The organism is Mycobacterium sp. MFM001, from assembly GCF_003402475.1.
Classification (GTDB): Bacteria; Actinomycetota; Actinomycetes; order Mycobacteriales; family Mycobacteriaceae; genus Mycobacterium.
The window spans coordinates 171,879-227,427 of the sequence record NZ_BFAB01000004.1 but is presented as its reverse complement, the minus strand read 5'-3'; the positions used below and the strand labels follow the sequence as shown (position 1 = coordinate 227,427).

Sequence of the window (55,549 nt, the reverse complement as noted above, 5' to 3'; positions counted from 1 at the left end):
TCGCCGTACGAGTCGTTGACACGGCTTCTCTTGATGCAGGCGGGGTTTCCGCGTCCGGAGACTCAAATCCCGGTGTACGACGAATACGGCGAGCTATTTGCTCGCATCGATATGGGCTGGCGGGAATGGCTTGTCGGCGTCGACTTCGACGGCGCCCACCACTGGACCGATCCCAAGCAGCGGACATGGGACGTCGAGCGCTCGGCAAGGCTCGATGAGCTTCGCTGGTCGATCGTAAGAGTTTCCAGTCGCATGGTGCATCGCACGCCGCGAGTATTCCTCAAGCGAGTCGCGACCAGACTCACCTCCCGTGGTTGCCCAAAGACGTGGTGACTCTGCGGATTTGTACACCGCAGCGGCGTGTTGCGTAGAAATCCGCAGTGTCGGCGGCAAATGATCACCGGCGGCCGCGGACCAGACGGCCCGGCCGCGCCGATGTGGGCACGCCGTTCTCGGCGATCACTTCGCCGGACACGATCGTCGCGACATACCCCTCGGCGGTCTGGTCGAGCCGCCGCCCGCCGGCAGGCAGGTCGTGGGTGACCACGGGCTTGTGCAGCCGCAGCCGCTCGTGGTCGATCACGTTGAGGTCGGCCTTGTAGCCGACGGCGACGCGGCCGCGGTCGCCCAGCCCCGCGACCCTGGCCGGCACCGACGTCAACGCCCGCACAGCCTCGGCGACCGACAACCGCCCGGACGCCCGGTCGCGAGTCCAGTGGGTGAGCAGATACGTGGAATAGCTTGCGTCGCAGATCATTCCGTAATGCGCGCCGCCGTCGCCCAGGCCCAGCACGACGTCGTCGCGGCGCATCAGCTCGCCGACGGTGGACAGCGAGTTGCCCTGGAAGTTGGCCATCGCGCCCAGCAGGATCGCGTGGCCGTCGTTGTCGAGCAGCCGGTCGTAGGCCTCCTCCAGCGGCGACACACCGCGGGCGCGGGCCCGGGCGGCGATCGACTCAGATGCGTCCGGCTCGTAGTTGGGCTGGTCTCCGAGCGGGAAGATCCAGTCCCACGCCTGCGCCAGATAGAACAACGGGTTGATCGCAGCTTCGGTCGGCTTGTCGGCCAGAATCCGTTGCCGCACTTCGGGTTTGCGCATCGCGGCGACCCGCTCGGCCAGCGGCAGATCGGCGATCTCCCGGTAGCTCGGATACAACATGAACGGGTTGACGGTCAGGTTCAAGCCGATCATCAGCCCGATCGGCCGCGGCAACACCTGGGCAGTTACCGAACCGCCCGCGCCGTTGGCCTTTTCGACCATCGTCACGGCGTCTTCCCACACCGGATCGCCGGCGTTGCCGACCACCAACGTGAACGTCACCGGCAGCCCGACGTCGCTCGCGGCGTCGAAAACCTGTTGCAGCACAGGCTGATACCCGCCGGCCGGAATGTCGGGCACAAACTGGATCAGCCCGCCGCCGCCGTCGGCGATGCCGCGTCCGATCTCGAGGATCTCGTCGTAGGCGGCGTTGTAGCTGGGGATCTGCTGGCCGCCCTCGGTGCGATGGGTGGCCAGCCGCGACGACGCGAAGCCCAGCGCGCCGAGTTCGACGGCCTCCTTGGCCAGCGCCCGCATCTTGGCCAGATCCTCGGCGGTGGCCGGTTCGCGGTTGGCGCCGCGCTCGCCCATCACGTACACCCGCAGCGGCGAGTGCGGCAGATAGGCGGCCACATCGATGTCGCGCCGGCCGGCGTCCAGCGCGTCCATGTACTCGCCGAAGGTTTCCCACGTCCACGGCAGCCCGTCGGTCATCACGACCCCGGGAATGTCTTCGACGCCGGCCATCACGTCGACGAGCACGTCGTGGTCCTCGGGGCGGCAAGGCGCAAACCCGACGCCGCAGTTGCCCATCACCACGGTCGTCACACCGTGCGCCGACGACGGGTTGAGCCGATCCGACCAGATCGCCTGCCCGTCGTAGTGGGTGTGCAGGTCGACGAAGCCCGGCGTGACCAGCAACCCGCTGGCGTCGATCTCCCGGGCGCCACCTTCGGGCACCTCGCCAACCGCGGCGATGACGCCGTCGCGCACCCCGACGTCGCCGACGTAGGGCTCACCCCCCAGCCCGTCGACGATCGTGCCGTTGCGGATGACGAGGTCGTAGGTCATCTAAATAATCTACGACCGTGTCGGTGGCTCATGCCAGGCTCTAGGACATGATCGATCACTTCGGCATCAACTGCGCCGACTATGCCAAAGCCCAGCAGTTCTACGACCGCGTCCTCGGCGTTCTCGGCTACAGCCGGCAGATGGATTTCGGCGAGGCCATCGGCTACGGGCGCGACGGCCACCCGACGTTTTGGATCGCCGAAGGCGCCGGCATGGGTCCCAACCGCGAAACGCATTTCGCCTTCCAGGCCGCCGACGAGAACGCGGTCAAGGCGTTCTACGACGCCGCGCTGGAGCTCGGCGCCGAGTCGCTGCACGCGCCGCGGCTATGGCCCGAGTATCACCCCGGCTACTTCGGCGCATTCGTGCGAGATCCCGACGGCAACAACGTCGAAGCGGTCTTCCACGGGGCGTAGCGTCGCCGGTATGTCCGAATCTGATGCTGCCGCCAAGGAATTGCTCCGGGATGCGTTCACCCGGTTGATCGAGCACGTCGACGAACTCACCGACGGACTGTCCGACGACGAATCCAAGTACCGGCCCAGCCCCAACGCCAACAGCATCGCGTGGCTGATCTGGCACAGCGCCCGGGTGCAGGATGTCCAGGTTGCCGACGTCGCCGGTGTCGAGCAGGTGTGGACCCGCGACGGCTGGGTGGACCGCTTCGACCTGGAGCTGCCCCGCGACGACACGGGCTACGGACACAGCCCCGAAGACGTCGCGAAGGTGGTAGCACCCGGTGACCTGCTGGCCAGCTACTACCACGCCGTGCACCAGCTGACTCTGGACTACGTCAATGCCATCACCGCCGACGAGTTGGCCCGCGTCGTCGACGCCAACTGGGATCCGCCGGTGACCGCCAGCATGCGACTGGTCAGCATCATCGACGACTGCGCCCAGCATCTCGGCCAGGCCGCCTACGTGTTGGGTATCGCGCACCGGCGGACTTGACACCTGTCGAGCCCGGCTAGCATGGGGCGCTATGACCGCCATCACATCCGAGTTCTCCGGAACCGGCACCATCCTCAACCCGGCCACCGGCGCGACAGCCGGCGAGGTCCAGTGGACCGACCCGGCTGACGTGCCGACCATCGCCGCGGAACTCCGCAAGGCGCAACGCGAATGGGAACAACGCGGCGCCACGGGTCGCGCCAAGGCGCTGGCCCGGTTTGCGGTGTGGCTCGGCGAGCATCGCAGCGAGATCGAAGAACTGCTGATCAAGGAGACCGGCAAGTCGGCCGTCGACGCCGCCCAAGAGGTGCCGCTGCTGATCATGATCCTGTCGTACGTCGTCAAGACGATGGAAAAGGCGCTCGCGCCCGAAAAGCGGCCGGCCGCCCTGCCGTTCCTGGCAATCAAGAAGGTGACCGTGCACTACCGGCCGCGGCCGGTCGTCGGGATCATCGCGCCGTGGAACTACCCGGTGGCCAACGCGATGATGGACGCCATCGGCGCGCTAGCGGCGGGATGTGCGGTGCTGCTCAAGCCGTCCGAACGCACCCCGCTGACCGCCGAGGTGTTGCGGCGCGGCTGGCGCGAGTCCGGTGCTCCCGACGTGCTGGCGGTGGCTCAGGGCGCCCGCGACGTCTCCGAAGCTGTCATCGACAACGCCGACTTCGTGCAGTTCACCGGATCCAGCGCGACGGGACGCAAGGTGATGGAGCGCGCCGCTCAGCGGCTGACGCCGGTGAGCCTGGAGTTGGGCGGCAAGGACCCGATGATCGTCTGTGAGGACGCCGACATCGACCTGGCCGCGCACGCCGCGGTGTGGGGCGCGATGTTCAACGCGGGCCAGACCTGTGTCTCGGTGGAGCGGGTCTACGTGCTCGAGCCCGTCTACGACCAGTTCGTCGACGCGGTGGTCCGCGACGTCAAGGCGCTGCAGCTCGGCGCCGGCGAGGGGCACTTCGGCGCTTTGATCGACGACGGGCAACGCGCCGTCACCGAGCGCCATGTCGCCGACGCCAAAGCCAAGGGCGCGCGGGTGCTCACCGGCGGGGAGCGCCCCGACGGACCGGGCAGCTTCTACCCGCCCACGGTGCTCGTCGACGTGGACCACTCGATGGCGTGTATGACCGAGGAGACCTTCGGTCCCACCCTGCCGATCATGAAGGTCGGCTCGGTCGCGGAGGCGATCCGGTTGGCCAACGACAGCGAATACGGGCTGAGTGCGTCGGTGTTCTCGCGCGACGTCGAGCGGGCCAAAGACATTGCGCTGCAACTTGATTGCGGGGCAGTGAACATCAACGACGTGATTTCCAACCTGATGTGTACCACCGCGCCCATGGGTGGCTGGAAGGCGTCGGGCATCGGCGCACGGTTCGGCGGCGCCGACGGGCTGCGCAAGTACTGCCGCGTCGAAACCGTTGTGACGCCCCGCACTAACGTCGGCGCCGGCGGCAACTACTACCACAACTCGCTCAAAGCGCTGGCGCGGATGAACCGGATGATGACGAAGATGGCGCTGGCGCGACCGCGTCGCACCGCAAAGTAGGGTGCGGTTCGCGGCCACCGCGCTGCTCTGGCTGTTCACCACGGCGGCGTTGGCGGCGGCGGTGCCGATGGCGTGGGTGCAGCAGAACCTGGTCGACGCCGACGGCTACGCGGCGCTGGCCCAGAAAGCGGCGGGTGATCCGGCGTTGCAGTCTGCTGTGGCAGCGGAATTGAGCGCCAAGGCGACGGCGCTGATCAGCCAGCGCGGCTCCACCGCCGACCCGTCGACGGTGCACCAGATCGCCACCGCCTACACCGCCGGCCCGTCGTTCCCGCCGCAGTTCGCGCAGGCCAACCGGCTGGCGCACCAGTGGATGTTCACCCGGCCCCGCGCCCAATCCGATCCGTGGGTGATCGATTTGGCACCGATGTTGGAAGACAGCGCTTTTCAGCAGATGCTGGCCGACTACCACATGCGAGCACCCACGTCGCTGAATGTTCCAGTGACGGTGACGCCGCCAAAGACGTTGCGGCCGGCTAAGTTACGGCCACTGGCCATCTGGGGTCCGTGGGTGAGCATCGCCGCGGCGGTGCTGACCGGAATCTCGGCGCTGCTGACCCTGGCCGTCGCGCGCAACCGCGGCCGTGCGCTGGCGGCCCTGGGTGTGTCGGCACTACTGGTCGGCGCCGCCGGCTGGGCGGGCGTCGAAATAGCGCGCCGCCGAATCGACGCCGCGCTCAACCACACCACTGGCGACGTGCGCAGCATCGCCGCGGTCATGGTCGATCACGCCGAAGCCGGTGTGCACCACTGGCTTAACCTCACCCTGGCCGCGGGCGGCGTGCTGGTGGCGCTGGGGGTGCTGGCCGCGGTCTACGGGACGATCACGTGCGACGGGTCGGGCCGCAGCTCGGGCGGGGCCTGGCTGTAGTCGCCGAACGGGCCGTCGCGGCGCTCGATCGCGGCGCGCACGCCCTCGCTGGCCGCGGTCTGGATGAACTCGAGCGCATCGGGTGTGTTGCGCATCAGGCCGTCGAGGATGCCGCCGAGCATCTGGGTGGTCGCCAAACCCATGTTCTCGTAGGCCTGGTTGACGATCAGCTTCTGAGCACGTAACTGCGACAACGGGATTCGTGATAGCTCCGAGGCGATCTCGGCAACGCGGGCCTCGAGGCGCTCGAACGGCACCGCCTCGTTGATCAGCTCTACCTCGGCGGCCTGCACCCCGGTCAGCGGCCGGCCGGTCAGCGAATGCCACTTGACCTTGGCCAGGCTGAGCCGATACAGCCACATGCCGGTCAGGTAGGCGCCCCACATCCGGCTGTACGGGGTGCCGATCACGGCGTCCTCGCTGGCGATTACCAAATCGGCGCACAACGCGTAATCGCTTGCGCCGCCTACACACCAGCCGTGCACCTGCGCGATCACCGGTTTCGAGGCCCGCCAGATCGCCATGAACTTCTGCGTCGGCCCGGTTTCACGGGCGGTGACCATCGCGAAATCCTTGCCCGGATCCCAGCGCCCGTCGGTCATCATGGCCTCGCCCCAGTGCGCAAAGCCGCCGCCGAAGTCATAGCCGCCGGAGAACGCCCGCCCCGCACCGCGCAGCACGATCACCTTGACGTCCGGATCGCGTTCCGCGAGTCCGACGGCGGCCTCGATCTCGTCGGGCATCGGCGGAACGATCGTGTTGAGCTGCTCGGGGCGATTCAGCGTGATCGTGGCAACCGGGCCGGCCGTCGTGTACAGCAGCGTCTCGAATTCAGGCATAGCCGAAGCGAAGTCGCCGCCAGTCCGGCGTGTCAAGCCCGACGTGTCCTTACTGTTATCTTAAAATCCTCACTATTCTCTTAATTTCTGGGTAGGGTGAGCTGGCATGGCAGACCGGTTCGACGTGGCGATAGTCGGTGCGCGATGTGCGGGATCTCCGCTGGCGACAATGCTGGCGCGGCAGGGCTTGCGGGTGTGCCTGCTCGACCGGGCGCATTTTCCGTCGGAGACCCCGTCGACGCACATGATCCAGCCCTGCGGTGTGCAGACTCTGGACCAGCTCGGCCTGCTCGACGGGATCTTGGCTGCCGGCGCTATACCGCTCGATCGGCTTTCACTGGTCAACGACGACGTTCGCATCGAGGCGACGGTGGATGAAGAGTTGTCTGCGCACCCCGCGTTGTGCGTCCGGCGCGTGACCCTGGACGGGCTGCTGGTCGACGCGGCCAGTGCGGCCGGCGCCGAGGTGCGCACCGGCTCGCGGGTCACGGAGCTGATCACGGACGACGGCCGGGTGACCGGTGTGCAGACGTCCGCGGGACCCGTGCACGCGCAGTTGGTGGTGGGCGCCGACGGCCGCCACTCGACGGTCGCGTCGTGCGTCGGCGCGCGCGAATACCACCGCACAGCGCCCGGAAAGCTGTACGCCTGGGCGTATTTCGAAGGCGTCGGCGACCGGGAAGGCCACGCGCGGCTCGGCCGGCAGGGCGCCGTGGGCTTTCTTGCCGGTCCCACCGACGGTGAGCTGTACATGGCTGCACTGGGGATCGACATGCCCGAGCAGGCCGGATTCGACGCCGACCGCGACAAGGGTTTCGCCGCGCGGATCCAGATGTGGCCCGAGCTGGCGGATGTCCTTGCCGGCGCGCGGCGCGTCGGCCCGATCCGGGTAGTTGCCAACTGGCACGGCTATTTCCGCCAGTCGGCTGGCGCCGGCTGGGTGCTGGTTGGCGACGCCGGACACTTCAAGGATCCGGCGCCCGGGCAAGGCATCGCCGACGCATTCCGTCAGGCCGACAAGCTGGCCGCGGCTGTTGTCGACGGGCTCGGCAACCGCAGCCCGGATGCCGCTCTGCAAGACTGGTGGCGCTGGCGCGACCACGACGCCTACGAAATGTACTGGTACGCGCGGGAAACGGGCGCTCCCGGCGCCACGTCTCCGTTGATCAGGCGGATGCTGCGCGACATCGCCGCCGACGCAGACGCCACCCGCGAGCTGCTCGGAATCTTGAACCACCAGGTTCGCCCGTCGCAGGTGTTCACGCCCGCGCGACTCGCCCGCGCCACGGCGCGGACATTTCTCGACGAACCGAGCCGGATCGTGGCAACCGTCAAAGAGGTCGTCAGCGCAGCGAAACGCAACGCACGGCAAGGCCGGCAGCGACGGGTCCGCCCGCCGGGTATGGCCGATATGGCCGGGGAGCGACGGTAACTGCGACGTCGGGCAAGATGTGTCCTCGTGGAATCGGGCAATCGGGTGTATCGGCTGCTGATGCGGATGCTGTCGCTGCGCACCATCGTCGTGGTCGGTGCGCTTTCGGTGATCGCTCTTGTCCTAACACTCGGCGCCTGGGTCTGGTTCGGCGTCACCAACGACCAGCACAGCCAGCTGGACCGACGGCTCGACTCGGTCAGCAGCCTGGGGGACATCAGCACGCTGCTGAGCAACCCGGACCAGCCCACCGCGAACAGCGATCTGGTGCGCACCGCACGGATCGGTCCCATGACGGTGTCGGTCCCCAGCGACATCGTGCTGCCCAAGCTCGACGACGGTTTCGCCAATACGACCATCAACGGCGTCGAGTACCGGGTCCGCACCTTCAACGCCGGCCACGCCTCGATTGCGCTCGGGGCGCCGTTGGCCGAAGCGCAGCACCGGATCAACGAGCTGCACCTGCGGGTGCTGTTGATCTGCGGCGGCGTCATCATCGGCACGGTGCTGGCCGCCTGGGTGATCTCGCTGGTCATGGTCAATCCGTTCCGGCTGCTGGCATCACAGGCGCGGGCCATCAACGCCCAGTCCAATCCCGACGAAGTGCAGGTCCGCGGCGTGCAGGAGGCGGTGGAGATCGCCGAAGCCGTCGAGGGAATGCTGGCCCGCATCGGCAACGAGCAGCAGCGCACCAAGGCCGCGTTGGAATCGGCGCGCGACTTTGCCGCCGTCGCCTCGCACGAACTGCGCACACCGCTGACGGCGATGCGCACCAACCTGGAGGTGCTCTCGACGCTCGAGCTGCCCGCAGAGCAGCGCAAAGAGGTGATCGGCGACGTCATGCGCACCCAAAGCCGCATCGAGGCGACGCTCTCCGCGCTGGAACGGCTGGCCCAAAGCGAGCTGACCACCGTCGACGATTTCGTCCCGTTCGACATCACCGAGCTACTGGATCGGGCTGCGCACGACGCGCTCCGCACCTATCCCGAGGTGAACGTGTCGTTGGTGCCGTCGCCCACTGTGCTGATGGTGGGGCTGCCGGTGGGACTGCGGCTGGTGGTCGACAACGCCATCGCCAACGCGGTCAAGCACGGTGGCGCCAGCGAAATCCTGCTCAGCGCAACGAGTTCCGCCTATGGCGTCGAGCTCGTGATCGACGACAACGGCAGCGGTGTGCCGGAGGAGGAACGCGCCACGGTCTTCGAGCGGTTCTCCCGCGGGTCGACGGCATCCCGGTCGGGTTCAGGGCTGGGGCTGGCGCTGGTCGCCCAGCAGGCCGAGTTACACGGCGGCACAGCATCATTGGGCGAAAGCCCGATGGGTGGGGCCCGCCTGATGTTGCGACTCCCGGGCACGCACGACGGCTGAGGCATAGGATGACGCGCCATGAGTGAGATTGCGGAGATCGCCGGCATCGGCAAGATCGGGCTACTCAGTATCGGGGCGTACCGGCCGGACCGGGTGGTCACCAATCACGAGATCTGCGAAAACATCGATTCGTCCGACGAGTGGATCTACACCCGCACCGGGATCAAGACGCGCCGGTATGCCGGCGACGACGAATCTGCCGCGTCCATGGCGACCGAAGCCGGACGTCGGGCCATCGCGAACGCGCTGCTCACCGGCGCCGAAATCGACGCCGTGATCGTCGCGACCAACACGCATTTCCTGCAAACTCCAGCGTCTGCGCCGATGGTGGCGTCCGCCGTGGACGCTCACGGAGTTCCGGCCTTCGATATCAACGTCGGCTGCGCCGGCTTCGGGTACGCGCTCGGCGTCGCAGCCGACATGGTGCGGGCCGGCAGCGCCGGCAAGGTCCTCGTGATCGGTTCGGAGAAGCTGTCGCCCACGCTGGACATGCACGACCGCGGCAACTGCTTCATCTTCGCCGACGGCGCAGGGGCCGTCGTCGTCGGCGAAACGCCAGACCAGGGCATCGGTCCGACTGTGTGGGGCAGCGACGGCCGGCAAAGCGAGGCAGTACGTCAAGACATCGACTGGATCGACTACACCGAAAACCCTTCTGGCGCACGGCCATATCTGCGGATGGAGGGCACCGCTGTATTTCGTTGGGCCGCCTTCGAAATGACCAAGGTCTGCCAGCGAGCGCTGGAGGCGGCCAAGGTCAGCACCGACGAGTTGAAAGTCTTTGTGCCACATCAGGCCAACAGCCGGATCAACGAGCTGTTGGCCAAGAGCCTCAAATTGGCGCCACATGTGGTGGTAGCCAACGACATTGTGCACACCGGCAACACCTCTGCCGCCTCGGTTCCGTTGGCCATGGACGAGCTGCTGTCGACCGGCGCGGCCAAACCCGGTGACCTGGCCCTGCTGCTGGGCTACGGCGCTGGCCTGAGCTACGCGGCGCAAGTGGTGAAAATGCCGCCGGTGCCGTTCGAGTGAGGGCATCCGCGAGTACTGTCGGGCCATGACCCGAGTTCTTCAGACCCAGGTCTGCGTCGCAGGTGGCGGTCCCGCCGGTTTGGTTCACGCTCTGCTGCTTGCCCGCGCGGGCATCCAGGTCGTCGTCTTGGAAAAGCACAACGACTTCCTGCGCGACTTCCGCGGCGACACCGTGCATCCGAGCACCCTGCGGATCATGGACGAGCTGGGGTTGATCGACGAATTCCTGCGGTTACCGCACACCAAGATCAACCGTGTGGCCTTCGACGCAGACGGCTCGATTCGCACCTTTGGCAACTTCCGTGCGCTCAAATGGCTGGGCTTCAAACAGCCCTATATCGCGTTGATGCCGCAGTGGGACTTCCTCGACTTCCTGGCCGAAAAGGCCTCTGCTTACCCGGAATTCACGTTGATCCGGAACGCCGAGGTAACAGACCTCATCTTCGACGGCGATCGGGTCGTGGGCGTGCGCACGCCGGAGCTGGAGGCGCGTGCCGAACTCGTGGTGGGCGCGGACGGTCGCAAGTCGGCCGTGCGGGCCGCGGCGGGTTTGGAGGTCGCCAGCGCGCACTCCCCGATGGATGTGCTGTGGTTCCGGCTGAAATGGCGTCCGGACGATCCCGAGGAGCTGTTCGGGGTCATCCGGAAAGGCCTGCTGATGGCCATGATCTACCGCAGCGACTACTGGCAGGTCGCGTATCTGATGCCGAAAGGGGCGAACCCGCAGGACGGCTCGCTGGAGGAATTCAAAGAGCGCCTGGTGTCCGTGCAGCCGCGGCTGCGCGAACACGTCGACGACTTGCGCTCCTGGGACGACACCAGCCAGCTCGACGTGCGGGTGGACCGGCTCAAGACCTGGTGGCGCACTGGGCTGCTGTGCATCGGCGACGCCGCGCACGCCATGTCACCGGCCGGTGGGATCGGCATCAATCTCGCCGTCGCCGATGCAGTGGCCGCGGCGAACATCCTTCACGGCCCGCTACGCGACGGTCGGATGACCGATAAAGATCTCGCCAAGGTGCAACGCCGTCGGGAACTGCCGACGCGGATCATCCAGGCCGGGCAGGTTTTCCTGCAGGATGCGGCGATCGAGCCCAATTTGAGCGGGGACCTGTCGCCGATCCGTATCCCAGGCATCATCGGCCGTGGCCCACTGCAATTCATACCGCCGATCGTGGTCGGTCGCGGCTTCCGCCCGGAGCATGTCCGCAGTCCCGACGTCCACGCTGTCTAGCGCGTGACGACGAGGTCCCCAAGGCTCACGACGGCGGCGCCCACTCCACCGAGGTAGGCCTTGGCGATGTCGCGCACAGACACGTCGGCGCCTCTCGGTAGCGAGGCCAGCCACGCCACGGCGTCGTCGCGTTCGTCGTTGCCATAGACGCGCACCGGGCACGGCATCCACGCGCTGATGCGACGGCTGGGCCGGCGGATCCAATCGATGTCGCTCACGACCGCGCAGCCGTCGAGCAATCGCACGTAGCCCATCCCGAGTCGGGTGTCGGCCCAGAGCGCGCCCGGTGTGATGCGCTCGAAGCCAGGGCCGAATTGGTAGAGCAGCCGCATCCGGCTTTGTGTTCGTCGAGCCTGATCGACCAGCGGTGCAAAGACCCGTGCGTAGTCCTCGGCCGTCACGGTCCCGACCGCCTCCAGAGCCTGGATACTGTCAGGCACGCCCGTAAGTACCTTGAGCACGTGGCCAGTCTTCCGGTGGACGAGGATTTTGTGAACTCCTACAGGGGTATTGCTGAGCGATGAACAGCCCGAACCAACTCGGGCCGGAGGACACCGGCTGCCGATTGCCGCCGCTGCGCTCGATCGAATTCCCTGGCGGTACGGGGCAGGCCGTGGTTCGCGTCGCGCCGGGCGCAAGCCCCGTATTGCTGCTGCACGGGTGGGCGATCACGGCCGACTTCAACTTCTGCCATGTGATGGCGCCGCTTGCGGAGCGCTTCGGCGTTGTCGCAATGGACTTGCGCGGACACGGTCGCGGCTTACCGCTGTCGCGCGCGGAACGGTTCAGCATCGCCCAGTGCGCCGACGACGCTGCAGCGGTGCTCGATGCGCTCGAGCTCGACCGCGCCGTCGTGTGCGGCTATTCACTCGGTGGGCCGGTCGCATTGGAATTCGCACGACGTCACCGGGATCGCGTCGCCGGACTAACCCTGCAGGCAACCGCCTTGTCGTTCGACACCCCGGGCGACCGGATCAGCCGTGTCGTGCTGCGGGCCTTGCGCCCATTGGCGGATCGCAGCCCCGGGGTCGGCCGGTCATTGCCGAGGCACTATTTCAACCGCATGCGCGACGTCCATCCGAACACGACCTCGTGGTGGCCATGGCTGCGCGGCGAGCTCGTGTTGTGCCACCCGCGGGTGATCGTCGATGCGATTCTCGACGAATACGCCTTCGACTTTCGCCCGCATGCGGCGACGATCGCCGAGGTGCCTACCGTGGTCGTCGTCACCGCCCGCGACCGAGCGGTGCCGCCCCGCGACCAACGTCTCATGGCCAAGCTGCTCGACGCCGCGGTGATCGAGATCGACGCCGACCACGATGTGTTTCTCACCGACCCTGACGTCTACATCGACGCGACTGTCTCGGCCATCGACTGTCTGCGCCGCGAAACGTGATTGATCGGTTTCAGTTGGGTGGGCCGCTTTCGATTAGCCGGAGTACTTGCTCGGGACGGTGGCCGGGCCAGAAGGCATGCATCGCCCATGTTGCGCCGGCAGCCTGAAACGCGTCGACGTCGGTGTCGGGGCGGGCGACGATCGCGACGTTGAATCCCTCGATGCTGCCGCGAATCTCGGCGACGGCCAACGCCTCAGCTCAGCATCACTGGCCCGGCCACCCACCCAGCCCCCACCGAATGTCCCACCGTGGTCTGGGCCCCTCGGCAAACGCGCCGACTGGTGGTGGTACGACCCCTTCCAACCGCACCCCCCCACCAACCAACTAGACCGGTTACCGAAGCCCAAACAGGCTTAGGCATAGGACATTTCGTTCGCAGGTCGCGTCAAAGGGATGCGTTAGCGGGTGCGCCGAAAATGGCTCGCACGGCAGCTTCATCACCTTGAATGTCGACGAGCCCGAGGACGTCGTCGAGTGCGAGCACACCTGCTGCCAGCCCGAGAATTATTGCGGCGTCGGCGCTTAGAACGGCGTCGAGCTTTCGATCATCGTGCGGGCTCACTTCGATGCCTGACCGCGTTGCCCGCACCTGGACAACTCGGCGGTCGGTATCGCCGTTCACGGTGATACCCACCGCAATTGACCGATTTGCGGGCGCCCTGCCGTGGAGCAGGGCGGGCAGGGCGACGAGGAGGCTTCCGGTGGGGAAGGTATCGCCTTCTGGCCCGCGGATCATGAGTGGCGTGGACCAGCGGATGAGGCCCTCGATCGGCTCGCGGAGTTGGGCTCCCCAAGTGGTGAGGGCATACGTAATAGCCCGGCTGTCTTCGGCGAGCCGCCGTTCGATCACGCCGGCTGCTTCCAAATCGCGGAGCCGATCGGCGAGCAGATTGGTGGCGATGCCGGGGAGTCCTTCAAGTAACTCCTGATAGCGGGCCGGAGCAATGAGGAGTTGGCGAACGATGAGCAGATTCCACCGGTCGCCTACCACCTCGAGCGCGCGGGCCAACCCGCAGTACTGACCGTAACTTCGACCCACGATCCTCCTTGACATTTTCAAGCTGGCTTGAGTATACCAAGTTAATGACTGTCACTGACGAGTTGTTCCGCTTCAGGCCCCAGCAGCGGGAACGTCTGGAATCGACCTACCCCAACCACAAGACCGTCATCGTCGAAGGCGCCGGCCTCTACACGGAGTCCGAAGCGCCCGAGGAGTTTGTCGCCGCAATCCGCGACTGGCACCCAAAGCCACCTGCCGGCAAGCCCGCGCGCGACAAACTCATGGAGGCATAGTGGCCTACGACGCACACCTGGCTGCCCGTATCCGCGAGCAGCTGGCCGATCTGGCCGACAACCCAGAAGTGCACGAACAAACGATGTTCGGAGGACTGGCCTTCCTCATAGCCGGCCGGCTAGCGGTCGCGGCCAGCGGCCAAGGCGGCCTCCTGGTGCGAGTCGATCCGGCGAATTACGACCGCCTGCTGGCCTCCGGCACCGCATCGCCCATGCAAATGAAGGGACGCCCAATCCGGGGATGGCTGCACATCGATCGCGACCACCTCCGTACCAAACGGCAGCTCGCCAAGTGGATCCGCATCGGAACCGCGACCGCCGCTTCACGGAGCCGTCATGCGTCGTAGGGCGGGAATCCTGGTCGCGGTGTACATGGCGGTGCTCGCAATCAACCTCGACGTCACGATCGTCAACGTCGCGCTGCCCAGCATCGCGACCGAACTCCGCGCCGAAACACGCGGATTGCAGTGGGTCGTCGATGGCTACAACCTCACGTTCGCCGCGCTGGTGCTGGCCGCGGGAAGCCTCTCGGACCGCTATGGACGACGGCCGGCGCTCCTTGTCGGACTGCTCGGATTCGCGGTCACCAGCACGGCGGGAGCGCTCGTTGGTAGCACCGGCGCACTCGTCGCGGCACGCTTCGGCATGGGGGCGTTCGCCGCGCTGATTTTCCCTACGACGCTGTCGATTATCACCAATGCTTTCCCCGACCGCCGCGAGCGCGCGGCGGCACTCGGCGGATGGGGCGCAGTCGTCGGGATCGGCGTCGCATCCGGACCGGTTTCCGGCGGGCTACTCCTCGAGCACTTTTACTGGGGCAGCGTCTTTTTGGCGCTGGTGCCCGTCGCCCTGATCGCCGCAATCCTCGGGTTCCTGCTGGTGCCCGAGTCCCGCGATGCTTCGGTGCCGGTGCTGGACCTCCGTGGCCTGACAACCTCAGTAGCCCTGCTCGGCGTGCTCGTCTACACGATTATCGAAGCCCCCGAACGCGGCTGGCGCAGCGATGCGACGTTGACAGGATTCGCCATCGCTCTCGGTCTGGCATTGGCCTTTGTGGTGCTGGAGCGCCGAGTCGAACACCCCATGCTCGACGTGCGGCTGTTCACGGATCGACGGTTCAGCGCCGCCAGCGGAGCGGTAACGGTCACATTCTTCGCGTTAGCAGGGTTCATTTTCCTCATCACCCAGTACTTCCAGGTTCTCCGCGAGTTCAGCCCACTCTCAACGGGTGCCCGCATCCTGCCGGTCGCACTGTCGATCGCGGTCGGCTCGCTGGTCGGCGGGATGCTCGCTCCGCGGGTGGGAACCCGCGCAGTGGTGGTCACGGGGCTCATCTCGTTCGGCACCGCGATGGCGTGGATCGCCGGCAGCGCCGAGGCCGACACGCCCTACTGGACGACGATCGTCTTGCAGATGCTGTTGATGGGACTGGGCATGGGGCTGATCGCCACTCCCGCAACGGAATCCATCATGCTCGTACTGCCGCCCGCTCGAGCGGGTATCGGCTCGGCGGTCAACGACGCCACCCGCGAATTGGGCTCGACGATGGGTGTCGCCGTCGTCGGCTCGGTGTTCTCCTCGATTTTTGGCGCCCGCCTCCTCGACACCGCCTTCACGGCTACCGGGAAGGCCGCCGAGGCCGCCGAGTCGGTCCCGGTTGCGTTCGGGATCGCAGCGGGCAATCCGAACCTGCTCGCGGCCGCGCAGGACGCATTCCTGTCCGGCCTCGCAGTGGCTTGCACGGTGGTCGCGGGTCTTTGCTACGCAGCGGCGCTCGCGGGAATGGTCGCGCTGCCCGGCCGACGGTTCCACCCGCCGTTCTCGATGTCGGCAGAGCAGCTGGAATCCGTGGACACGGCGTAATCCCTTGGATCGGCGTCACCGCCGAGAAGCGAACTGCTGCCTATCGTGAAAACCAGTGGGCTTCTGTGCGATTCGGTCACTACAGTGCGCCCAATGAATATCAATGCGGTTGCCTTCAGTGAGCAGTGGGTGCAGGCGTGGAACGCCCACGACGTGGAGGCTGTTCTTCGGCACTTCCACGATGATGTGGTCTTCACCTCGCCGGTGGCGGCCACCCTGCTGCCGGAAACAGGAGGAGTGATTCGCGGCAAGGACGCGTTGCGCCGCTACTGGACTCTCGCGCTGCGCCATGTCCCCGACTTGCGGTTCACCGTCGAAAGCGTTTACCAAGGGATCGACACGGTCGTAATCACGTACCGCAACCAGCGTGATGGCATGGTCAACGAGGTGCTGAGGTTCGTCGAGAACCTCGTCGTCGAAGGTCATGGAACTTACCTCGTTCCGGCAAATCGCCGGAATCAACCCGTCTGACCTCGGGTCGGCCGGGATCCCTGCCGAGTTTGGATTTCAGGAGAGGGCGTTGGCGAACCTGCAAGGTATCGACTTCTCAACGGTGGCTGCGCGTTTAGATCGCGACTGGCTGTGGCGTGAGCTGACACAGCATGCCTATTGGGCGAAATACCGCACCCGAGCGATGTTCGAGCGGCAACTCGATAACGCCTGGCGGACTGTGGGTGCATACCGTGCCGCGGACGGTCAGATGGTGGGATTCTGTCGCGCCTTCTCCGACGGGGTCGCCATGGCCTACCTGGCTGACGTGTACGTGTCCCGGGAGGATCGTGGCCGCGGAATCGGACGGGGGCTGCTGCGCGTCATGATTGACGACGGGCCGGGCCGCAGCTTCCGGTGGATGTTGCATACAGCCGACGCCCACCACCTGTACCAGGAGTTTGACTTCGCGGCTCCCGATGCGACGTTTATGGAGCGCCGCTGTCAACTGCCCCATGTCCGTTCGTAAGCATCCGCAACTTTCGTGCACGTATCTGCACACTCGCGGGCCAGCGGTCCGGAGCCAGCCGGCGAATATCAGTCGCGCTCGCATAGGCCGCGCCGTTACGCTGCGAGACGGAAACCGCACCGGAAGGTATCGGAAGGGGGAGTACGTGGCGAAGGTGTTTTCGCGTATCGACGAGTCGCTGCAGGAGTTTATTCGGCAGCAGGCCATGTTCTTCGTCGCTACTGCACCTTCCGGCGACGGTCGGGTCAACTTGTCGCCCAAGGGATATCGCGATACGTTCGCGGTGCTCGACGAGCATACTGTCGCCTACCTCGACCTGTTTGGTAGCGGCGCTGAAACCATCGCGCATCTGCGAGACAACGGCCGCATCACCGTCATGTTCTGCTCGTTTACTCGCAACTCCCGGATCTTGCGGCTGTTCGGCACCGGACGTGTAGTGAGACCCGACGATGCTGAATTTGACAGTCTGAGCCCATATTTCGGGCTGCAGCATCCAGGGATACGGGCCGCTATCGTGATCGATGTCGAGCGGATCGCCGATGCCTGTGGGTTTTCGGTGCCTTACTACGAGCTCATTGGTGAACGGCCCGTGCTCGATGCGCATCACGCCAAGCAACCCGATGAGAAGTTCGCACATCGGATCGTCGGTGGCAACGGGCACAGCATCGACGGCCTGCCTGCACTGGAACCCGATCATCCTCTGCCGTCGACGATCAAGCGGTGACGCGCCGGCCACCACGTGATATGTTCGCCGACGTGAACATCGTCGTGCGCGCTTATTGGCGCTTTATCTCGGCTCCGGGTGGGGCCGTGGATGGAGCGTCTGACTGAGGCGGCGCACGACCGATACCCGGAGCCCATGCAGTGACCAGAAGGTCGCTGCTTTTCGTTTTTCAGGGCATCGGGAACCAGTGGGCGTGCCCTGAACCATCACAGGAAGGCACAACCCCCATGACGACGGGTAGTACGACAAGCGTCCACACCAACGACCGCCGGATCGTCACGTTCCGAGAAATCCCGGCGCCCAGCACAATCCGCACCGAACAACCGCTGACATCGGTCCAGGCCGAGGCCGTCCAACGCGACCGCGACGAGATCGCCGCCATCCTGACCGGTCGCGACGACCGACTGCTGGTCGTGGTCGGGCCCTGCTCAGTCCACGACCCGGCCGCTGCGCTCGACTACGCGCATCGCCTCGCCGCGCTGGCCACCAAGTACACCGACAGGCTGAAGATCGTGATGCGGGTGTACTTCGAGAAGCCGCGGACCACTGTCGGCTGGAAGGGCCTCATCAACGATCCCGGCCTGGACGGCAGCTTCGACGTGGAACGCGGTCTACGCACCGCCCGCAGGTTGCTGCTCGACGTGATCGACCTCGGGCTGCCGGTGGGATGCGAGTTCCTGGAGCCCACCAGCCCGCAGTACATCGCCGACGCGGTCGCCTGGGGCGCGATCGGCGCCCGCACGACGGAGTCGCAAGTGCACCGCCAGTTGGCATCAGGCCTATCGATGCCGGTCGGATTCAAGAACGGCACCGACGGCCGTATCCAGGTCGCGATCGACGGTGTCAAAGCCGCAGCGGCACCACACAGCTTTTTCGGTGTCGACAACGTCGGCCGCGCAGCCGTTGTCGAGACAACGGGCAATCCCGACTGCCACGTGATCCTGCGCGGCGGTTCGGCCGGGCCCAATCACGATGCCACCTCTGTGGCCATCGCGGTTGCGCGGCTTCGCAAACTGGGGCTGCCCGAATACGTCATGATCGACTGTTCGCATGCCAACGCCGGCAAGGACCATGTCCGCCAGGCGAAAGTCGCGGCGGAGCTGACCGCACGCATCGCCGCGGGCGAACGCGGCATCGCTGGCCTCATGATGGAAAGCTTCCTCGTCGCCGGCGCCCAGCCATTGAGCGCCGAGTTGGTATACGGCCAATCGGTGACCGATCCGTGCATGGACTTGCCCACCACCGCAGACATACTCGCGGGTCTATACGCGGCGAAAGGCCGAACATGACTTCCTCTAGCGACAGCCAACTACCGCCGCTCGCGGCAGAAGATCACGTTTGCGCCGATTGTGCCTTGGCCTATCCGGAGATCACCGTGGAGCAGGCCGTCGAGGTGATCGGCGGTCTGACGGACAAGGTCCGTGAATCGCTATCCGGCGTCCCGCGCGAGGCGCTCCGACGACGTCGCAGCCCGCAAGTCTGGTCCATCACCGAGTATGTCTGCCATCTGCGCGACGTGTACCTCACCTTCACCATCCGGCTGCACCGCACCCGCACCAAGGACCAGCCGATGCTGGAGCCGATGTTCAACGACCTACGGGCCCGGCGGTTCCGCTACAACGATCGCGACGTGGCAGCAGTGCTCGACGAGCTTGCGGCGACGACAGCGGGGTTCTGCGAAGAAATCGCCCGCACCGGCCCAGCGGATTGGGATCGGACCGCCAGTCGGTTGCCCGGCGAAGTCCGCACTGCCCGTTGGCTTGTCCGCCAGGCGATGCACGAAGGTGTTCACCATCTCGCCGATATTCGGAGGATCCGTGCGGCGGTAGCCGGCGGTCGCCCTTAGTCGGTAGCAATACCTGCGAACAGGTCGGATTCCGGGCTGGACGTCGCGACCCGGGACCTGGCCAGCCGGAACTTCTCCGTCGGCCAGAGCCGTTGCCTCCACTCCAACGGAATGACGAAGAAGATTCCGTTGGGATCGACTTGGGTTGCGTGCGCGCGCAATGCCTCGTCTCGCACAGCGAAGTAGTCACTGCAGCTGATCTCGGTGAGCGTGCTGGACCGCCGCAATGGCAGGCGCCTCAAGGCTTCTACCAATCGGAGTGCTCGACTATCAGGGTCTGGGCGGACCCGAGGCATGCGTGGACGGTTAGGAAAAAGCCGGGCGACCGTTCGAGAAAGCTTCTCCAGTTGTCCGGCGAGCTTGACCATCGGCAGAGTTATCCGGATCGGCTGATGGATGTAATAGATCTTGAGAACCGACCACGGGGCTCCTGCCTCCGGATAGGCGTTGAGGTCAGCGCTGGCGTTGAAGGCGGCCATCGAAACCTGGTGACAGCGAATGTGATCGGGATGGGGGTAGCCGCCGTTCTCGTCGTAGGTGATCATGACGTGCGGCTTGAAGTCGCGAATTACCTCCACCAGCCGCCCCGTCGATTCCTCCAGAGGAATCTCAGCGAAACAGTCAGCGGGAAGCGACCCGGTATGGAACAGCCCAGAGTCGACGTAGCCGAGCCAGCGATGCTGAACGCCCAGAATCTCTGCTGCCCTGGCCATTTCAGTACGACGCAGCTCGGCCATGCTGTCCTTGACCGCTGGCTGGTCCATCGCCGGGTTGAGGATGTCGCCGCGTTCGCCACCGGTCAGCGTCACCACCAGCACATCGTGACCCTCCGCCGCGTACTTGGCCAACGTGGCTGCGCCTCTGGTCGATTCGTCATCTGGATGCGCATGTACCGCCATCAGTCGCATAGTGCCCTCACGTCCGTCGTTCAACGTCGACCGTGCGTTCGCTGTCGGGCGGCCACCAGCGTCCCGCAAGATATCCAACCAAGTAGGCGACAGGGAATGCGGCGAACACAAACAGCGAGGCGATGCTTGCCACCACGAACGGGATGTATTGCCGGCGTGCGATCGCGAATCCTTCGCGGGCATCGCCGAATCCGGACAGCGTCGACATGGCGACCCCACCGATGACGACCGCCCAGACTTTCGGCGTCCAGCCCAGGTGGTGGGTGAAGGCTGCGACCATGCAAGCCAGGACAGCGATGACCCACCACATTTTTGGCGCCGTGAAAGTGCCGTTGTAACTGTCTGCCGGTGGGGGTGGCGCCGGTTCGGGTTCGGTGCCGTCAATCGGTAGGTCTGGTTGCTGGTTGGGGATGCTCAGCGCGTAAATCCGGTCGCCGATCTTCAGGTACGGGGTAGACACATATGCCACCATGACAACGAGCGCAGTAAACGATGCCGCCGCCAAGACCCCGTTTGGCCAGATCTTGCCTACCCCGAGCGCAAAGAAGACAATGCCGGCGGCGGCGCACGACCAAAAGAATCGTCGGCCGCGCCGGCGGTCGGCGATGTATCGGTAACGGGCCTGCGCCGAGGCGACCCCCAGGAATAAAACCGCGAGCATCAGGAAGACGCGTAAGACGCCCTCGCTCAATGCCACGCTTCTGCACCTAAAGTCACGGTTTCGGGCAAGTTCGTAGTACCAGACGCCACGGCCAGCAGTATCCAGTGCGCTGGCCGTGTTGTGGGCATTGCGGCCTCAATTTGAGTACCGACCTTAGCCGGCATCGGGCGGCAACATTTGAAACCCGGTCAGTATGGTTTCTGTATCGCGCGTGTATGTGGGGTTGTCCGGATCTGTCGACTGCACGGTGACGGTCGCTACGTAGGTGCGGTCGCGAAAGGCGCCGATCACCATGAGCGTCTTGGCTTTGCGCGACGGAATCCGGCCCATGGCCGGTGCGTTGAAGCTGGCGATGAAGGCCGCCTGGCCACAGCGGGATGTTTCGGTGCTGCGCACATCGGTGGCCCCCAAGCGATCTACCAAGGCCGCACGTTCCTGTTCGAATATCTCTTGTCGATCTTTTGTCTTGTCGGGCGTCGATTCGAGGGTTACGACGGCGGAGGGGGTGAACTTGTCGGCAGTCAGTTCCTGGTTTCCCATCGCGAAGCGAATGATCTCTGAATCGAGCATCGAGTTACGCTGCCAGCCTGGCGGCTGGGGAATCCGCAACCGCGGCTCACCGGCCCCATGTGCCTGGATCGGTGTCAACGGCGTAGAGACCTGCTCGCACGCAGCGCTGTTCGCGCCTGCCCCGCCAGCGCCCTGGACGGCCGTGCCGGTCAGCACCCTGGTGCAGCCGGGCACTGCGAAAAGGACCCCCGCGACCGCGAGCGTCGCACATAGCGTGTACGGCGATCGCATGCCACAACACCACACCTTTGTTGTTTGCTCTGTCAAGCGCCCAGCATTCGCCACAGGAACGAGAAGCTCAGCGCCGACTTGAACGCAACCTGTGCATTGTCGGCCGCCCCGGCATGCCCGCCCTCGATGTTCTCGTAGTACCAGACCCGGTGCCCGGCCGCCTCGAGCGCGGCGGTCATCTTGCGGGCATGCCCGGGATGCACGCGGTCGTCGCGGGTCGACGTGGTGATCAACACCGGCGGGTATCGCCGGTCAGCCGAAATATGGTGGTATGGCGAGTATTCGGAGATGAACTCCCAGTCCTCGGGGTTGTCGGGATCGCCGTACTCGGCCACCCATGACGCACCCGCCAGCAGCAAATGGTAGCGGCGCATGTCCAGCAGCGGCACCTGGCACACCAGCGCACCGAACAGGTCCGGGTATTGAGTCAGCATGATGCCCATCAGCAGCCCGCCGTTGCTGCCTCCACTCGCGCCGAGCTGCTCTACGGTGGTGATGCCGCGCTTCACCAAATCGGTTGCCACAGCGGCGAAGTCCTCCGCCACCAGATGCCGGCCCGCCCGCATCGCCTGAGTGTGCCAGGTCGGTCCGTATTCGCCGCCGCCGCGGATGTTGGCCATCACGTAGGTGCCGCCACGGGCCAGCCACAGCCGGCCCAACACCCCGTCGTATCCGGGAGTGTTGGCCACCTCGAAGCCGCCGTACCCGCCCAGCAGCGTGGGGCCAACAGCATCGCGCGGCCGCACCACGAAATACGGAATCGACGTGCCGTCCGCCGACGCCACAAAATGTTGTGTCACGGACAGACCCTCGGTATCGAAAAACGCTGGGGCGGATTTGATCTGCTGCAGCGCTCCGCCCGCGGCCCCATGCAAGAGTCGCGACGGCGTGTCAAACCCACTGGAATCCAGGAAGATCTCGTCGCCGAGGTCGTCGGCGGCCGCGATGACCGTGTTGGTATTCGCCGGCACTTCGGTCACCGCGTCACGCTCCCAGCTGCCGGGCGTGACGATTTCGACGCGGCTGGCCACGTCGGCCAGCGTGACGACAACCAGCCGGTCCCGGGTCCACGCGTAGTGGTTCAGCGCGGTGTGCTCGTCGGGCTCGAACACCACAGTCAACTCTGCTGTGCCGGCGAGGAATTCGTCATAGTCGGCGGCCAGCAGCGAGCCTGCCGCATACGAGGTGCTGCCGGTGAACCAGTCGGTGCGCAGCTCGATCAGCAGCCACTGCCGGTGCACGGAGACCGTCGCGTCGGTGGGCGCGTCGATGCGGATCAGCTCGTCGCCGCGCAGCTCGTAGTTCTGTGAGTTCCAGAAGTCGACGGCGCGCGCTATAAAGGTGCGCTCGAAGCCGGGCGTGCGGTCCACGCTCCCCGACACGTTGACGTCGGTGCGGGATCCTTCGAAGATCGTTTCCGCGTCGGTCAGTGGTGTGCCCCGCTGCCACCTCTTGACTATTCGCGGGTAGCCGGATTCGGTGAGCGAGCCTTCACCGAAGTCGGTGCCCACCAGCACCGTATCGCGATCGGCCCAGCTGACCTGAGACTTCGCCTCCGGCAACTCGAACCCGTCGCCAACGAATTCCCGTGTCGCCATACCGAATTCACGCACGACCGTCGCGTCCGAGCCGCCACGCGACAGGCTGACCAGTGCGCGGGTGTAGTCGGGCCGAATCACGACAGCGCCGCCCCACACCCAGTTCTCGTCGTCGACGCGACCCAACTCGTCGACGTCGATCAGCACATCCCACTCCGGCGAGTCACTGCGGTAGCTGTCCAGCGTGGTTCGCCGCCACAGCCCGCGCGGGTTGGCCGCGTCGCGCCAGAAGTTGTACAGGTACTCGCCGCGGCGGCGCACATACGGGATGCGGGCGTCGGTGTCGAGCACCTCCAGAGCCTCGGCACGCATCCGCTCGAAGTCCGGACCGCCGAATTCCGCCACCGTCGGCTCGTTGCGGGCGCGCACCCAGTCCAGCGCGTCGCCACCGGTGATGTCTTCGAGCCACAGATACGGGTCGTCGAGCTCAGGAGCAGCCATGGAAGTCATTGTCGCCGCAGCGGTAGTGTGAGCTGTGTCACGGGAAACAAAGAGGAGCTGAAACGATGACCGTCTTTGCACGTCCGGGGTCCGACGGGGCGCTGATGAGCTACGAATCCCGGTACCAGAACTTCATCGGCGGCGAGTGGGTGGCGCCGTCCCAGGGCCGCTACTTCGAGAATCCGACGCCGGTCACCGGTCAGACGTTCTGCGAGGTGCCGCGCTCCGACGAGACCGACATCGACAAGGCACTCGATGCCGCGCACGCGGCGGCGCCGAAGTGGGGCAAGACCGCCCCGGCGGAGCGGGCCGCGATTCTCTACAAGATCGCCGACCGCATCGACGCCAACCGGGACAAGCTGGCGCTGGCCGAAGCCTGGGACAACGGCAAACCGATCCGCGAGGCGCTCAGTGCCGATATCCCGTTGGCGGCCGACCATTTCCGCTATTTCGCCGCCGCCATTCGGGCCCAGGAGGGCACGCTCTCCCAGATCGACGAGGACACCGTCGCCTACCACTTCCACGAGCCGCTGGGCGTGGTGGGACAGATCATTCCGTGGAACTTCCCGATCCTGATGGGCGCCTGGAAGCTGGCGCCGGCACTGGCGGCCGGCAACACCGTCGTGCTCAAACCGGCCGAGCAGACCCCGGCGTCCATTCTCTACCTGATGAGCCTGATCGGGGACCTGCTGCCGGCCGGGGTGGTCAACGTGGTCAACGGATTCGGCGCCGAAGCCGGCAAGCCGCTGGCGTCGAGCCACCGGATCGCCAAGGTCGCTTTCACCGGCGAGACCACCACCGGGCGGCTGATCATGCAGTACGCCAGCCAGAACCTGATCCCAGTCACGCTGGAGCTCGGCGGCAAGAGCCCCAACATCTTCTTCTCCGACGTGATGGCTGCGAACGACAATTTCCAGGACAAGGCACTGGAAGGCTTCACGATGTTCGCCCTGAACCAGGGCGAGGTGTGCACGTGCCCGTCGCGCAGCCTGATCCAGGCCGACATCTACGACGAGTTCCTGGAACTCGCCGCCATCCGCACCAAGGCGGTCCGGCAGGGCGACCCCTTGGACACCGAGACCATGCTGGGCTCGCAGGCCTCCAACGACCAACTCGAAAAGATCTTGTCCTACATCGAGATTGGCAAGGACGAGGGTGCCAAGGTCGTCACCGGCGGTGAGCGCGCCGAACTCGGCGGCGACCTGTCCGGCGGCTACTACATGCAGCCGACCATCTTCGCCGGCAACAACAAGATGCGGATCTTCCAGGAGGAGATCTTCGGGCCGGTGGTGGCGGTGACGTCATTCAAGGACTACGACGACGCCATCGACATCGCCAACGACACCCTCTACGGCCTGGGTGCCGGCGTGTGGTCACGCGACGGCAACACCGCCTACCGGGCGGGCCGCGACATCCAGGCCGGCCGGGTGTGGGTCAACTGCTACCACGTCTACCCCGCGCACGCGGCCTTCGGCGGCTACAAGCAGTCCGGCTTCGGGCGGGAGAACCACAAGGTGGTGCTCGACCACTACCAGAACACCAAGAACCTGATGGTGTCCTACTCCGACAAGGCGCTCGGCTTCTTCTGATGGACCGCGTGGTGATCACCGCCGCCGCGGCGAACCTGCTGGGTGAGCTGGTCGAGCGGCACGGCCCGGTGATGTTTCACCAGTCCGGCGGCTGCTGCGACGGGTCCTCGCCGATGTGCTACCCGGACGGCGACTTCATCGTCGGCGACCGCGACGTGCTGCTCGGAGTGCTCGACGTGGGGGATGGCGTGCCGGTGTGGATCTCCGGGCCGCAGTTCGACGCGTGGAAGCACACCCAGCTCGTGATCGACGTCGTGCCCGGCCGCGGCGGCGGCTTCAGCCTGGAAGCCCCGGAGGGCATGCGTTTCCTGTCCCGCGGGCGGGCCTTCAGCGACGACGAGAACGCGGCGCTGGCCGAGCCGATTACCGGCGCCGGCTACGCCCGCGGTGAGCGGCCATCCGCCCGGAGCCCAGTGGTGGCCGAAGCCGCCGACGCGTGCCCGATACCGCGAGGGCGCGCCGATCGCGTACCGCGCTAGCTGGCAGCTACCGCAGTATCGTCGTAAGTCGTGATCCCGCTTCCGCGCCCCTGGATGCTGACCAGCGCAATGCTGGTCGGAACTGCGGTAGGGGCGCTAGCGGGCACAGCGGCCACCTTGCTGGTCAGCGCGCGAATCCGGCCCGACGTCGTCATCGCGCTGGTGGTCGGATTGCCCAGCGTCGCAGGGCTGCTGCTGATCCTGATGTCCCGGCAACGGTGGGTGACCGCACTGGGAGCATTCACGCTTGCGGTGGCGCCGGGGTGGTTCGGTGTGCTCGCGCTGATGGAGGTGATGACCCCTGTCTGACGACGAATCCCTCCCCAGGACCGAGCCCTACACGCCGGCCTTCGACACCGGCGCGCGCCCCGCGCTGGAGACCCTCGATGCGCCACAGCTCGAGCCCATTCCGGTGCCGGCGCCGTCGATCACCGTGCCCAGCCGCTATCACTACCTGAAGTGGTGGCACTACGTGCTGATGCTCGTCGCGGTGTGGATCCCCGCCGCCGCGATCGGAGCGGGACTCTTCTACTGGTGGACGCGGGACCCCTCGCCGCACAAGACCCCGGTCGTCTTCGTGACGCTGGTCTACGTCGTGGTGTGCACCGTGGCCGGCCTGATGCTGGCGATGGTGTCCGACCGGCCGCTGCTGTCGGCGCTGGGGATCGCGATGATGTCGGCGGTGTTCGCCTCCGTGGCCGCCGCGGCGCCGTTCTACGGCGCCTTCTACTGCGACCACACGACAGGGCCTTGCCTGGTCGGCATCGTTCCCTACTAACGCGCGCCCGTTAGGGTAGTGCCCGTGACTCACTATGACGTCGTCGTCCTCGGAGCCGGCCCCGGCGGTTACGTCGCCGCGATCCGCGCTGCCCAGCTGGGGCTGAACACCGCAATCGTCGAACCCAAATACTGGGGCGGCGTGTGCCTCAACGTCGGCTGCATCCCGTCCAAGGCGCTGCTGCGCAACGCCGAGCTGGTGCACATCTTCACCAAGGAAGCCAAGACCTTCGGGATCAACGGCGATGCCTCCTTCGACTACGGCATCGCCTACGACCGCAGCCGCAAGGTGGCCGAGGGCCGCGTCGCCGGTGTGCATTTCTTGATGAAGAAGAACAAGATCACCGAAATCCACGGCTACGGACGGTTTACCGACCCCAATACGCTGTCTGTCGAGCTCAACGACGGCGGCACCGACACGGTCACCTTCGACAACGCGATCATCGCGACCGGTAGCAGCACCCGACTGGTGCCGGGCACGTCGCTCTCCCAAAACGTCGTCACCTACGAGGAACAGATCCTGTCCCGGGAACTGCCCGGCTCGATCATCATCGCCGGCGCCGGCGCCATCGGCATGGAGTTCGGCTACGTGCTGGCCAACTACGGCGTCGACGTGACCATCGTCGAATTCCTGCCGCGCGCCTTGCCCAACGAAGACGCCGAGGTGTCCAAGGAGATCGAAAAGCAGTTCAAGAAGCTGGGCGTCAAGATCCTCACCGGCACCAAAGTGGAGGGCATGAACGACGACGGCGCGCAGGTCACCGTCACCGTCAGCAAGGACGGCCAGTCGCAGGACCTCAAAGCCGATAAAGTGTTGCAGGCCATCGGTTTTGCACCCAACGTCGAAGGCTACGGCCTCGAGGCGGCCGGGGTAGAGCTGACCGACCGCAAGGCGATCGGCATCAACGACAACATGCGCACGTCCGTGCCGCACATCTACGCAATCGGGGACGTCACCGGGCTGCTGCAGCTGGCGCACGTTGCCGAGGCCCAGGGCGTGGTGGCCGCCGAAACCATCGGCGGCGCAGAGACTTTGACGCTCGGCGACTACCGGATGCTGCCGCGCGCGACGTTCTGCCAGCCGCAGGTCGCCAGCTTCGGCCTCACCGAAGAACAGGCCCGCGACGAGGGGTACGACGTCAAGGTCGCCAAGTTCCCGTTCACCGCCAACGGCAAGGCGCACGGCCTCGGGGATCCGAGCGGGTTCGTCAAGCTGGTGGCCGACGCCCGCTACGGCGAGCTGCTCGGCGGACATCTGATCGGCCACGACGTCTCCGAGTTGCTGCCCGAGCTGACCCTGGCGCAGAAATGGGATCTGACCGCAAACGAGTTGGCGCGCAACGTCCATACCCATCCGACGATGTCGGAGGCGCTGCAGGAATGCTTCCACGGCCTGACCGGACACATGATCAACTTCTGAACGCCGTGGCTGCCGAGACCGTCTGGAGTGCCGCTCGCGGAATGCTTGTCGGCTACGTCGGATGGCTGGTGGCGACGTCGATCGGTGCCGCGTTGGGCACCGTGAGTAGCTGGAGTCTGGTCGTCCTCGCGCTGTCGGTGCTGCTGGCGATCTGGAGTGTGGTGCGGGGACAGCGGCTGCGTCGGCAACGCAATTATTCGTTGGCGGCGTTCGTCTTTGGGCTGCCCATTCTTCCGGTTGCGCTGACGCTGGGTGTGCTGGCGGCGACTTACTCCGGGTGATCCAACGGGATGTCGAGGGCCGACATGGTGGCCGCCAGTCCGTCGTATTGGCTTGCCAGCAAACAGAATTCGATGAGCTGACGGCGATCTAGGTGAGCAGCCAACTGCTGCCAGGTGCCGTCGGTGACCGTGCGTTGCGTGACGAACTCGTCGGTGGCCGCCAGCAGCGCCCGCTGCCGGGCGCTGAAGACGTCCGCGGCGTCCGGGTAGGCGAAAATCGCGGCCTGCATGTCCGCGTCGAGCCCCCGCTTGCGCGCGATCCGGCGATGGTGCTGCAGCTCGTATTCGCACGATCGCAAATGCGCGACCCGCAGGATCACCAACTCGGTGTCGATGGCCGGCAGCCGTCCGCGGAGCAGCCGGGCGCCGTAGAAAGCCCAGGCCCAGAACAGCAGTTGGCGCTGCCCCAAGGTGGTGAACAAATGGAACTCGGGCGCCCGGACGGTGCGGGCGCCCAGCTTGGCCAGCACCCAGTTGACCGGCCCCAGCTCGCGGAAACCTCCCGACGGGATGCGCCCGACGGCCGTGCCCGTCATTGCTTCACCAGATACGGCGACACCGTGCTGCGGTGTTCGTCGAGGTCGAGTGCGCGGCCCAGCGCCGGGAAGGCCCGCTGCGGGCAGTTGTCGCGTTCGCAGACCCGGCAGCCCGCGCCGATCGGTGTGGCGTTGTCGCCGGACAAATCGAGTCCTTCCGAGTAGACGAGCCGGTGGGCGTGCCGGAGTTCGCAGCCCAGCCCGATCGCGAAGGTCTTACCGGGCTGACCATACCGCGATGCCCGTCGCTCCACGGTGCGGGCCACCCACATGTAGTTGCGCCCGTCGGGCATCTGGGCGATCTGCACCAGGATCTTGCCCGGGTTGGCAAAGGTCTCGTAGACGTTCCACAGCGGGCATGTGCCACCGCTGGAGGAGAAGTGAAAACCCGTGGCGGACTGGCGTTTTGACATGTTGCCGGCCCGGTCGACGCGGATGAACGAGAACGGCACGCCACGCATCGACGGCCGCTGCATGGTGGACAGCCGGTGCCCGATCGTCTCGTAGCTGACCGAGTAGAACGACGAGAGCCGCTCGATGTCGTAGCGGAAGTTCTCGGCCATGTCGAGAAACTGCCGGTACGGCAAGACCGCCGCTGCGGCAAAGTAATTCGCCAGCCCGAGCCGCGCCAGCGTGCGCGACTCCTCGGAAGTGAACTTGCCCTCGGTGACCATGCGGTCGATCAGGTCGCCGAACTCCAGATATGCCAGTTCGGCCGCCATCTTGAACACCTGCTGCCCCGACGAGAGATGGTTGCTGATCTCCAGCGTCTTGGTATCCGGGTCGTAGCGGTGCAGCACCGTGTCGCCGAGGTCGATGCGCTTGTTGATGTGCACGCCGTGCACCTCGGTGAGGCGACGGGCGATCTCGCCGGCCAGATCGCCGCGGTGCATCCGCATCCGGGCGGTCAGATCCTCGGCGGCGGTGTCCAGTTCGTGCAGGTAGTTCTGCCGTTGGTAGAAGTAGTCGCGCACCTCTTCGTGCGGCATCGTGAGCAAACCGGTGCCGCTGCCGTCGGAGTAGCGCTCCTCGGTGGCGGCGGCCAACTGGGCGGTGGTGAGCCGGTAGCGGCGATGCAGGTTGACCATCGCGCGGGCCAGCTTCGGGTGGACGTTGACCATTTCGGCGACCTCGGGCAGGTCGACGTCGACGTCGAGGTCGCGGTCCATGGTCACCTCACGCAGTTCGGCGACCAGCCGGGTGTCGTCCTGCGAGGCGAAGAACGTCGCGTCCACCCCGAACACCTCGGTGATCCGCAGCAGCACGGCCACCGTCAGCGGGCGGACGTCGTGCTCGATCTGGTTGAGGTAGCTGGGCGAGATCTCCAGCATCTGCGCGAGTGCGGCCTGACTGAATCCGCGCTCGCTGCGCAGCTGCCGAACGCGGGAGCCGACGAACGTCTTGGACACGCGACCAGGCTACCGGTGTTGCGAAGATGCGGTTAGCAGAGTTTGCACGGCGGCGGAGATTGGCGGCGCATCGTGGTCGTTTGGCATGATTCGCTGCAGGGCAGGGGAAAGCAACCGGGAGTGAAGCCGTGAGCCTGGACAAACAGATGATGCCGGTGCCGGACGGCCACCCCGACGTGTTCGACCGGGAATGGCCGCTGCGGGTCGCCGACATCGACCGCGAGGGCCGGCTGCGCTTCGATGCCGCCACCCGCCACATTCAGGACATCGGCCAGGATCACTTGCGCGAGTTGGGTTTCGAGGAAACCCATCCGCTGTGGATCGTCCGGCGCACCATGATCGACCTGATTCGCCCGATCGAGTTTCAGGACATGCTGCGGTTGCGCCGCTGGTGCTCGGGGACGTCGAACCGGTGGTGCGAGATGCGGGTCCGCATCGACGGGCGCAAGGGCGGGCTGATGGAGTCCGAGGCGTTCTGGATCAACATCAATCGGGAAACCCAGGGGCCGGCGCGCATCGCCGACGACTTCCTCGAGGGCCTGCAGCGCACGACCGACGTCGACCGGCTGCGGTGGAAGGCGTATCTGAGCGCCGGCAGCCGCGATGACGCCCTGGAAATCCACGAGTACCCGGTCCGCGTCACCGACATCGACCTGTTCGACCACATGAACAACTCGGTGTACTGGAGTGTCATCGAGGACTACCTGGCATCTCACCCGGAGCTGTTCAAGGTACCGCTGCGAGTGACCATCGAGCACGACGCGCCCGTCGCTCTCGGCGACAAGCTGGAGATCATCTCGCACGTCTTCCCGCCCGGCTCCACCGACCAATTCGGTCCCGGCCTGGTGGACCGCACTGTTACAACGCTCACATACGCCGTCGGCGATGAGACCAAAGCGGTCGCGTCCATCTTCTCGCTTTAGCTATTCGTCACCGCCCGCCAGCACCGGCAAACATTGCCGTTGACCTGCGCAATTTGGTTACTGACCGGTAATCATCTGAACCGGTTCAGACATATGGCGGCTTCGCAAACTTTGCAAAATCACCTGAAGTCGTAGCTGAAGTTGGCAAATGAAACGGGTGGACCTGCGGAGCTAAGTTGTGCCATCTTCGACTTAGCAGACCAGTGAAGTTGCTGCGGGCTTAACAACGGCCGCGGCGATGAAGAACCTATAAGGAGCACCTCCATGTCAACCGTTGGCACGCCGAAAAGCGCCGAGCAAATCCAGCACGACTGGGACACCAACCCGCGGTGGAAGGACGTCACCCGTACCTACAGCGCCGAGGACGTGGTGGCGTTGCAGGGCACCGTGGTCGAGGAGAACACGCTGGCCAGGCGCGGCGCCGAGGTGCTGTGGGAGCAGTTGCACGACCTGGAGTACATCAACGCGCTCGGCGCGCTGACCGGCAACATGGCCGTGCAGCAGGTCCGCGCCGGCCTGAAGGCCATCTACCTGTCCGGCTGGCAGGTCGCCGGTGACGCGAACCTGTCCGGTCACACCTACCCTGACCAGAGCCTCTACCCGGCCAACTCGGTGCCGCAGGTGGTGCGCCGGATCAACAACGCGCTGATGCGCGCCGACCAGATCGCCAAGATCGAGGGCGACACCTCCGTCAAGAACTGGCTGGCGCCGATCGTCGCCGACGGCGAGGCCGGCTTCGGCGGCGCGCTGAACGTGTTCGAGCTGCAGAAGGCGATGATCGCGGCCGGTGTCGCGGGCTCGCACTGGGAGGACCAGCTGGCGTCGGAGAAGAAGTGCGGCCACCTGGGTGGCAAGGTGCTGATCCCGACCCAGCAGCACATCCGGACGCTGACCTCGGCCCGGCTGGCCGCCGACGTGTGCGACGTGCCGACCGTGGTCATCGCGCGCACCGACGCCGAGGCGGCCACGCTGATCACCTCCGACGTCGACGAGCGCGACAAGCCGTTCATCACCGGCGAGCGGACCCGGGAGGGCTTCTACCGCACCCGCAACGGCATCGACCCGTGCATCGCCCGGGCCAAGGCCTACGCGCCGTTCGCCGACCTGATCTGGATGGAGACCGGCACCCCCGACCTCGAACTGGCCAAGCAGTTCTCCGAGGCGGTCAAGGCCGAGTTCCCCGACCAGATGCTGGCGTACAACTGCTCGCCGTCGTTCAACTGGAAGAAGCACCTGGACGATTCGACCATCGCGAAGTTCCAAAAAGAGCTTGGCGCAATGGGATTCAAGTTCCAGTTCATCACGCTGGCCGGTTTCCACGCGCTCAACTACTCGATGTTCGACCTGGCGTACGGCTACGCCCGCAACCAGATGAGCGCCTACGTCGAGCTGCAGGAGCGCGAATTCGCCGCCGAGGAGCGGGGTTACACCGCGACCAAGCACCAGCGCGAGGTCGGTGCTGGCTACTTCGACCGGATCGCCACCACCGTCGACCCGACGTCGTCGACGACCGCGCTGACCGGTTCGACCGAAGAAGGCCAGTTCCACTGAGGGTCCTCGGCCCCGAACGTGCACAGTTGTACGGTATTTCCGGCGTATAGACGTACAACTGCGCACGCTCGGCGGGAAGGGTAAAGAGTGATCGAACGAGTAGGCGTCATCGGCGCCGGGCAGATGGGCGCCGGGATCGCCGAGGTGTCAGCCCGCGCCGGTGTCGGCGTGACGGTGTTCGAGACCACCGAGGCGCTGGTCACCGCGGGACGCAACCGGATCGTGAAGTCGCTGGAGCGCGGTGTCAGCGCTGGCAAGATCACCGAGCGCGAGCGCGACGGTGCCGTCGAAAAGCTGACCTTCACCACCGATCTGGGCGACCTCGCCGACCGGCAACTGGTCATCGAAGCCGTCATCGAGGACGAGGCGGTCAAGGCGAAGATCTTCGCCGAGCTCGACGAGATCATCACCGATCCCGACGCGGTGCTGGCGTCGAACACGTCCAGCATCCCGATCATGAAGCTGGCCGCGGCCACCAAGAACCCGCGGCGGGTGCTCGGGCTGCACTTCTTCAACCCGGTGCCGGTGCTGCCGCTGGTCGAGTTGGTCTGCACGCTGGTCACCGACGAGGCCGCGGCCGCGCGCACCGAGGAATTCGCCAGCACGGTGCTGGGCAAGCAGGTGGTGCGCTGTTCGGACCGGTCCGGCTTCGTGGTGAACGCCTTGCTGGTGCCCTACCTGTTGTCGGCGATCCGGATGGTCGAGGCCGGGTTCGCCAGCGTCGAGGACGTCGACAAGGCCGTCGTCGCCGGGCTGTCGCATCCGATGGGGCCGTTGCGGCTCTGCGATCTGGTCGGTCTGGACACCTGCAAGCTGATCGCCGACAAGATGTTCGAGGAATTCAAGGAGCCGCAGTACGCCCCGCCGCCGCTATTGCTGCGCATGGTCGAAGCCGGCTTACTGGGCAAGAAATCCGGTCAAGGATTTTATTCATACTGAGGTCTGTTTCACGAGTTGCGGTGGGGAGCAGACCTTTCGGGCTGCGGTAAAGTATGCGCAGCACGGCAGTGAAGACGCATAGGTACTGGTGGAATGACGAATCTGCGACCGTACTACGAAGAAGCGCAAGCGATCTACGACCTGTCCGACGAGTTCTTTTCGCTGTTTCTCGATCCCACGATGACCTACACCTGCGCCTATTTCGAGCGCGACGACATGACCCTCGAAGAGGCGCAGATCGCCAAATGGGATCTGGCACTGGACAAGCTGAATCTCGAGCCGGGAATGACGCTGCTCGATGTCGGCTGCGGCTGGGGCGCCGCGTTGGTGCGGGCCGTCGAGAAGTACGACGTGAACGTCATCGGCATCACGCTCAGCCGCAACCAGTACGAGTACAGCAAGGCCAAGCTCGCCAAGATCCCGACTGAGCGCACTGCGGAGGCCCGGCTGCAAGGCTGGGAGGAGTTCGAGGAGAAGGTCGACCGGATCGTCACCGTGGAGGCGTTCGACGCGTTCAAGAAGGAGCGCTATCCGGCATTCTTCGAACGCGCCTACGACATCATGCCCGGCGACGGCCGGATGTTGCTGCACAGCTTGTTCACCCACCCCTGGACGTATTGGTCCGAGCACGGCATCCCGGTGACCATGACCGATTTGCGGTTCATGCGCTTCATCGGCCAGGAGATTTTTCCGGGCGGGCAGATGCCGGCCAAAGAAGACATCCTGGAGTTTTCCGCCGGTGCCGGATTCTCGGTGGAGCAGATCCAGTCGTTGAACCCCCATTACGCGCGGACGCTGGACACCTGGGCGGCCAACTTGGAGGCCAACCGCGAGCGGGCCATCGCGGTCCAGTCCGAAGAGGTCTACGACCGCTACATGAAGTACTTGGTGGGCTGCGCGGACTTCTTCCGGCGGGGAATCACCGAGGTGGCCCAGTTCACGCTGACCAAATAGCGTCCTGCGTCACACCAATTTGAATCGGGCGGCGGCGCCGTGGCATGCCGGTGCGCGGGCCGTCGCGCCACCAGAGTATGGTGCTTGCGACCGAGGAAATCTGAGGGTTGGGATACACGTTCACAAATGTCTCAGTTGACGCCGTTCTATGAAGAGTCGCAATCGATCTACGACATTTCAGACGAATTCTTCGCGTTGTTCCTAGACCCGACGATGGGCTACACCTGCGCATACTTCGAGCGCGACGACATGACCCTCGAAGAGGCGCAGAACGCCAAGTTCGATCTGGCGCTGGGCAAACTCAACCTCGAGCCGGGGATGACGCTGCTGGACATCGGTTGCGGCTGGGGTGGCGGACTGCAACGGGCCATCGAGAACTACGACGTCAACGTCATCGGTATCACGCTGAGCCGCAACCAGTGCGAATACAGCAAGGCCAGGCTCGCGAAGATCCCGACGAAGCGCAATGTCGAAGTGCGGCTGCAGGGTTGGGAAGAATTCAACGAGCCAGTGGACCGGATCGTCAGCATCGGCGCCTTCGAAGCATTCAAGAAGGAACGCTATCCCGCTTTCTTCGAACGCGCCTTCGAAATCCTCCCCGACGACGGCCGGATGCTGCTGCACACGATCATGACCTACACGTACAAATACATGCAGGAAAACGGCATGAAGCTCACCATGAGCGATGTCCGACTGTTCAAGTTCATCGGCGAGGAAATATTCCCGGGCGGCCAGTTGCCATCGAAAGAGGATGTCGTCGAATACTCCGAGGCCGCGGGATTCACGGTCGAGCGGATGCAATTCTTGCAGCCCCACTACGCCCGGACGCTTGATATGTGGGCGGCAAATCTGGAGGCCAATCGCGAACAGGCCATCGCGTTGCAGTCCGAAGAGGTCTACGACCGCTATATGCGGTACCTGACCGGATGCGCGGGCCTATTCCGCAAAGGCATCAGCAATGTCGGCCAATTCACCCTGACGAAGTAAGGCCCGCGCCGCCGGCTAAGCGGCCTGCTTTTCCATCGTGAACTGGCAGACGTTGGTGTAGCCGTCCCGGAACAGCTCGCGGCATCCGGTCAGGTACTTGATGAACGTCTCGTACATCTGCTCGCCCTTGAGCTCGATCGCCTGGTCCTTATGCGCTTCGAGGGCCTTGGCCCAGGTGTCCAGGGTGCGCACGTAGTTCTTACCGATGAAGTGGCGGCGGGTGATGTCGAAGCCGGCCTCGGTGGCGTACTTGTCGACGATGTCGACCTGCGGCAAGCGGCCCCCGGGGTAGATCTCTTTGCGGATGAAGCTGATGAACCGCATCAGCGACATCGTCCGCTTCAGCCCGAGCCTTTCGCCCTCTTCGGCAGTGGGCACCACGATCGTGTGCAGCAGCATGACGCCGTCGTCGGGCATCACGTTGTAGGTCATCTTGAAAAAGTCGGCGTAGCGCTCGTAAGTGCCGATGCCGTCGGCGAAGTGCTCGAATGCGCCCAGCGACACGATGCGGTCCACGGGCTCGTTGAATTCTTCCCAGCCCTGCAGCCGCACTTCTTTGCGCCGCGGGCTGTCCATTTCGTCGAACTTTTGCTGGCAGTGCACCAGCTGGTTCTCGCTCAACGTCAGACCGATGACGTTCACGTCGTACTTCTCGATCGCGTGCCGCATGGTCGAGCCCCAGCCGCAACCGATGTCGAGCAGGGTCATGCCGGGCTTCAATCCAAGCTTGCCCAGGGCCAGCTCGCGTTTGGCGTACTGCGCCTCTTCCAGCGTCGTGGCGCCGTCTTCCCAATATGCGCAGCTGTATGTCATCGACGGGTCGAGCCAGAGTTTGAAGAATTCGTTCGACCGGTCATAGTGCGACTGGATGTGCGCGACATCCGGCTTGAGTTCACTGTTGCCGTGTGTCATAGCCGCAGACCTTATACGCAGCCGTGGAGCGCTGCAATTGGCCCCGGCGGGATCGTGGTTGTGCCTGTAACAGCATGTGGCGGCACGGTATTGGCGCCACCGACGGGGTTCTGACAGCGCGGTGACACCGCGCACCGCAATTGGGTGTTTCTGGCCATTTTTCCTGGGTACCCGATCGAGGCGGGATGCCAAACGAGACACGCTCGGAGGTCGAAAAATGGCTGAGGGCACGACCAAGATGCGGCCGTACTTCGAGGACGTTCAAGCGCATTACGACTTGTCCGACGATTTCTTCGGGCTATTCCAGGATCCCTCCCGGACATATAGCTGCGCATTCTTCGAACGCGAGGACATGACGCTGGGGCAGGCGCAGCTCGCCAAGGTCGACCTGAACCTGTCCAAGCTGGATCTGCGGCCCGGCATGACGCTGCTCGACGTCGGTTGCGGCTGGGGTTCGGCAATGCGGCGCGCGATCGAGCGCTACGACGTCAATGTCGTCGGCCTGACACTGAGCAAGAATCAGCACGCCTATTGTCAGCGTCTGCTCGACGGCCTCGACACTCACCGTTCGCATGAGGTGCTGCTGCATGGCTGGGAAGAGTTCGACGAGCCGGTCGACCGCATTGTCAGCATCGAGGCATTCGAGGCGTTCGGCAAAGCACGGTATGCCGCGTTTTTCGAGATGGCCCACCGGGTGCTGCCGAGTGACGGGCGAATGGTGCTGCAGACGATATTCACGCACCCAACGGGCTACTGGAAGAAGAACGGTATCGCGATCACGATGAGTGATCTGCGGTTCATGCGTTTCATCGGCCAGGAGATATTCCCCGGCGGCCAGCTGCCGTCGGAAGAAGACGTCGTCGAGTATTCGAGCGCTGCCGGCTTTTCGGTGGACGAGATCCAACGGCTCAACCCGCATTACGTCAGGACCCTCGACACCTGGGCGGCCAACTTGGTGGCCCATCACCAGGAGGCCGTCGCCGCTACCTCCGAAGTGGTCTACCAGCGCTATCTGAGATATCTGACCGGATGCGCCGACTTCTTCCGCCGAGGCATCAGCGAGGTGGCGCAGTTCACCCTCACCAAAGGCTGACCGCTACTTCTCCAACGTGAACTGGTCGACGTCGGTATAGCCGTCACGGAACAGCTGCGCGCAACCGGTCAGGTACCTCATGTAGCGGTCGTAGACCTCCTGCGACTGCATCGCGACGGCCCGCTCCTTGTTGGCCCGCAACGCTGCCGCCCACATCGCCAGCGTCCTCGCGTAGTGCGGCTGCAGTGACTGGATCCGCGTCACTGCGAACCCGACTTTGGTGGCGTGCTCTTCGACCGTCGGGACCGTCGGCAGCCACCCGCCCGGAAAAATCTCGTCCATGATGAATTTGCTGAAGTGCACGATGTCGCGCGTCAAACCCATGCCGCGGCTGCGCAACTCCTTGAAGGTCGGCCGGACGATGGTGTGCAGCAGCATGAGGCCGTCCACCGGCAACGCATGTTCGGCCATCGTGAAAAAGCGCGCATAGCGTTGGTGGCCGAAATGCTCGAACGCCCCGATCGAGACGATGCGGTCGACGGGCTCGTCGAACTCCTCCCAGCCCTCCAGCAGCACCCGCGTCGAACGCCGGCTGTCCATGTCGTCGAACATCTTCTGCACGTGGGTGGCCTGGTTGGCGGACAACGTCAGGCCGACGACGTTGACGTCGTAGCGTTCGACGGCGCGTTTCATCGTTGCGCCCCAGCCGCAGCCGATGTCGAGCAACGTCATTCCGGGCTGCAGCCGCAACTTGCCCAGCGCGAGGTCGATCTTGGCCAGCTGCGCCTGCTCCAGCGTCATGTCGTCGCGTTCGAAGTAGGCGCAGCTGTAAGTCTGGGTGGGATCGAGGAAGAGCCGAAAGAAGTCGTCGGACAGGTCATAGTGGGCCTGCACGTCGCTGAAGCGCGGCGTGAGTTGGAGGGGCATTACTGCGTGCGCCTTTCTCGATTACCGAGAGGCATCCACGAGTTCCGCTTCAAGCAGCATGATCTACCCCCATGCGTTCGTTGGATGCTAGCCGCTGAGGATGTCGCGCGGAAGTATGCGGCGTCAGACGGCGCGCAACAGCGCGCCGATCGCCAGGCCGACCACCAGCAGCGCGCCGGCCTGCCGCACATGCAGCCACGCCAGCGCGGCATACCACAGCGGCCACACCGGGAAATCCTTCGGCGGCTCGTCGGGCGGCGGACGCCGAAAATACGGCCACACCTTGACAAGTCGCGGCAGCGCCAGCACGACGAGCAGTGCCGGCCACGGCATCGCGCCCGCCGCCACCGCCACGGCCACCAACACGTAGAAGCCGACCATCATGCCGAGCGTGCCCGCGCGGGCGCGGGTTTCGCCGAGCATCACCGGCAGCGTGCGGATGCCGAGCGGCTCGTCGTAGGGGATCTTGTCGATGTGCTTGCCCATCAGCACGGTGGTGCACAGCAGCCCATAGGGCAACGATGCCAACACGATGTCCCAGCCGACGGCGCCGACCGCCGAGTAGTAGGTGCCGCACACCATCAGCGGACCCCACACCACCAGCACATCGGGCTCGCCCAGGCCGCGCTTCTTCAGTCGTACCGGCGGTGCGGTGTAGGCGACGCTCAACACGAAACCCGACAACGCGAACGCCACTACCGGCCAGCCGCGCGCCCACGTCAGCACGATCAGGATCGCCAGATCGGCGAGGTTCACCGCAGCGATCGCGACGAGCAGGGTGCGACGGCTGACCAGACCCGAGAGCACCGGGTGCGGGGCGTAGAGGGCGCGCGGATAGTTGGCGCTGTCGGTTCCGGTCTGCGTGTCGTAGAGGTCGTTCATCAGGTTATTGGCGATGTGCGCCAACGTGATTCCGGCGATCGCCAGGATCAGCCAACGCCAATCCAATCCGGGCTTGCCGACCGCCAGCAGCGCGGCGACCAGGCCGGCGAACAGCGTCATCGGCAGCACGGCGGCGCGGGTGACGACCAGCCAGCGGGTGACGACGTCGACCGGCCCGTCGGGCGGCGGGTTGGTGGTGCGCACGGCGTATGCCCACGAACTGAGCCGGGAACGGACCGTCAGGCTGGGCATGGCAACCACCTAGTGCGGTAGCGGTGGAACGATCGGCGGCGGATGCGGTTGGCCGCGGAACTTCTCCAACGATCCGCCGACCTCGACGATCCCGCACAATGCGCTCCAGCTCAACATCGTCAGGTAGTCGATCAGTTCGTTGGCAGTCATTCGCGGGTCCAGCAGCCACGAATGGGTGGCCAACTGCACGCCGCCGACGATCATGTAGGCCCACGGCTCGGCGCCGCCGGTGTCCATCCCGGCTTGCTGCATGCGGCGGCGCAGCATCACTGCGATCATCCGGGCGATGATCCGCTCCGAGTCCGCGACGACCTTGCTCTTGCTCGCCGAGCTGTTGGCCATCACGAAGCGGTACGGCTCGGGTTCGGCCGCCACCGTTTCGACATACACCCGGATGATCTCGCGGGCCAGGTCGAAACCGTCCAGGTTCGACGAGAGCGCGGCCGCCATGTTGGGAATCAGCGTTTGCTGGGTGAACCGCATCATCACCGCGGTCGTCAGATCGTTCTTGTCGACGAAGTAGCGGTACAGAACTGTTTTGGAGACCCCGATCTCGCTGGCGATTTCGTCCATGCTGACGTAGCGGCCTCGCCGCCGGATTGCTTCGATCGTCCCGTCGATCAGCTCATTGCGGCGTTCCACCTTGTGCTGGTGCCAACGCCGCTTGCGGCCATCGGTCTTTACGGTGCCGGCCGGGAGCTGCTGTGCCACTATCGCGGATTCCCATTCATCAGATGTAGTCGATATTACGGCCTCTTGTGGCCTCGCAGCTGGGCCGGTAACAGGTAACTACCTATTTCCACAGTGGATGATGGTGGGGTGGTGCATCGAGCCAATCCGGCGGCACGGGCGCGGCTGCCGATCAGAGCGCAGCCCGCGCCCCTGTCTCTGGCGCAATCGTTCGTCGCGGCCGATCCGCAGGCCGACGCCGAACGGCGCCGGGGCCTGCGCCGGATGAAGGTGGTGGCGCTGAGCTTCCTGGTCGGCGCCACCGGGGTCTTTCTCGGCTGCCGCTGGGCACAATCCGGGGGCGGGGCGGCCACCTGGGTCGGTTACGTGGGCGCCGCCGCCGAGGCGGGCATGGTCGGCGCTCTGGCGGACTGGTTCGCCGTCACCGCGCTGTTCAAGCATCCGCTGGGCATTCCGATCCCGCACACCGCGATCATCAAGCGCAAGAAAGACCAGCTCGGCGAGGGCTTGGGCACGTTCGTGCGGGAGAACTTCCTCTCGCCACCGGTGGTGGAGACCAAGCTGCGGGATGCGCAGATCGCGGGCCGGCTGGGCAAGTGGCTCTCGGAAACCGCCCACGCGCAGCGGGTGGCCGCCGAGACCGCGACCGTGCTGCGGGTGCTGGTGGAACTGCTGCGCGACGAGGACGTCCAGCACGTCATCGACCGGATGATCGTGCGCCGCATCGCCGAGCCGAAGTGGGGCCCGCCGGTGGGCCGGGTGCTGGCCACGCTGCTGGCCGAGAACCGGCAGGAGGCGCTGATCCAGTTGCTGGCCGACCGGGCGTTCCAGTGGTCGCTGAACGCCGGCGAGGTCATTCAGCGGGTGGTCGAGCGTGACTCACCGAGTTGGTCGCCGCGGTTCATCGACCATCTGGTCGGCGACCGCATCCACCGCGAGCTGATGGACTTCACAGACAAGGTCCGTCGCAACCCCGACCACGAGCTGCGCCGCTCGGCGACCCGGTTCCTGTTCGAGTTCGCCGACGATCTGCAGCACGACGAGGCGACGATCGCCCGGGCCGAGGCGGTCAAGGAACAGCTGATGGCCCGCGACGAGGTCACCAACGCCGCAGCGACGGCCTGGCAAACGCTGAAGCGGCTGGTGCTCGAAGGCGTCGACGACCCGTCAAGCGCCCTGCGCACCCGCATCGCCGACACGGTTGTGCGGATCGGTGAGTCGCTGCGCGACGACGCCGACCTGCGCGACAAAGTCGACGACTGGATCGTGCGCGCGGCCCAGCATCTGGTCTCGCAGTACGGGGTTGAGATCACCGCGATCATCACCGACACCATCGAGCGCTGGGACGCCGCCGAGGCCAGCCGTCGCATCGAGCTGCATGTCGGCCGCGACCTGCAGTTCATCCGGATCAACGGCACCGTGGTGGGTTCGCTGGCCGGCCTGGTGATCTACACGATTGCGCAGCTGATGTTCTGAGCTGTGCTAACAGTGCTTGCAATAGTTAGCACTCGGTCGTACTGTGGTGCGCGTCAGCACCGACGATCAGACGCGAGGAGCGCCAATGCCGCAGGACGAGAACCTTGCTGCAGTGGTGTCCACCGCTGCGTCAGACATCGGCAGTTTCATCAGGGCGCAGCGCGAGGCGGCCCAGGTGTCGGTGCGGCAGTTGGCGGAAAAGGCCGGTGTCAGCAATCCGTATCTGTCTCAGATCGAGCGTGGATTGCGGAAACCGTCCGCTGACGTACTCAACCAGATCGCCAAGGCGCTGCGGGTCTCCGCTGAAGTTCTCTACGTGCGGGCCGGGATCCTCGAACCCAGCCCCACTAGCGAAGTCCGCGACGCCATCGTGACCGACACGGCGATCACCGAGCGGCAGAAGCAGGTTCTGCTCGACATCTACACGTCCTTCGTTCAACAGAACGAAGCGGCGCGTGACGAACCTGCCTAAGCGTTGGGTATGCCAACTGTTCGACCGCCGCTAGAGAAACCATCCACGAAAGGAAACACACACCATGGCCGACAACCCGACCGTTGACGACCTGAAGGCCCCGCTGCTTGCCGCACTGGGCGCCGCCGACCTGGCGCTGGCCACGGTCAACGACCTGCTGGTCGAGCTGCGCGAGCGCGCCGAAGAGACCCGCACCGACACCCGCAGCCGGGTCGAGGAGAGCCGTGCGCGGCTGACCAAGCTCCAGGAGGAGCTGCCCGAGCAGCTGCGTGAGCTGCGCGAGCGCTTCACCGCCGACGAGCTGCGGACCGCCGCCGAGGGCTACCTGGAGGCCGCGACCAACCGCTACAACGAGCTCGTCGAGCGTGGCGAGGTGGCCCTGGAGCGGCTGCGCAGCCGCCAGAGCTTCGACGACGTGTCTGCGCGCGCCGAGGGCTACGTCGACCAGGCGGTCGAGTTGACCCAGGAGGCCCTGGGCACCGTCGCTTCGCAGACCCGCGCGGTCGGCGAGCGTGCCGCCAAGCTGGTCGGCATCGAGCTGCCCGCGAAGAAGGCTCCGGCGAAGAAGGCTCCGGCCAAGAAGACGGCGGCCAAGAAGACCCCGGCGAAGGCTGCGGCCAAGAAGTCGCCCGCCAAGAAGTCGCCGGCCAAGAAGGTCACCCAGAAGTAATTCGCTCTGCCACCTCGACTCCGAGTTGCCCCGCCGGGCAACTCGGAGTCGACGTTTTCCGGGCTTGCCGCATACCCTTACGGGGTGAGCCTTGTGAACGCCGTTTTGATGGTGCTGCAGATCGCCGTCGTGCTGACGTCGCTCTACGCGTTCGTGCACGCGGCAATGCAGCGGCCGGACGCCTACACGGCCGCGGAGAAGCTGACCAAGCCGGTCTGGCTGACCATCCTCGGTGTCGCCACGCTGTTGGCCTGGCTGCTCGGGGTGCTCGGGATGGCGATCGGCGCCGGCGCGGCGGGTCTCTACCTGGTTGACGTCCGTCCCAAACTCCTTGAGATTCAAGGCAAATCGCGCTAGTCGCATGCGTTCTTTCGCTGTGCTGGCGGTCGCATTCTTCGCGCTGCTGGGTGCCGCTCCCGCGTCCGCGGAGACGGCGACGCCGCCGTTTGTCGACCACACCGAATGGGTGCAGTGGGGTAGCGGCACCAGCCTGCGGGTGTATCCGACCCCGTCGGCTCGCGCGGCCGCCCGGCAGGGCGTATCCGGCAGCGACGAGGCCTGGAGCGAGGTGCTGGCCAAGGCGCCGGGCGCCGACACTCCGGGCATGCGCGCGCAGTTCCTCTGTCACTGGGAAATGGCCGAGTTCGCCGAGCCGGGCAAGACCAGCTGGAACCTCGAGCCGTGGCGTCCCGTCGTCGACGACGCCACGATGCTGGCGTCCGGCTGTAACCCCGGCGGCGCCGAAGAGCCCTTTTGATGCCGCCGTCCCGAGACCAGGTCGCCGCCCTGGTCGACCACACGTTGCTCAAGCCCGAGGCCAGCGCCGCTGACGTGGCGGCCGTCGTCGCCGAAGGCGCCGACTTGGGCGTCTACGCCGTCTGCGTCTCGCCGTCGATGGTGCCGGTCGCGGCCAAGGCCGGGGGTGTACGGATCGCCACGGTTGCGGGATTCCCGTCGGGCAAGCACCTGTCCGAGGTGAAGGCGCGCGAAGCGGCGCTGGCCGTCGCATCCGGGGCCGACGAGGTCGACATGGTGATCGACGTCGGCGCGGCACTGGCCGGTGACCTGGAAGCCGTCCGGTCCGATACCGCCGCAGTGCGCGCCGCGGTGCCGGGCGTCGTGCTCAAGGTCATCGTCGAGTCGGCGGTGCTGTTGCCGGTCGCAGGCGTCCTGGTCGACGTCTGCCACGCCGCCGAGGATGCCGGCGCGGACTTCGTGAAGACCTCCACGGGATTTCACCCGGCGGGCGGCGCCTCGGTCGAGGCCGTCGCGCTGATGGCCGAGGCCGTCGGCGGCCGGCTCGGCGTCAAGGCCAGCGGCGGCATCCGCACCGCCGCCGACGCCGTCGCGATGCTCGACGCGGGCGCTACCCGGCTGGGGTTGTCGGGCACCCGCGCGGTGCTCGACGGGCTGGCTTAGAGGTTGTCGAAGCAGGTGTCCTGGCTGGACTGCGACGACGACGGGATGGTGGCGTTCTGGGTCGAAAACGTCGCCTGCACACCGGAATCGGTGACCTTCACGCTGTCGGCGTGGATGCCCAGCGGATAGTTCTGGGTCGCCTTCGAGGTGAGGTCGTCGAGGTTCTTTTGCACCTTGTCCGTCGACATCTTCGAGCCCAGCGCGCTCAGGTCGACCACCTTCAGCGACAGCCCGTTGTTGACGATCTGCGGCTTCAGGGTGGCGCTGTCCAGCAGGCCCTTCAACTGGATGGTCCCGTCACCGGCGTTGGTGGTGACCTTGCTGGCCACGAAGCTGCCCAGCACCGGGATGGCGTCCTCGATCGACTGCTTGATGCCGGCCGAAGTCCACGTGATGGTGCCGTTCAGCGAGCCGATCGTGCCCTTGGAGTTGTTGGTCCCGTTCAGGTTGACGTCGTGGATATCGAGGTTGAGCGTCATGCCTTTGGCGCTGCGCACCTGATTGCCCGCGGTCTGCACCGAGATGTTGGTGTAGCGGCTGTTGATGTACTGCCACAGCACCGGCGGCGTCACGGCGAACTTCACCGTCGCGCTGTCCTGCACCTCGCATTCCACCGCGCTGGCCACCTTGCTGTCGGCGGTGTGGCGGGTGTACAGCTCGGCGCCGATCAGGCCGGCGATCACCAGCAGCAGCACGATGACCAGGAGCAGCGCGATCGACGTCGGGTTGCGGAAGAAGCCGCGATGGGTTTGCACCGGCGTGTCCTTCGACTCTGACTGTGTCGAGATCCGAGTGGTGGCCTGCTCCTGCACCCCCGGCGGCGGGCCGGGCTGGCGCGCCTGCTGGTTAGGCGGCGGCGCCGGCTGATGCGGCGGAGGTCCGGCTTGCCGCGGCGGAGGGGGCGGCGGGGGACCGGGCTGGCGCGGCGGAGGCCCGGCAGGGCGGCGCGGTTCTTGCGGTCGGCCGCTCTGCGGGATCCGCTGGGTCGGTGATTGGGACGGGCCGGGAGTCGGCTGGGGACGGCCGGAGGGACGGGCCCATTCCGACCCGTCGCCGCGGGAAGGCCCTTGCGGAGTCGTCACTAGCGCGATTTTGCCCTATCGAACTGAATGAAGTCCAAGGTCCGTCACAGCTTGGCGAAGCAGGGGTCCGACTGACCGGGCGGAATCGAGGCGTTGCGCGTCGAAAAGTGCGCTGTCACACCGGAATCGGTGACTTGCACACTGTCGGCGTGAATCCCCAGCGGGTAGTCGTTGATCAGCCTCGAGGTGAAGACGTCCAGCGCGTCCTGCGCGGTCTCGGCCGGCACCGGGGCGCCCATCGCGGTGACCGTGACGACCTTCAGCGACAGCCCGTTGTTGGCGACGGCGGGCTTGACGGTGACGCTGCCCAGGCCCAGCGCGCCCTTGAGCTCGATGGTGCCGGCGCTCGGATTGGTGGTCACGCTGTTGACCAGGCCGCCGACGAACGGAACCGCGTCGGCGACGGTTTCCTTGATGCCTTCCGACGTCCAGGTGATCGCGGCGTCCAGCGCGCCGATCGTCCCCTTGGAGTTGGCGTCGCCGTGCAGGTTGACTTCGCTGATCTTGATGTCGGCTCGCATGCCCTTGGCGCTGCGGATCTGGTTGCCGGCGGTCTGGATCGAGATGTCGCGGTAGTCGCCGGCTAAGTGCTGCAGCAGGAACGGATACGGGCCGAACGAGACGCTGGCCTTGTCCTGCACCACGCATTCGGTTGCCGCCGCCACCACGCTGTCGGCGCGGTGACGGGCGTACAGTTCGCCGCCGACCAGGCCGGCCGCGGGCAGCGCCAGCACGATGACCGCGAGCAGCGCGATCGACAACGGGTCGCGGAACAGGCGGCGCGCGGTTTTCCCAGGCATTTTCACGGTTGCGGCGTCCTCAGCTGGGTACTCCTCGACTCCCGGCGGCGGAGCCCACGCAGGCTGGTGTTCCGGCGTGGTCGGCGTCGAGTCGGCAGGCGGCTGCGGTTGCTCGGTGGCACCTTCGCTGCCCGGGCGAGCCCAAATCGACGCGTCGTCGTTCGGTGGTCCCTGCGGGTTCGTCACCCGGGCGATTCTGCCTTATCGACGTCGGGGAAGTCGGCCTGATTGCGCAGCACCGCGATGGTGTCCCGCGCCGTCGTGACCTGGTCGAGGTCGAGGTCGGCGACCAGCAACTGCGGCTCGGCGCCCGCCGAGGACACCACCTCGCCGAACGGTGAGACGACGACGCTGCCGCCCACCCCGGTCGGGGCACCCGAGTCGCTCAACGGCTGGCCCGGATCGGCCTGCCCGGCCGCCACGATGTAGCTGGTGGAATCCAGCGCGCGGGCGCGCGCCAGCAACGTCCACTGCTCGAGCTTGCCGCGTCCGGCGCCCCACGACGCGGCCACCGCGATCAGCTGCGCGCCCCGGCGCGCCAGCGCGGTGTAGAGCCCTGGGAACCGGATGTCGTAGCAGGTGCTCAACCCCACCCCGACACCGTCGACGGTGATCACCACCGGCTCCCGCCCCGGCGCGACCGTGCGCGACTCGGTGAACCCGAACGCGTCGTAGAGGTGGATCTTGTCGTAATGCGCGTCGATGTCGGGGCCCGCCGCCAGCAGGGTATTGGTGACCCGCCCGTCGCCGGCCGGGGTGAACATCCCGGCGATCACCGTGATACCGGCGTCGGCAGCGATGCGGCGCACGCCGTCGGCCCACGGCCCGTCGACCGGTTCGGCGACCGGTGCCAGCGGCACCCCGAACCGGCACATCGTCGCCTCGGGGAATACCACCAGCGTCGCGCCGGCGTCGGCGGCCCGGCTGGTGTAGTCGCGCACCAGGTTCAGGTTGTCGGCCGGTTCGGTGCCGCTGAGGATCTGGGCCACCGCAATCCGCATGACGACTACCCTAGAACGTTGTCGAACGTCGAGTTGTCGGGCGAAATCGCCAGGATTGGCCCAACAAGTCGCCGCTCGGCGGGTTAGAGCGCGTTAAGCGGTCTGGCTGATCCACATCGTCGTGAAGCGCTGCTCCGCGATCAGCAGCTCGACCAGCTGACTGCCGATGAAGTTCTCCAGCTTGCCGCCGACCAGCGGGATGCGGACCTCCACGGTCGCCCGGAACTTCAGCCGGGCGCCGCCGGTCTCGGCCACCGGCTCCAGCACGGCGGTCCCGGTCAGTGCGGCCGGCGCGTCGATGATCGCCCCGGCGACAGTGGCATTGGCGACCCCGTCGCTGATCCCGGTCCATTTCTCCTCGCGCCGAATGCGCAGATCGCCGCGGTGGAACTGGGTAACCACCGCCGGCAGCCGGTCGCTGCGCAGCACCTGCGTGGTGACCACGTCGATACCGTCGTCGTCGACTCGCAGCACGTCCAGCGTCGCGTCGTCGGCACCGGAATCGGCTAGTCGTGCCCGCCAGTACTTCTCGTCGCCGAATGCGCGGAGAACATCTTCGACGGTGGCCCCGTAGTCGGTGGACATGTCGAATGAACGCGGCATAGCAGGTCACGCTACCGTTACCGCCCGTGGCCGGAACGTTGTTCGCGGGTGCGCGCGTCGCCGAAAACGTGCCGTTGGCGCCGCTGACCACCTTGCGCGTCGGACCCGTCGCACCACGCGTAATCACCTGCACCAGCACCGAACAGGTGGTCGCCACGGTGCGCCAGCTCGACGCCGAGAACTGCCGGCCGCTGCTGGTGCTGGCCGGCGGCTCCAACGTGGTGATCGCCGATACGCTGACCGACCTGACCGTGGTGCGGCTGGCCAACAGCGACATCAGCGTGGAGGGCAACATGCTGCGCGCGCAGGCCGGTGCGGTGTGGGACGACGTCGTCGCCACGGCCGTCGCCGCGGGCTTGGGCGGGTTGGAGTGCATGTCCGGCATCCCGGGCTCCGCGGGCGCCACCCCGGTGCAGAACGTCGGCGCGTACGGCGCCGAGGTGGCAGACACCATCACCAGGGTGCGGCTGTTGGACCGGCGCAGCGGCGACGTGCGCTGGGTGCCGCCGAGCGAACTGGGATTCGGCTACCGCACCAGCGTGCTCAAGCATTCGGAAGACGCCGTCGTTCTGGAAGTGGAGTTCGCGCTGGACGCGTCGGGCCGCAGCGCACCGCTGCGCTACGGCGAACTGATCGCCGCGCTGAATGCACGGGCAGGCCAGCGCGCCGACCCGGCGCAGGTCCGCAAGGCCGTGCTGGTGTTGCGGGCGCGCAAGGGCATGGTCCTCGACCCGGCCGACCACGACACCTGGAGCGTCGGCTCGTTTTTCACCAATCCCGTTGTCCCGCAAGAGGTTTACCAACGACTGGCCGACGCCGCCGACCGGCCGGTGCCGCATTATCCCGCGCCCGACGGTGTCAAGCTGGCCGCCGGCTGGCTGGTCGAGCAAGCCGGCTTCGGCAAAGGCTATCCGGGTAGCGACAGCGCGCCGTGCCGGTTGTCGACCAAGCATGCGCTTGCTTTGACCAATCGCGGTGCCGCCACGGCAGCCGACGTGGTGGCGCTGGCGCGCACCGTGCGCGACGGCGTCCGCGATGTGTTTGGTATCACACTCGTACCCGAACCGGTGCTGGTCGGCTGCGCGTTGTAGCCGCGCGTGCGCGGGGAGGTCCATTTTCGCCGGTATCTTTATCTGTCGTGAACACCGCGCGCGACCTGCCGTCGATCAACCGGCGCCGGGCCTTGTCGACGCTGGTGGTGGGGATGTTCGCGCCGAACGTGCTGGCGGCTTGTGTCGGGGGATCGAGCAAGCAGGCCGAGAAGGCCAAACCACCGTCGGCGCCGAGTTTGACGTTCCATCCGGCTGACAAGGCCGAGGACGTAGTGCCGACCGCCCCGGTCAGTGTCGAGGTGCGCGACGGCTGGTTTCAGAAGGTGGCGCTGACCAATTCGGCCGGCAAGGTGGTGGCCGGGGCGCTCAACCGCGACCGCACCCTCTACACGATCACCGAGCCGCTCGGCTACGACGCCACCTACACCTGGAGCGGCTCCGTGGTGGGCCACGACGGCAAGGCCGTGCCGGTGGGCGGCAAGCTCACCACCGTCACGCCCACCAAGCAGATCGACGGCGGATTCCAGCTCGCCGACGGGCAGACGGTCGGGGTGGCCGCGCCGATCATCATCCAGTTCGACGCACCGATTTCCGACAAGGCCGCCGTCGAGAAGGCGCTGAAAGTCACCACCGACCCGCCCGTCGAGGGCAGCTGGGCGTGGCTGCCCGACGAGGCCGAGGGAGCCCGGGTGCACTACCGCACCCGCGAGTACTACCCGGCCGGCACCAAGGTCAACGTCGAAGCCAAGCTGTACGGGCTGGCGTTCGGCGACGGCGCCTACGGCAAGCAGGACATGTCGTTGAGCTTCGAGATCGGGCGGCGCCAGGTGGTCAAGGCCGAAATCTCGTCGCACCGCATCCAGGTGGTCCGCGACGAAGGCGTCATCATGGACTTCCCCTGCAGCTACGGCGAGGGCGACAAGGCGCGCAACGTCACCCGCAACGGCATCCACGTGGTCAGCGAAAAATACTCGGACTTCTACATGTCCAACCCGGCCGCGGGATACAGCAACATCCACGAGCGCTGGGCCGTCCGGATTTCCAACAACGGCGAATTCATCCACGCCAACCCGGCAAGTGCTGGGGCACAGGGCAACTCGAACGTCACCAACGGCTGCATCAACCTGTCGACGGCCGACGCCGAGCAGTACTTCAACAGCGCCATCTACGGTGACCCGGTCGAGGTGACCGGCAGCCGCATCGAGCTGTCCTACGCCGACGGCGACATCTGGGACTGGGCGGTGGACTGGGACACCTGGGTGGGGATGTCGGCGCTGCCACCGCCCAGCGGCTCCAAGCCGTCGCCGGCGTCGCTGCCGCGCAGTGCCCCGGCCACACCCAAGGATGCGCCGACGCTTTCGGGCACCCCGACTACGAGCGTCCGACCCGGCGGCTAGCGGTCGCCTGGTCGCGCGGCCGGATCACGATCTGGTCGATGTTGACGTGCGACGGCCGGGACGCCACGAACCCGATCACCTCGGCGATGTCGGCGGCCACCAGCGGCGTCATCCCTTCGTAGACGGCGTCGGCGCGCTGCTGGTCGCCGCCGAAGCGCACCAGCGAGAACTCCGTTTCGACGGCGCCGGGTGCAATCTCGGTGAGCCGCACCGGTTTTCCCAGCAGCTCGCCGCGCAGCGTGCGGTGCAGCGCGCCCTGCGCGTGCTTGGCCGAGGTGTAGCCGGCGCCCCCGTCGTAAATCTCGAACGCCGCGACCGAGGTGACGGTGACGATCAGCCCGTCGCCGGATGCGATCAGCTTGGGCAGCAGCGCGCGGGTCATCCGCAGCGTGCCCAGCACGTTGGTCTCCCACATCCAGCGCCAATGCTCCAGGTCGGCGTCGGCCACCGGTTCCAGGCCCTTGGCGCCGCCGGCGTTGTTGACCAGCACGTCGACCCGGTCCAGCCCGGCGGCCAGCGCGTCCACCGCGGCGCCGTCGGTGACGTCGGCCACTACCGCGGAGCCGCCGATCTCGTCGGCCAGCGCCGTGATCCGGTCCGCCCGCCGCGCCACCGCTACCACGTGAAAGCCTTGCACCGCAAGGGTTCTCGCGGTCGCCTCGCCGATCCCGGCGCTGGCGCCGGTGACCACCGCGACGCGCTTCGATGTCGTCATCGGGACCACTTTAATAACCGTGCTAAATTCCTGGTGTGTACTCCAGCGCTGTGTTCGGTCTGACGTCCGCGTGTCTGTTCGCGGACTGCGCGTGTTGTCGCCGCGCACTTTGCCGCGCCTGACCGGCCTTCCGAATACCCGAAGCCGGCGTGCGGCCAGGACCCGCCATCGGAACTCGGATAAGGACACACGCCCGTGCGCACCACCACTCTCAGTACCGTCACCAGCCACTCGCACAACCGCAAGACCCCGCTGCGGGCCCGCCACGTCGTGGCGCCGTCGCTGCAGCTCTCCGACGCCGCCGCGGCGTCGGTGTTCCGGGCGGTGCGGCTGCGCGGCCCGATCGGCCGCGACGTCATCGCCCAAGTCACCTCGCTGAGCATCGCGACGGTCAACCGGCAAGTCATCGCGCTGCTGGACGCCGGCCTGCTGCGCGAACGCGCCGACCTCGCGGTCGCCGGCGCCATCGGGCGCCCGCGGGTGCCTGTCGAGGTCAACCACGAACCGTTCCTGACGCTGGGCATCCACATCGGGGCGCGAACCACCAGCATCGTGGCCACCGACCTGTTCGGCCGCACCCTGGACGCCGTCGAGACCGCGACACCGCTGAGCGGGCACGCGTCGGCGCTGGCATCGCTGGCCGACGGCGCCCGCCGCTACCTGCGGCGCTGGCACCGGCGGCGGCCGCTGTGGGTCGGGGTGGCGATCGGCGGGGCGGTCGACGGCGCCACCGGGCACGTCGACCATCCGCGGCTGGGCTGGCGCGACGCGCCGGTGGGCCCGGTGTTGGCCGAGGCGCTGGGCCTGCCGGTGTCGGTCGCATCGCACGTCGACGCGATGGCCGGGGCCGAGCTGCTGCTGGGCATGCGCCGGTTCACGCCGAACTCGTCGACCAGCCTGTACGTCTACGCCCGCGAAACCGTCGGCTATGCGCTGGTGATCGGCGGGCGGGTGCACAGCCCGGCCAGCGGGCCGGGCACCATCGCGAACCTGCCCGCCAGCTCGGAGCTGCTCGGCGGCTCCGGGCAGCTGGAGTCCACGGTCAGCGACGAGGCCGTGCTGGCCGCCGCCCGGCGTCTCGGTCTGCTGCCGAACGTGCGGACGCCGGGACGTAACGGCTCGGGCATCACCGAGCTGCTCAAGGCGGCGCGGGCCGGTAACCAGCAGGCCAAGGACCTGCTGGCCGAGCGGGCCCGGGTGTTGGGCGAAGCGGTCGCCTTGCTGCGCGATTTGCTCAACCCCGACGACCTGGTGGTCGGCGGGCAGGCGTTCACCGAGTACCCGGAGGGCATGGCCTACGTCGAGGCGGCATTCGCCGCGCGGTCGGTGCTGCCGCCGCGCGACATCCGGGTCACCGCGTTCGGCAACCGGGTGCAGGAGGCCGGGGCCGGCATCGTGTCGTTGGGCGGGCTGTACGCCGACCCGCTGGGCGGCATGCGGCGCGCACAGCCGCCGGTGTTGCGGGTCGCCGCGGACGAATCGTCCGCCTGACGTGGCCCGTCTGACGGGGCTGCAAAGATGGCGGTGTGCCACATAACGCGCTGCCCCGGCTGGACGTCTCCGAGCTAACCGATCCCCGCCGGGTGGCGGTGTTGTCGGTGCACACCTCGCCGCTGGCCCAGCCGGGCACCGGGGACGCCGGCGGAATGAACGTCTACGTGCTGCAAAGCGCGCTGCATATGGCGCGCCGCGGCGTGAAGGTGGAGATCTTCACCCGGGCCACCGCGTCCACCGATCCGCCCGTCGTGGCGGTGGCGCCCGGTGTGCTGGTGCGCAACGTGGTGGCGGGGCCGTTCGAGGGCCTGGACAAATACGACCTGCCCACCCAGCTGTGCGCGTTCGCCGCCGGGGTGCTGCGGGCCGAGGCCGCCCACGAGCCGGGCTACTACGACATCGTGCACTCGCACTACTGGCTGTCCGGGCAGGTCGGCTGGCTGGCCCGGGACCGCTGGGCGGTGCCGCTGGTGCACACCGCGCACACTCTGGCCGCGGTGAAGAACGCGGCGCTGGCCGACGGGGATGCTCCCGAGCCGCCGCTGCGCACGGTCGGCGAGCAGCAGGTGGTCGACGAGGCGGACCGGCTGATCGTCAACACGGAAGAGGAAGCGGCACAACTGGTTTCGCTGCACAATGCCGATCCGGCGCGGATCGACGTGGCGCATCCCGGGGTGGACCTGGACGTGTTCCGGCCGGGGGACCGCCGCGCGGCCCGTGCCGCATTGGGGCTGCCTTTGGATCAGCCGGTGGTGGCTTTCGTCGGCCGGATCCAGCCGCTCAAGGCGCCCGACATTCTGCTGCGCGCCGCCGCGAAACTGCCGCGGGTGCACATCGTGGTGGCCGGCGGACCGTCGGGCAGCGGTCTGGCCGCCCCGGACGGGCTGGTTCGCCTGGCCAGCGAACTGGGTATCAGCGACCGGGTGACGTTCCTGCCGCCGCAGTCCCGCTCCGAGCTGGCCAGGCTGTTCCAGGCCGCCGATCTGGTCGGGGTGCCCAGCTACTCGGAGTCATTCGGCCTGGTCGCGGTGGAGGCGCAAGCCTGCGGGACGCCGGTGGTGGCCGCTGCCGTCGGAGGCCTGCCGGTGGCGGTGCGCGACGGGGTCAGCGGCACCCTGGTGTCCGGGCACGACGTCGGGCGGTGGGCCGATGCCATCGACGAGCTGCTGCGGCTGGACGGCGCCATGAGCCGCGCCGCGGTCGAGCATGCCGCGACGTTCTCCTGGGACAACACCGTCGACGCGCTGCTGGCCAGCTACCGCCGCGCGATCGGCGAGTTCGCTGCCCGTGGTCCGGTCCGCGAGTTGATGCGCGCATGACCGACACACAGCAGGTCATCGAGGACGCTCTCAAGGCCAGCCAGCTGACCTACTCGCGGCACGAGGGCGCCCACGGCGGCTCGCCCGGGGTGGTCGTGGAATTGCCCGGCGAACGCAAACTCAAGACCAACACCATCCTGAGCATCGGCGAGCATTCAGTGCGCGTCGAGGCATTCGTCTGCCGCAAGCCCGACGAGAACCACGAAGGCGTCTACCGGTTTCTGCTGCGACGCAACCGCCGCCTGTACGGCGTCGCGTACACGCTCGACAACGTCGGCGACATCTACTTGGTGGGCCGGATGTCGCTGGCATCGGTGAGCGCCGCCGAGATCGACCGGGTGCTGGGCCAGGTGCTCGAAGCGGTGGACTCGGACTTCAATACGTTGCTGGAGTTGGGTTTTCGCTCATCGATCCAAAAAGAGTGGGAGTGGCGGGTGTCGCGCGGCGAGTCGCTGAAGAACCTTGAGGCGTTCGCTCATCTCATCGACGACGAGGACGCGCCCGGTTGACGATGCGGGCGGGAACCGCCCGAGGAGGAGCCGGGCAACAACACCTGAGAGACTTGCCGGCATGGCGACTCTGGTGTTGCTCCGCCACGGCGAGAGCGAATGGAACGCGCTGAATCTGTTCACCGGCTGGGTGGACGTCGACCTGACCGACAAGGGCCGCGCCGAGGCGGTTCGCAGCGGCGAGTTGATGGTCGAGCATGACCTGCTGCCCGACGTGGTCTACACCTCGCTGCTGCGCCGGGCCATCACCACCGCGAATCTGGCGCTGGACGTCGCCGACCGGCACTGGATTCCGGTGCGGCGCAGCTGGCGGCTCAACGAACGCCACTACGGCGCACTGCAGGGCCTGGACAAGGCCGAGACCAAGGCCCGCTACGGCGACGAGCAGTTCATGGCGTGGCGGCGCAGCTATGACACGCCGCCGCCGCCGATCGAGCGGGGCAGCAAGTTCAGCCAAGACACCGACCCGCGCTACGCCAACATCGGCGGCGGGCCGCTGACCGAATGCCTGGCCGACGTGGTGGCGCGGTTCCTGCCGTATTTCACCGACGTCATCGTGCCGGACCTGCGCTCCGGCAAGACCGTGCTGATCGCGGCGCACGGCAACTCGCTGCGCGCGCTGGTCAAGTACCTCGATGGCATGTCCGACGAAGAGGTCGTCGGGCTGAACATCCCGACCGGGATCCCGCTGCGCTACGACCTGGACGCCGATCTGCGGCCCACGGTCATCGGCGGCAGCTATCTGGATCCGGAGGCCGCCGCCGCCGGCGCGGCCGCGGTCGCCAGCCAGGGTGCCAAGTAGGCCCACCGAGTGGCCAGTTATGACACGCGATCGTGGGGAAAAGCGTGCACTAACTGGCCACTCAGGGGCAGACTGAGGGCTCGTTTGGCAAACAGAACATGAACAACGGCCGAATACCTCCGCCGCAGCATGTGACATGTCCGATTTTGGCCTCTCGCTGCTGGGGCGAAGTTCATGTGGATTTGTAGGATTTTTATGTGACTGTGTTCTCGGCGCTGTCGCTGGCCGGGGTTTCGATTCTGTTGGCGCTGGCCACCGGAATCGCCATCGGCACCCGACTGGCGCCGCGAGTCGTCGAACGACGGCAGCGGGTGGCGGCCGAAT

Annotated in this window: 63 protein-coding genes (2 of these 63 only partly in view); 43 read left to right on the top strand and 20 right to left on the bottom strand. The window is 66.3% G+C overall.

The features are described from left to right. Positions 1-333: the final stretch of a hypothetical protein gene (locus MFM001_RS09240; RefSeq protein ID WP_116375089.1), read on the top strand. 540 nt of this gene lie to the left of the window's left edge; only the last 333 of its 873 coding nucleotides appear in the window; its start codon lies beyond the left edge, outside the window; the stop codon is at positions 331-333. Positions 334-397: 64 nt separating this feature from the next. Here the strand turns inward: MFM001_RS09240 and MFM001_RS09235 are convergent, their stop codons facing one another. Further along, positions 398-2,110: an amidohydrolase family protein gene (locus MFM001_RS09235; protein WP_116374953.1), complete on the bottom strand. Its 1,713-nt coding sequence runs from the start codon at positions 2,108-2,110 to the stop codon at positions 398-400. Positions 2,111-2,157: 47 nt separating this feature from the next. On the opposite strand from MFM001_RS09235, the gene MFM001_RS09230 reads away from it, so the two are divergent. From MFM001_RS09230 to MFM001_RS09215, 4 genes are read left to right on the top strand one after another with little or no spacing between them, the layout of a single operon-like run. Next, positions 2,158-2,526, top strand: coding sequence for a VOC family protein (locus MFM001_RS09230; protein WP_116374952.1), 369 nt, complete (start codon positions 2,158-2,160; stop codon positions 2,524-2,526). Between the two features lie 10 nt (positions 2,527-2,536). After that, positions 2,537-3,061, top strand: coding sequence for a mycothiol transferase (locus MFM001_RS09225; protein WP_116374951.1), 525 nt, complete (start codon positions 2,537-2,539; stop codon positions 3,059-3,061). Positions 3,062-3,092: 31 nt separating this feature from the next. Continuing rightward, a complete protein-coding gene (locus MFM001_RS09220; RefSeq protein WP_116374950.1) occupies positions 3,093-4,604 on the top strand; it encodes an aldehyde dehydrogenase family protein in 1,512 nt (503 codons plus the stop codon). Between the two features lies 1 nt (position 4,605). Then, entirely contained in the window at positions 4,606-5,475 is an 870-nt protein-coding gene (locus MFM001_RS09215; RefSeq protein WP_116374949.1) for a hypothetical protein, read from the top strand. Here MFM001_RS09215 and MFM001_RS09210 read toward each other — a convergent pair. After that, positions 5,418-6,314, bottom strand: coding sequence for a crotonase/enoyl-CoA hydratase family protein (locus MFM001_RS09210; RefSeq protein WP_116374948.1), 897 nt, complete (start codon positions 6,312-6,314; stop codon positions 5,418-5,420). The two genes, MFM001_RS09215 and MFM001_RS09210, sit on opposite strands and share 58 nt — an antisense overlap. A gap of 106 nt (positions 6,315-6,420) precedes the next feature. On the opposite strand from MFM001_RS09210, the gene MFM001_RS09205 reads away from it, so the two are divergent. Genes MFM001_RS09205 through MFM001_RS09190 form a run of 4 tightly spaced genes read left to right on the top strand, consistent with a single transcriptional unit; the run spans position 6,421 to position 11,383 of the window. Next, the gene (locus tag MFM001_RS09205; RefSeq protein ID WP_116374947.1) at positions 6,421-7,746 is read left to right on the top strand and encodes an NAD(P)/FAD-dependent oxidoreductase; all 1,326 of its coding nucleotides are present in this window, start codon (positions 6,421-6,423) and stop codon (positions 7,744-7,746) included. A 60-nt stretch (positions 7,747-7,806) separates the two neighbouring features. Further along, positions 7,807-9,114 carry a sensor histidine kinase KdpD gene (locus tag MFM001_RS09200; protein WP_116375088.1) on the top strand — a complete coding sequence of 436 codons (1,308 nt, stop codon included), beginning with the start codon at positions 7,807-7,809 and terminating at the stop codon, positions 9,112-9,114. Positions 9,115-9,132: 18 nt separating this feature from the next. Beyond that, positions 9,133-10,149: a beta-ketoacyl-ACP synthase III gene (locus tag MFM001_RS09195; RefSeq protein ID WP_116374946.1), complete on the top strand. Its 1,017-nt coding sequence runs from the start codon at positions 9,133-9,135 to the stop codon at positions 10,147-10,149. Positions 10,150-10,174: 25 nt separating this feature from the next. Further along, positions 10,175-11,383, top strand: a complete 1,209-nt coding sequence (locus MFM001_RS09190; RefSeq protein WP_116374945.1) for an FAD-dependent oxidoreductase — start codon at positions 10,175-10,177, stop codon at positions 11,381-11,383. Here the strand turns inward: MFM001_RS09190 and MFM001_RS09185 are convergent. Next, positions 11,380-11,823 carry an STAS/SEC14 domain-containing protein gene (locus MFM001_RS09185; RefSeq protein WP_238159050.1) on the bottom strand — a complete coding sequence of 148 codons (444 nt, stop codon included), beginning with the start codon at positions 11,821-11,823 and terminating at the stop codon, positions 11,380-11,382. The two genes, MFM001_RS09190 and MFM001_RS09185, sit on opposite strands and share 4 nt — an antisense overlap. 80 nt (positions 11,824-11,903) lie before the next feature. On the opposite strand from MFM001_RS09185, the gene MFM001_RS09180 reads away from it, so the two are divergent. After that, complete coding sequence (locus MFM001_RS09180; RefSeq protein ID WP_116374943.1) at positions 11,904-12,779, top strand: alpha/beta fold hydrolase; 876 nt, start codon at positions 11,904-11,906, stop codon at positions 12,777-12,779. 10 nt (positions 12,780-12,789) lie between these two features. Here MFM001_RS09180 and MFM001_RS24480 read toward each other — a convergent pair whose 3' ends face one another. Together MFM001_RS24480 and MFM001_RS09170 are read right to left on the bottom strand one after the other, a co-directional pair. After that, positions 12,790-12,969: a hypothetical protein gene (locus MFM001_RS24480; RefSeq protein WP_160118004.1), complete on the bottom strand. Its 180-nt coding sequence runs from the start codon at positions 12,967-12,969 to the stop codon at positions 12,790-12,792. Between the two features lie 196 nt (positions 12,970-13,165). Beyond that, positions 13,166-13,819 (bottom strand): helix-turn-helix domain-containing protein, encoded by a 654-nt coding sequence (locus MFM001_RS09170; RefSeq protein WP_238159048.1) that lies wholly within the window; start codon positions 13,817-13,819, stop codon positions 13,166-13,168. Positions 13,820-13,863: 44 nt separating this feature from the next. On the opposite strand from MFM001_RS09170, the gene MFM001_RS09165 reads away from it, so the two are divergent. The 8 genes from MFM001_RS09165 (at position 13,864) to MFM001_RS09130 (ending at position 19,464) form a co-directional block, all read left to right on the top strand. After that, positions 13,864-14,073 (top strand): alpha/beta fold hydrolase, encoded by a 210-nt coding sequence (locus MFM001_RS09165; protein WP_202864134.1) that lies wholly within the window; start codon positions 13,864-13,866, stop codon positions 14,071-14,073. Further along, positions 14,073-14,420 (top strand): TfoX/Sxy family protein, encoded by a 348-nt coding sequence (locus tag MFM001_RS09160; protein ID WP_116374940.1) that lies wholly within the window; start codon positions 14,073-14,075, stop codon positions 14,418-14,420. The genes MFM001_RS09165 and MFM001_RS09160 overlap by 1 nt, the downstream gene beginning before the upstream one ends. Next, the gene (locus MFM001_RS09155) at positions 14,410-15,936 is read left to right on the top strand and encodes an MFS transporter (RefSeq protein WP_116374939.1); all 1,527 of its coding nucleotides are present in this window, start codon (positions 14,410-14,412) and stop codon (positions 15,934-15,936) included. Before MFM001_RS09160 ends, MFM001_RS09155 begins: the two co-directional genes overlap by 11 nt. A 93-nt stretch (positions 15,937-16,029) precedes the next feature. Then, complete coding sequence (locus tag MFM001_RS09150; RefSeq protein ID WP_116374938.1) at positions 16,030-16,407, top strand: nuclear transport factor 2 family protein; 378 nt, start codon at positions 16,030-16,032, stop codon at positions 16,405-16,407. A gap of 49 nt (positions 16,408-16,456) precedes the next feature. Beyond that, entirely contained in the window at positions 16,457-16,894 is a 438-nt protein-coding gene (locus tag MFM001_RS09145) for a GNAT family N-acetyltransferase (RefSeq protein WP_238159047.1), read from the top strand. A gap of 145 nt (positions 16,895-17,039) precedes the next feature. After that, on the top strand, positions 17,040-17,618 hold the full coding sequence (locus MFM001_RS09140; protein WP_116374936.1) for a pyridoxamine 5'-phosphate oxidase family protein: 579 nt from the start codon (positions 17,040-17,042) through the stop codon (positions 17,616-17,618). A gap of 227 nt (positions 17,619-17,845) precedes the next feature. Continuing rightward, positions 17,846-18,907, top strand: coding sequence for a 3-deoxy-7-phosphoheptulonate synthase (locus MFM001_RS09135; protein ID WP_116374935.1), 1,062 nt, complete (start codon positions 17,846-17,848; stop codon positions 18,905-18,907). Next, positions 18,904-19,464 carry a DinB family protein gene (locus MFM001_RS09130; RefSeq protein ID WP_116374934.1) on the top strand — a complete coding sequence of 187 codons (561 nt, stop codon included), beginning with the start codon at positions 18,904-18,906 and terminating at the stop codon, positions 19,462-19,464. The genes MFM001_RS09135 and MFM001_RS09130 overlap by 4 nt, the downstream gene beginning before the upstream one ends. On the opposite strand, the gene mca is transcribed toward MFM001_RS09130, so the two are convergent. The 4 genes from mca to MFM001_RS09110 all read right to left on the bottom strand — a co-directional run bounded on the left by mca (position 19,461) and on the right by MFM001_RS09110 (position 23,882). After that, positions 19,461-20,372 carry a mycothiol conjugate amidase Mca gene (gene mca / locus MFM001_RS09125; RefSeq protein ID WP_116374933.1) on the bottom strand — a complete coding sequence of 304 codons (912 nt, stop codon included), beginning with the start codon at positions 20,370-20,372 and terminating at the stop codon, positions 19,461-19,463. The two genes, MFM001_RS09130 and mca, sit on opposite strands and share 4 nt — an antisense overlap. Before the next feature lie 7 nt (positions 20,373-20,379). After that, positions 20,380-21,069, bottom strand: a complete 690-nt coding sequence (locus MFM001_RS24805; RefSeq protein ID WP_238159045.1) for a hypothetical protein — start codon at positions 21,067-21,069, stop codon at positions 20,380-20,382. A gap of 117 nt (positions 21,070-21,186) precedes the next feature. Then, the gene (locus MFM001_RS09115; protein ID WP_238159043.1) at positions 21,187-21,603 is read right to left on the bottom strand and encodes a hypothetical protein; all 417 of its coding nucleotides are present in this window, start codon (positions 21,601-21,603) and stop codon (positions 21,187-21,189) included. Positions 21,604-21,866: 263 nt separating this feature from the next. Continuing rightward, positions 21,867-23,882, bottom strand: a complete 2,016-nt coding sequence (locus tag MFM001_RS09110) for a prolyl oligopeptidase family protein (protein ID WP_116374932.1) — start codon at positions 23,880-23,882, stop codon at positions 21,867-21,869. A 56-nt stretch (positions 23,883-23,938) separates the two neighbouring features. Between MFM001_RS09110 and MFM001_RS09105 the strand changes: the two genes are divergently transcribed. The 6 genes from MFM001_RS09105 (at position 23,939) to MFM001_RS09080 (ending at position 28,419) form a co-directional block, all read left to right on the top strand. Continuing rightward, positions 23,939-25,462 carry an aldehyde dehydrogenase family protein gene (locus tag MFM001_RS09105; RefSeq protein WP_116374931.1) on the top strand — a complete coding sequence of 508 codons (1,524 nt, stop codon included), beginning with the start codon at positions 23,939-23,941 and terminating at the stop codon, positions 25,460-25,462. Then, positions 25,462-25,941: a DUF779 domain-containing protein gene (locus tag MFM001_RS09100; protein ID WP_116374930.1), complete on the top strand. Its 480-nt coding sequence runs from the start codon at positions 25,462-25,464 to the stop codon at positions 25,939-25,941. Before MFM001_RS09105 ends, MFM001_RS09100 begins: the two co-directional genes overlap by 1 nt. A gap of 30 nt (positions 25,942-25,971) precedes the next feature. Beyond that, the gene (locus MFM001_RS09095; RefSeq protein ID WP_116374929.1) at positions 25,972-26,250 is read left to right on the top strand and encodes a putative holin; all 279 of its coding nucleotides are present in this window, start codon (positions 25,972-25,974) and stop codon (positions 26,248-26,250) included. A gap of 103 nt (positions 26,251-26,353) precedes the next feature. Continuing rightward, positions 26,354-26,719 (top strand): hypothetical protein, encoded by a 366-nt coding sequence (locus MFM001_RS09090; RefSeq protein ID WP_371685484.1) that lies wholly within the window; start codon positions 26,354-26,356, stop codon positions 26,717-26,719. Positions 26,720-26,743: 24 nt separating this feature from the next. Continuing rightward, positions 26,744-28,138 (top strand): dihydrolipoyl dehydrogenase, encoded by a 1,395-nt coding sequence (lpdA, locus tag MFM001_RS09085; RefSeq protein ID WP_116374927.1) that lies wholly within the window; start codon positions 26,744-26,746, stop codon positions 28,136-28,138. Between the two features lie 5 nt (positions 28,139-28,143). Continuing rightward, a complete protein-coding gene (locus MFM001_RS09080; RefSeq protein WP_238159042.1) occupies positions 28,144-28,419 on the top strand; it encodes a hypothetical protein in 276 nt (91 codons plus the stop codon). Here the strand turns inward: MFM001_RS09080 and MFM001_RS09075 are convergent. Then, entirely contained in the window at positions 28,407-28,955 is a 549-nt protein-coding gene (locus tag MFM001_RS09075) for a carboxymuconolactone decarboxylase family protein (protein WP_116374926.1), read from the bottom strand. The genes MFM001_RS09080 and MFM001_RS09075 overlap by 13 nt on opposite strands. Next, a complete protein-coding gene (gene ramB, locus MFM001_RS09070; RefSeq protein ID WP_116374925.1) occupies positions 28,952-30,364 on the bottom strand; it encodes an acetate metabolism transcriptional regulator RamB in 1,413 nt (470 codons plus the stop codon). Before ramB ends, MFM001_RS09075 begins: the two co-directional genes overlap by 4 nt. Positions 30,365-30,492: 128 nt before the next feature. Here ramB and MFM001_RS09065 point away from each other — a divergent pair, with 128 nt between their 5' ends. From MFM001_RS09065 to MFM001_RS09045, 5 genes are all read left to right on the top strand, one after another. Continuing rightward, on the top strand, positions 30,493-31,287 hold the full coding sequence (locus MFM001_RS09065; protein WP_116374924.1) for an acyl-[acyl-carrier-protein] thioesterase: 795 nt from the start codon (positions 30,493-30,495) through the stop codon (positions 31,285-31,287). A gap of 264 nt (positions 31,288-31,551) precedes the next feature. After that, complete coding sequence (aceA, locus tag MFM001_RS09060) at positions 31,552-32,838, top strand: isocitrate lyase (RefSeq protein WP_116374923.1); 1,287 nt, start codon at positions 31,552-31,554, stop codon at positions 32,836-32,838. A gap of 87 nt (positions 32,839-32,925) precedes the next feature. Then, on the top strand, positions 32,926-33,777 hold the full coding sequence (locus tag MFM001_RS09055) for a 3-hydroxybutyryl-CoA dehydrogenase (RefSeq protein ID WP_116374922.1): 852 nt from the start codon (positions 32,926-32,928) through the stop codon (positions 33,775-33,777). 93 nt (positions 33,778-33,870) lie between these two features. After that, the gene (locus MFM001_RS09050) at positions 33,871-34,731 is read left to right on the top strand and encodes a cyclopropane mycolic acid synthase family methyltransferase (protein ID WP_116374921.1); all 861 of its coding nucleotides are present in this window, start codon (positions 33,871-33,873) and stop codon (positions 34,729-34,731) included. 126 nt (positions 34,732-34,857) lie between these two features. Then, positions 34,858-35,718 carry a cyclopropane mycolic acid synthase family methyltransferase gene (locus MFM001_RS09045; protein ID WP_116374920.1) on the top strand — a complete coding sequence of 287 codons (861 nt, stop codon included), beginning with the start codon at positions 34,858-34,860 and terminating at the stop codon, positions 35,716-35,718. Between the two features lie 15 nt (positions 35,719-35,733). Here the strand turns inward: MFM001_RS09045 and MFM001_RS09040 are convergent, their stop codons facing one another. After that, positions 35,734-36,630, bottom strand: a complete 897-nt coding sequence (locus tag MFM001_RS09040) for a cyclopropane mycolic acid synthase family methyltransferase (RefSeq protein ID WP_116374919.1) — start codon at positions 36,628-36,630, stop codon at positions 35,734-35,736. A 217-nt stretch (positions 36,631-36,847) separates the two neighbouring features. Here MFM001_RS09040 and MFM001_RS09035 point away from each other — a divergent pair, with 217 nt between their 5' ends. Continuing rightward, complete coding sequence (locus MFM001_RS09035; RefSeq protein WP_116374918.1) at positions 36,848-37,723, top strand: cyclopropane mycolic acid synthase family methyltransferase; 876 nt, start codon at positions 36,848-36,850, stop codon at positions 37,721-37,723. A 3-nt stretch (positions 37,724-37,726) separates the two neighbouring features. Here MFM001_RS09035 and MFM001_RS09030 read toward each other — a convergent pair whose 3' ends face one another. The 3 genes from MFM001_RS09030 to MFM001_RS09020 all read right to left on the bottom strand — a co-directional run bounded on the left by MFM001_RS09030 (position 37,727) and on the right by MFM001_RS09020 (position 40,435). Continuing rightward, complete coding sequence (locus MFM001_RS09030) at positions 37,727-38,590, bottom strand: cyclopropane mycolic acid synthase family methyltransferase (protein WP_116374917.1); 864 nt, start codon at positions 38,588-38,590, stop codon at positions 37,727-37,729. Between the two features lie 123 nt (positions 38,591-38,713). Then, positions 38,714-39,724 (bottom strand): prenyltransferase, encoded by a 1,011-nt coding sequence (locus tag MFM001_RS09025; protein WP_116375085.1) that lies wholly within the window; start codon positions 39,722-39,724, stop codon positions 38,714-38,716. A gap of 9 nt (positions 39,725-39,733) precedes the next feature. Further along, positions 39,734-40,435, bottom strand: coding sequence for a TetR/AcrR family transcriptional regulator (locus MFM001_RS09020; protein ID WP_116374916.1), 702 nt, complete (start codon positions 40,433-40,435; stop codon positions 39,734-39,736). Positions 40,436-40,543: 108 nt separating this feature from the next. On the opposite strand from MFM001_RS09020, the gene MFM001_RS09015 reads away from it, so the two are divergent. From MFM001_RS09015 to deoC, 6 genes are all read left to right on the top strand, one after another. Continuing rightward, entirely contained in the window at positions 40,544-41,890 is a 1,347-nt protein-coding gene (locus tag MFM001_RS09015) for a DUF445 domain-containing protein (RefSeq protein ID WP_371685478.1), read from the top strand. Positions 41,891-41,975: 85 nt separating this feature from the next. Continuing rightward, positions 41,976-42,362: a helix-turn-helix domain-containing protein gene (locus MFM001_RS09010; protein WP_116374915.1), complete on the top strand. Its 387-nt coding sequence runs from the start codon at positions 41,976-41,978 to the stop codon at positions 42,360-42,362. 64 nt (positions 42,363-42,426) lie between these two features. After that, a complete protein-coding gene (locus MFM001_RS09005; protein ID WP_116374914.1) occupies positions 42,427-43,032 on the top strand; it encodes a heparin-binding hemagglutinin in 606 nt (201 codons plus the stop codon). A gap of 108 nt (positions 43,033-43,140) precedes the next feature. Next, complete coding sequence (locus tag MFM001_RS09000; protein ID WP_116375083.1) at positions 43,141-43,389, top strand: DUF2516 family protein; 249 nt, start codon at positions 43,141-43,143, stop codon at positions 43,387-43,389. 4 nt (positions 43,390-43,393) lie between these two features. Continuing rightward, on the top strand, positions 43,394-43,789 hold the full coding sequence (locus tag MFM001_RS08995) for a DUF2599 domain-containing protein (protein WP_116374913.1): 396 nt from the start codon (positions 43,394-43,396) through the stop codon (positions 43,787-43,789). Then, positions 43,789-44,451, top strand: a complete 663-nt coding sequence (gene deoC / locus MFM001_RS08990) for a deoxyribose-phosphate aldolase (protein WP_116374912.1) — start codon at positions 43,789-43,791, stop codon at positions 44,449-44,451. Before MFM001_RS08995 ends, deoC begins: the two co-directional genes overlap by 1 nt. Here deoC and MFM001_RS08985 read toward each other — a convergent pair. The 4 genes from MFM001_RS08985 to MFM001_RS08970 all read right to left on the bottom strand — a co-directional run bounded on the left by MFM001_RS08985 (position 44,448) and on the right by MFM001_RS08970 (position 47,937). Then, positions 44,448-45,206 (bottom strand): DUF2993 domain-containing protein, encoded by a 759-nt coding sequence (locus tag MFM001_RS08985; RefSeq protein ID WP_238159040.1) that lies wholly within the window; start codon positions 45,204-45,206, stop codon positions 44,448-44,450. The two genes, deoC and MFM001_RS08985, sit on opposite strands and share 4 nt — an antisense overlap. Positions 45,207-45,577: 371 nt before the next feature. Then, a complete protein-coding gene (locus tag MFM001_RS08980) occupies positions 45,578-46,519 on the bottom strand; it encodes a DUF2993 domain-containing protein (RefSeq protein WP_116374910.1) in 942 nt (313 codons plus the stop codon). Continuing rightward, a complete protein-coding gene (locus MFM001_RS08975) occupies positions 46,516-47,334 on the bottom strand; it encodes a carbon-nitrogen hydrolase family protein (protein WP_116374909.1) in 819 nt (272 codons plus the stop codon). Before MFM001_RS08975 ends, MFM001_RS08980 begins: the two co-directional genes overlap by 4 nt. 93 nt (positions 47,335-47,427) lie before the next feature. Then, a complete protein-coding gene (locus tag MFM001_RS08970; protein WP_116374908.1) occupies positions 47,428-47,937 on the bottom strand; it encodes a DUF2505 domain-containing protein in 510 nt (169 codons plus the stop codon). Between the two features lie 26 nt (positions 47,938-47,963). On the opposite strand from MFM001_RS08970, the gene MFM001_RS08965 reads away from it, so the two are divergent. Both MFM001_RS08965 and MFM001_RS08960 read left to right on the top strand, forming a co-directional pair. Further along, the gene (locus MFM001_RS08965; RefSeq protein WP_116374907.1) at positions 47,964-49,028 is read left to right on the top strand and encodes a UDP-N-acetylmuramate dehydrogenase; all 1,065 of its coding nucleotides are present in this window, start codon (positions 47,964-47,966) and stop codon (positions 49,026-49,028) included. Then, the gene (locus MFM001_RS08960; RefSeq protein WP_371685519.1) at positions 49,016-50,386 is read left to right on the top strand and encodes an Ig-like domain-containing protein; all 1,371 of its coding nucleotides are present in this window, start codon (positions 49,016-49,018) and stop codon (positions 50,384-50,386) included. Before MFM001_RS08965 ends, MFM001_RS08960 begins: the two co-directional genes overlap by 13 nt. Here MFM001_RS08960 and MFM001_RS08955 read toward each other — a convergent pair. Continuing rightward, positions 50,361-51,101, bottom strand: coding sequence for an SDR family NAD(P)-dependent oxidoreductase (locus MFM001_RS08955; protein ID WP_116374906.1), 741 nt, complete (start codon positions 51,099-51,101; stop codon positions 50,361-50,363). The genes MFM001_RS08960 and MFM001_RS08955 overlap by 26 nt on opposite strands. 195 nt (positions 51,102-51,296) lie before the next feature. On the opposite strand from MFM001_RS08955, the gene MFM001_RS08950 reads away from it, so the two are divergent. From MFM001_RS08950 to MFM001_RS08930, 5 genes are all read left to right on the top strand, one after another. Further along, positions 51,297-52,592, top strand: a complete 1,296-nt coding sequence (locus tag MFM001_RS08950; RefSeq protein ID WP_116374905.1) for an ROK family protein — start codon at positions 51,297-51,299, stop codon at positions 52,590-52,592. Positions 52,593-52,627: 35 nt separating this feature from the next. Continuing rightward, entirely contained in the window at positions 52,628-53,914 is a 1,287-nt protein-coding gene (gene mshA / locus MFM001_RS08945) for a D-inositol-3-phosphate glycosyltransferase (RefSeq protein ID WP_116374904.1), read from the top strand. After that, a complete protein-coding gene (locus tag MFM001_RS08940; RefSeq protein ID WP_116374903.1) occupies positions 53,911-54,423 on the top strand; it encodes a YbjN domain-containing protein in 513 nt (170 codons plus the stop codon). Before mshA ends, MFM001_RS08940 begins: the two co-directional genes overlap by 4 nt. Positions 54,424-54,484: 61 nt before the next feature. Continuing rightward, entirely contained in the window at positions 54,485-55,225 is a 741-nt protein-coding gene (locus tag MFM001_RS08935) for a phosphoglyceromutase (RefSeq protein WP_116374902.1), read from the top strand. Between the two features lie 197 nt (positions 55,226-55,422). After that, positions 55,423-55,549, top strand: the beginning of a protein-coding gene (locus MFM001_RS08930; RefSeq protein WP_116374901.1) for a cell wall metabolism sensor histidine kinase WalK. Its footprint extends 1,100 nt past the window's final position; only the first 127 of its 1,227 coding nucleotides appear in the window; it begins with the start codon at positions 55,423-55,425; its stop codon lies beyond the right edge, outside the window.

Bases quoted from the DNA above. Each gene is read 5' to 3' on its own strand.
- MFM001_RS08970 (WP_116374908.1), bottom strand. From the start codon at position 47,937: ATGCCGCGTTCATTCGACATGTCCACCGACTACGGGGCCACCGTCGAA.
- MFM001_RS09150 (WP_116374938.1), top strand. From the start codon at position 16,030: ATGAATATCAATGCGGTTGCCTTCAGTGAGCAGTGGGTGCAGGCGTGG.
- deoC (WP_116374912.1), top strand. From the start codon at position 43,789: ATGCCGCCGTCCCGAGACCAGGTCGCCGCCCTGGTCGACCACACGTTG.
- MFM001_RS09050 (WP_116374921.1), top strand. From the start codon at position 33,871: ATGACGAATCTGCGACCGTACTACGAAGAAGCGCAAGCGATCTACGAC.
- MFM001_RS09040 (WP_116374919.1), bottom strand. From the start codon at position 36,630: ATGACACACGGCAACAGTGAACTCAAGCCGGATGTCGCGCACATCCAG.
- mca (WP_116374933.1), bottom strand. From the start codon at position 20,372: ATGCGACTGATGGCGGTACATGCGCATCCAGATGACGAATCGACCAGA.
- MFM001_RS09115 (WP_238159043.1), bottom strand. From the start codon at position 21,603: ATGCTCGATTCAGAGATCATTCGCTTCGCGATGGGAAACCAGGAACTG.
- MFM001_RS09220 (WP_116374950.1), top strand. From the start codon at position 3,093: ATGACCGCCATCACATCCGAGTTCTCCGGAACCGGCACCATCCTCAAC.
- MFM001_RS09180 (WP_116374943.1), top strand. From the start codon at position 11,904: ATGAACAGCCCGAACCAACTCGGGCCGGAGGACACCGGCTGCCGATTG.
- MFM001_RS09130 (WP_116374934.1), top strand. From the start codon at position 18,904: ATGACTTCCTCTAGCGACAGCCAACTACCGCCGCTCGCGGCAGAAGAT.
- MFM001_RS09190 (WP_116374945.1), top strand. From the start codon at position 10,175: ATGACCCGAGTTCTTCAGACCCAGGTCTGCGTCGCAGGTGGCGGTCCC.
- MFM001_RS08935 (WP_116374902.1), top strand. From the start codon at position 54,485: ATGGCGACTCTGGTGTTGCTCCGCCACGGCGAGAGCGAATGGAACGCG.
- MFM001_RS09155 (WP_116374939.1), top strand. From the start codon at position 14,410: ATGCGTCGTAGGGCGGGAATCCTGGTCGCGGTGTACATGGCGGTGCTC.
- MFM001_RS09035 (WP_116374918.1), top strand. From the start codon at position 36,848: ATGGCTGAGGGCACGACCAAGATGCGGCCGTACTTCGAGGACGTTCAA.
- MFM001_RS09235 (WP_116374953.1), bottom strand. From the start codon at position 2,110: ATGACCTACGACCTCGTCATCCGCAACGGCACGATCGTCGACGGGCTG.
- MFM001_RS09030 (WP_116374917.1), bottom strand. From the start codon at position 38,590: ATGCCCCTCCAACTCACGCCGCGCTTCAGCGACGTGCAGGCCCACTAT.
- MFM001_RS08995 (WP_116374913.1), top strand. From the start codon at position 43,394: ATGCGTTCTTTCGCTGTGCTGGCGGTCGCATTCTTCGCGCTGCTGGGT.
- MFM001_RS09135 (WP_116374935.1), top strand. From the start codon at position 17,846: ATGACGACGGGTAGTACGACAAGCGTCCACACCAACGACCGCCGGATC.
- MFM001_RS09110 (WP_116374932.1), bottom strand. From the start codon at position 23,882: ATGACTTCCATGGCTGCTCCTGAGCTCGACGACCCGTATCTGTGGCTC.
- MFM001_RS09105 (WP_116374931.1), top strand. From the start codon at position 23,939: ATGACCGTCTTTGCACGTCCGGGGTCCGACGGGGCGCTGATGAGCTAC.
- MFM001_RS08955 (WP_116374906.1), bottom strand. From the start codon at position 51,101: ATGACGACATCGAAGCGCGTCGCGGTGGTCACCGGCGCCAGCGCCGGG.
- MFM001_RS09230 (WP_116374952.1), top strand. From the start codon at position 2,158: ATGATCGATCACTTCGGCATCAACTGCGCCGACTATGCCAAAGCCCAG.
- MFM001_RS09025 (WP_116375085.1), bottom strand. From the start codon at position 39,724: ATGCCCAGCCTGACGGTCCGTTCCCGGCTCAGTTCGTGGGCATACGCC.
- MFM001_RS09075 (WP_116374926.1), bottom strand. From the start codon at position 28,955: ATGACGGGCACGGCCGTCGGGCGCATCCCGTCGGGAGGTTTCCGCGAG.
- MFM001_RS09195 (WP_116374946.1), top strand. From the start codon at position 9,133: ATGAGTGAGATTGCGGAGATCGCCGGCATCGGCAAGATCGGGCTACTC.
- MFM001_RS08940 (WP_116374903.1), top strand. From the start codon at position 53,911: ATGACCGACACACAGCAGGTCATCGAGGACGCTCTCAAGGCCAGCCAG.
- MFM001_RS09000 (WP_116375083.1), top strand. From the start codon at position 43,141: ATGGTGCTGCAGATCGCCGTCGTGCTGACGTCGCTCTACGCGTTCGTG.
- aceA (WP_116374923.1), top strand. From the start codon at position 31,552: ATGTCAACCGTTGGCACGCCGAAAAGCGCCGAGCAAATCCAGCACGAC.
- MFM001_RS09225 (WP_116374951.1), top strand. From the start codon at position 2,537: ATGTCCGAATCTGATGCTGCCGCCAAGGAATTGCTCCGGGATGCGTTC.
- MFM001_RS09165 (WP_202864134.1), top strand. From the start codon at position 13,864: ATGACTGTCACTGACGAGTTGTTCCGCTTCAGGCCCCAGCAGCGGGAA.
- MFM001_RS09200 (WP_116375088.1), top strand. From the start codon at position 7,807: ATGCGGATGCTGTCGCTGCGCACCATCGTCGTGGTCGGTGCGCTTTCG.
- MFM001_RS09100 (WP_116374930.1), top strand. From the start codon at position 25,462: ATGGACCGCGTGGTGATCACCGCCGCCGCGGCGAACCTGCTGGGTGAG.
- MFM001_RS09010 (WP_116374915.1), top strand. From the start codon at position 41,976: ATGCCGCAGGACGAGAACCTTGCTGCAGTGGTGTCCACCGCTGCGTCA.
- MFM001_RS09205 (WP_116374947.1), top strand. From the start codon at position 6,421: ATGGCAGACCGGTTCGACGTGGCGATAGTCGGTGCGCGATGTGCGGGA.
- MFM001_RS09045 (WP_116374920.1), top strand. From the start codon at position 34,858: ATGTCTCAGTTGACGCCGTTCTATGAAGAGTCGCAATCGATCTACGAC.
- MFM001_RS09210 (WP_116374948.1), bottom strand. From the start codon at position 6,314: ATGCCTGAATTCGAGACGCTGCTGTACACGACGGCCGGCCCGGTTGCC.
- MFM001_RS09005 (WP_116374914.1), top strand. From the start codon at position 42,427: ATGGCCGACAACCCGACCGTTGACGACCTGAAGGCCCCGCTGCTTGCC.
- MFM001_RS08975 (WP_116374909.1), bottom strand. From the start codon at position 47,334: ATGCGGATTGCGGTGGCCCAGATCCTCAGCGGCACCGAACCGGCCGAC.